This window comes from Mycobacterium farcinogenes (genome assembly GCF_019739075.1).
GTDB lineage: Bacteria > Actinomycetota > Actinomycetes > Mycobacteriales > Mycobacteriaceae > Mycobacterium > Mycobacterium senegalense.
This window is the reverse complement of sequence record NZ_CP081673.1, coordinates 3,549,230-3,604,090: the sequence shown is the minus strand read 5'-3', so window position 1 is coordinate 3,604,090 and position 54,861 is coordinate 3,549,230. Positions and strand designations below refer to the sequence as shown.

Genomic DNA, 54,861 nt, shown 5'->3' with positions numbered 1-54,861 from the left:
GCCCGTGTCCGGATCGAAGGCATAATAGAGAATCAGAAAGCGTTTCTGCTCATCGGTGAACTGCCATGACTCGCCTGTTTCGGGGTCGATCAAACCTGGGCCGAAACGCTCAAACTCTTCATCTGAAAGCTCATTCTCAGCCCATCGGATCACGAGCGGACCGAGAGAATTGCTGATCAGGTGGCGTTTCTCGTCGGGGTCGGTCGGCCAGGGCACCTTAGACCACGCGCCGGTACGCTCATCGACCCAATATCCGGCCGGCAATTCACGGTCATCACTGAAATCAGTCATTTTCTACTCCTAGGTGGTCAATTTCGATACCAAAAGTTTCGTAATTCATACGGGCTGGCAAACCTGTGGTCGGCCAAGAGACAGGGAGACCAAGAGGGGGTCAACTCCCCAGTCCCCTAGAATGCCCATTCCTGGCCTCTGGTGAGCCCGTAGGCGAATGTTTATCAGTCCCCGGTGTCATTACCCTCATCGGCGTATTCAATGGCCTCTTCTGCCATTCTTTCCGCCCATTCGCGGCGTTGCTGTTCGGCCCGTTCGCGTTGAATCTTGATGCCTGGCCATTCGGGCGGTTGGTAGTCAGGATTGTCAGCAAGATAAACGGGCTTCGACAGATCACGACGATGCGTGTTGACCGGCTTAAGCTGCTTCGCCCTGGCGTGCTTGGCGGAGTGATGCAGGTGGCATTCATGGCACACCCCGCGCAAGTTCGTGTGGTGATCTGAGCCGCCGTCAGATACCGCAATAACGTGGTCGACGTCGGTGGAATAGATGGTGCATATTCCCTCAATGGCCAATTGACATTGCGGTTGGCGGGCCAGCACCCACGCTCTGACTCTCTTGCTGATACGCCCGCCAGGCTGGGCATTCCGATAGTTATTGCTCATATTGCCCTTCCAGTAGATCCTGAACGTGATCGATAAGGCATTGTGCGATCACCGGGTCTAGATCGATATGAACACTCCATCCGGCGATCACGCGGCTGATCGTGATAACGCCATCGTGTCGGCGAGTGAGTTCGATGTTTGTTCCATCGGGCTGGGAGATGGTGATCATGAACCCTCGATATGATCGATGATCATGTTGCTTAATGTGATCGCCTGGTCATGGCTCAGGACAATCTGGCCGCAAAGCCGAACGCCACGGCGGCACGGTTCGACGGTGACACCGCTTTCGCAGACAACACATATTCCCGAACGTCGATGTGTCTTTGTCGAGCGGCATTGCTTGCATGTCACGGAGTTCTTTCGGCGGTCAGTCATTCAGCCGCCAATAACTCTTCGGCAAGATCAACAGCGTCGGTGGGTTCGATGATCAGCCACCGTTCCCGCTGCCCGCCAGGGAAGGGCTTGGAGATGCGTACCTTCCCTCGGGGCGTTATCGAAACGGTGGTCCGCATGACCTCAGTCGAGGAAGTGATGGCGGTTTCTGCCCACACGCTCAGCCCATCGAGGATCGCTTCGGCGAGGGCTCGGCGGTCATTTTTATGAATCTGGATCCAAACCCGCTCTTGCCGGATTCGGTAGAACGGCGGCGTGGTGTCGGGTTCAAGCGTCGTCGCTGTCATGTCGATTGTTTCCTTCGGAGGTAGTTGAAATGGGACCGCCCCCGACCGGAGCTGGGCTCGACAGTCGGGGGCGGGTTGTGGCGTTCGTTCCGATTCACTGCAAACGCCACGCCGCGCTCGGGAGAGTGCGCGGCTTTCTTACCGGGCGGAGTCGGGATCCGTGGCCCGCGAATCGGCCGGCAAGTTCTTTACTCGGGGGCGGTGCGGATCCTGTCGACGTAGAGCGTGTAGCCGCCGTGATGGGCATACCAGCGGCCCTGCCGATCAATCTTCAAGGGGACTGATTCGACGTGACCGTCGATAAGGACAGCGATCGCAATCGGTGTCACGCAACCTCCTGCGAAGTTCTGGGGGTCGTGAGTGGCCGCCGTATCAACTCCACTCGCGGCACATGCAATAGGTATGTCGTGCACCATGTTCCGGGTGGCGCACCGCATCGTGGACAACCTACGGCGTCCACCACACGGCGGCTCACTGTTTACCGTCGTTCATGTTGTCCTTCTGTTGAATGATTCGGGTAGCCATCACCCACGACATCGTGCGGACCCGTTCGCCGCGGTGCGCCAGCACGATTGGCTCATCGAGATCTGCGTGACGTGGTGCGCGGCGCCGATAGACATCGCGGCTGTAATACCGGTCAGGTTTCAGCCGTCCGGCGGGGGCATTCCGCGGTGATCCCGTGGCGTGCATGTCCTGCAGGCAATCGCTCCAGTGCTCTGCAGCAGTAGAGGGTCGATCGGCGCGAACCCGCTGACCGCAACACGCCAATCGGAACCATGCAGTCGGCTCTGCCTTGGGCGGTATCAGCGCCGCGACGATCGCGGGGTTGGTGATGATGTTGTAGTGCTTGTCGCGGATACGCCCGTCTGGGTGGACGGCGTAGCCGGTATCACCAATCGGTGTCCACACTCGCGGACGGCCACCTCTGCGCATTATACCCGACGGGGGGTTGCTTTCCACGGAAAATGTGGTATCATGCGCCGTCATTGTCGGTGTGCCGTCCCCTTCGGTCCGTACACGCCGTACGACAGTCGATCGATCGCCCCCGCCTTGCATGCTTCGGACAACAGTGCCGACGCCCGCGCGGTCGTATCGCAGATCCCTCGGGCGACGACATCGGCAGCCCGCGCGTCAAACTCCGAGTTGACGAACTCGACACACCTCTCCATCTGAGACGCTCCACCCCGCTTCGCTGACACCTTCGGAGCCTTCGCGGTGAGGATGATCGCCACCACATCAGCTACGGTCATTCCTGTTTGCTGCATCGCCCATTCGATGGGCTCGAATTCGTTCATCTGCTTACTTTCAAGGTGTACGTGGGGCTGCTACTAGCGGTTGGCAGACGCGTGACAGCGTGACAGCGTGACAGCGCTCTGACGTGCATGTTTTCGGAATGGGGTCGCGTGACAGCGTGACAGGGTTCTCAGAATGCCCAGGTCAGGGGCCTGTCACGCTGTCACGCTGTCACGCCCCCTACGCGCCGTGTGTGTGACAGCGTCACGCCGTCGCCTCGACATTCGCTAGATGCCACACCCCGCCGACATCGACGCCCGGAGGATCGCGGCGGATCGCCCCGCGATCCTTAAGGTTGGTCAGCGCTGCCCTGAACGCCTGCCTGGGCAGTGTGCTCGCGCGGTGCGCCCCACATTTTCGCGTGAGGTCTCGATGCGGGACTGGCCCCTCCTGTAACGCCGCTAGGATGCGGGCCTGCATTTCCTCGACCCGCTCGGCGTAGTCCTCAGCGGCCTGCTCCTCGGCAATCCCCCCCGCCACCTTGGCGTGCCCCCGCGCAACAGCTCGCGAGACCTCGGCCTCTTTGGCGGCTTCGGCGGCGTGCGCTCGCTGACACTCCATGGCCCGATCGCGAACCGCATCAGACATCCGCATGATGGCTCCAGCGCGTTCCCAGTGATTCCAACTCACGCCGAACTTCGCCTCAGAGAATGAGATGGCAGCCGCCATCTTCAACATCGCGAAGGACCGGTGCGCATCGATCCCCGGAAGGTCCCCGCGGCGGATCGCATTATGCTGATCCCAAATCTCCTGTCGGATCGCAGCGTCCACAGGAATCTCATCGGAGAACGGCCCATCTCCGGGAATCCGCGGCATGGTCGGCAGGAACTTGCGGCGCTCCGGAACCTGCATCGGCGCGCGAGGTTCATTCACCGCGAACCAGGTCAATCGTTGCGGGAGGCCAGTCGCTTCCTGTGCGGCGAAGCCACCCAGGTTCGCAGGCTGAATCATCAGCAGGCAGTTCCATCGGACGGCATGCTGGGCAATCCACCTATCCGCGTCGCCGCGGGCCGCAGCCCCCACAAAGGCGCCGGTCCACATTTCACAGAGGAGCTCCGCCGCCTTCGACCCTTCGCGGCTCAATTCCTTATCCAGTAACCGGCCCTCGGTTGCGATCGAATAGACGCTCTTGTAATACGGGTCGGCGGCGTCGCGGACCGTCTTGGCGCCGTCCTTGGTGTACTTGATGCAGGCGTGGATGAGATGCTCGCCAGTCCCTACACCGATCTGACGGACATCCAATTTGCCTTCCTGGTAAGGCGAGAGCGCCTGGGCCAGGTTCCAGGCGGAGTTTTTTCCGCCGCCAGAGTCGCCAACCCCGAGGACGATCGTGTTGAGGCTGCCGCCGCATCCGGATCCGCCGGGGGGCGGTAGTAACACGTCAGGCGGAATCTGTGCGAGGCGCCGCTGTAGGCACATCACGTACACGCCAACGGGATTCACGCCCGACTCGATCGCGATGTCACGAACCTCTGACGCCCACCCACTGGCGAAGATGCCCTTCTCTAACTCGTCGAGTTCGTCGGCTTCGAACCTAAACTTCACCGAGCCACCTTCCGGTACGCGTAGCGCCGAATCGGCTCCTCGCCGAAAAGCTGGTCTGCCCACGCCTTATCGACACGGGTCGGCCAACCGTCGACCGCGATTCCGGTCAACTCTCCGTCGTCGAACACCACCCACATAATCAGCGGCCATACCTCACCATCGCTCCATGCGACCTCCCAGCCGTCCGCGGGGTGCGTATGCAGCACGGACCTCTTATCGATCCCGTCCCACGTGTCCTGCGCCAACTGTCCGCGCTCGGTCATCATTTGGTTTCCCCTTCTGCTTGAGCCAGTGCCCACGCGCACATCTGCATGAATTCCGCCATCGCGGACTCCTCCGTAACTGTCTGACCGTTGCGAGTCGTCCCCACAACGGATTTCGCCCACAGGGCGTGCAACTTGTTCAGTTCAATCCTTGCGTTAACGCGGCCAGTCCGACTGGCGCGGAACACCTCCGGCAGAATCCCCAGCATCGTGGTGTGGCGGGAATCCTTACTGATCAACGCGCGGGTGATGAACCGTGTTCGCCATCGCGAGACCAGATCAGGGCGAACGGTCGGACGCTGGGAGTGCTTCTCCACGAACGCTCTCAACTCCGCTGCCGGTACCGCCTCGGCGGTCGGTCCGCTGGACTCACGTAGCCGCGACAGGATGGCCTCGGGGCACGGTTTCACCGGGCCGCTCGACACCCACCGACGATCACCGATACCCGGCGCCGCGACGATGATCCCGTTCGATGACGCGCGGACATCGCCCCACCCAGTCCCCAGGCCTCGCGATGAGTTCGAATACGTACCACCAGGATTCGAGTAGACATAGTGCCCCCTGCGCGGATCCGTATCGGGCCGTGTCCGCTGCACCATCGCATCGCCCAGCAATTCCCAGTGGCGGAAGTTGTCCGGCTTGTCGATGTCCAGCACGATTGCACCGGACCTGTTGACATGCAGCGCGATCCCGTAGTCGGTACCGGCGAACCATGGAACTATCTGCTTGGCGTCACGTGACGATTGCTCTGGCCAACCCTTACCGACGACACTGCCCGCGTGCCGGGTGTCACGGCGTACCGGCACGACGAACCAACCGTCCCTCGCGTAAGCGAGGGCGGCGGTTAGAACGTCGGTGTCGTCGGTAAAGGTCAGGAATCCTCAGCGGTGAACCGGGCACGCCAGATCTCCGCGTTGAGCTCAGCGTCCTCTAGTGACGTGTTCGCGCCCTCTAGATCGAGGACGACGCGGTACCCGCCGGGGCGGGCCTCCACTACCCGAACCCTGCCAGGGGCGCGCTGAACCGTTAACTGGATGTGGTCGACCCATTCGGGGCGTGCTTCAGTCATTCGGCGTACTCCTCAAACCGGTCGAGTCCGTCGTTCATCTGCTCCGCCGACTCGTAGAGGAATGCGCCGACCAGTTCGTCTAGATGGACTAGGCCCTGCACGGGCGGACCGCCATCCGCGGTGAGTACCAGTTCAATCAGGGCTAGCTCGCCGTCTGCGGCGATGATGCGGCCCTGGTGCTGGAGTTCCAGCCCTGTATCACCGGTCCGAGTGAATTGCACGTACCGCCCCGCGAGGGCGTCGGTCAGCGCGCTCATTTGAACGCCTCCGCAACCCACGCCTCGACGTCGGCGCGGCGGTAAACAACTCGCCGGCCCAGCTTGCCGGACTTAGGGCCGGATCCGGTGGCGCGGAGCCAGCGGAGAGTGGCGACGGGTGTTCCGGTGAGTTCAGCGACGTCCTCCAGGTATAGGATCTCGCGATTGAGAGTTGCAACTGATTGGGGCAACGGTCTATCCTTCGAGTAGAGACTTGCAGAGGCTCCGGTTAACGCTGCACACGATTACCGGGTTGTACTTAGCATATCCCACAACCCCCGTCAAGCTTGGGAACTCGGGGGAATTTGTAGTGTGACGATTGTCACAAACCCTTGAGCGCACAGACTGCAGTGTCTATCTTGTACCATCCTCCGAAACTAAACGGATTCCTGCGGTACGATCCGTGGATGGCAGCTAGGGGAGACCGCGCCGGGATAGATGATCGCTGGCATAAGCGGATGCGCCAGCCAGACGGCACCACTACCACTGTGAAGTCGGCTGTCTATGGCCAAGTGACCCGCTGGCGGGTCCGCTGGGTAGTCGATGGCAGGGAGCATTCCAAGGTTTTCGAGCGCAAGGTCGATGCCCAGGCGCACCTCGATCAGGTAACGGCTGACGTCGTCAAAGGCACCTATGTCAGCCCCCACAAATCGTCCGTGTTGTTGCGTGACATTGCAGAGGAATGGATAGCCGGCAAGGGTGCTCGCAAGCCGAAAACCGTTGCGGGATATCGCAGTATCCTCGACACGCTCATTCTGCCCAGGTTCGGCGATACCAAGCTATCGGACATCACCCACGGCGATGTTCAGAAGTGGGTTAGCAGCCTATCGGTGGACGGGTCGATCCGAACCACAGGCAAAGGCCTATCGGCATCGCGGGTGATACAGGCCCACCAATGCCTCGGCGCGATCATCGACTACGCGATGCGCACTGAACGCGTGGGCAAGAATGTCGCCAAGAAGATCGAGCTGCCACGGAAAAGCGTCGGAGAGCCTCGCCTGTACCTCACACACGGCGAGCTACAGGCCCTCGCGGCTGCCGCTGGGCGATTCGAAACGATGACGTTGACGCTGGGCTATTGCGGCTTGCGGTTCGGCGAGGCGGTCGCGTTGCGTGGTCGGGACATCCAAGACGGGACAATCACCGTAAGGTCATCCGTCACCAATGTGACCGGCAAGGGGCTGATCGAGGACACTACCAAGACGGGCCGGGTGCGGACGGTCCCCGTGCCGGGGCTTGTCTGGGATCGACTCAAGAATGAACTTCCCTCTGACCCGGACGCGCTGGTGTTCCCCGGCAATAAAGAGGGGGAGTGGCTGACCACTGGCCAGTACCGGCATGTGTTCGACTCGGCAGCAAAACAGGCTGGCGTCCCCGGCCTGACTCCGCACGATCTGCGCCATACGTGTGCTTCGTTGGCGATCAGTACGGGCACGAACATCAAAGCGATTCAGCGGCTGTTAGGTCACCAGACAACGGCGATGACCCTGGATCGGTACGGGCATCTGTTCGACGACGATCTACAGCGCGTTGCGCACCAGCTCGATACCGCTGCGAGGGCCGCGCAATCGTCCTGCGGTACGACTGCGGTATCTGAGACGGTTGATCAAGCCGAAAATAGCCTCTGACCTGGTGCCCTCGGTGAGATTCGAACTCACACTGTACGGGTTTTGAATCCGTTTCCTCTGCCAGTTGGGATACGAGGGCGTTCCGATCAGTACTGCGGCCTACCACCATAGAGGATGCCCCCGCGGTCGCCGAACAGCGGCCTCCACGACACAATGTCTCCCATGACCGGGTCACCGAAAGACGCTGACAAACCACGCCGCGTGCTCATCGCCGAGGACGAAGCGCTCATCCGCCTCGACCTGGCGGAGATGCTTCGTGAAGAGGGTTACGAGGTCGTCGGTGAAGCTGGTGACGGCCAGGAAGCTGTCGAACTCGCCGAATCGCTGCGCCCGGACCTGGTGATCATGGATGTCAAGATGCCGCGTCGTGACGGCATCGACGCCGCCTCGGAGATCGCCAGTAAGCGCATTGCCCCGATCGTCATCCTGACCGCGTTCAGCCAGCGGGAGCTGGTTGAGCGGGCCCGTGATGCCGGGGCGATGGCATATCTGGTCAAGCCCTTCAGCATCACCGACCTGGTCCCGGCCATCGAGGTGGCGGTCAGCCGCTTCAGCGAGATCGCCGCGCTGGAGAACGAAGTGGCGACGCTGGGGGACCGGCTGGAGACCCGGAAGTTGGTCGAGCGTGCCAAGGGTTTGCTGCAGAGCAAACACCAGATGACCGAGCCCGAGGCGTTCAAGTGGATTCAGCGGGCTGCGATGGATCGTCGCACCACCATGAAACGGGTGGCCGAGGTGGTGCTGGAAACGCTCGAGGATTCAGCGGAATCGCCCGTGCAGGAGAACTGACCGACGGGCCCGGTTGTTAATTGTGGGTTTCCGCTCGCCCGATATTCCGCGTTCAGCCAGGACCCACGCGAGAACCATTCACTCAAGATCCCGCACTCGGGCCGGTCGTTGGCTATGTTCTACCCGAAGCTCCGGCGCCCAGCCCTTACCCGGCCAGGGCGCCGGTGCCGCTGACAACTCTGACCCGGAGGTGAAGCGTGCGCGGTCGCGTGGCACGGAAGGCGTTTGCTCTCGGAAGTGCGGGTGTGGTTGCCCTGGCGATTGCCGGCTGTAACCAATCCTCGCCGGAAGGCGGGACATCGCAGACCGACTTGAAGATCGTCGAGAAGGTCCAGATCGACGAGAACGGCGCTGAGGTGAAGGCCGCCGAAGGGGTTGCTCCCGCTGAGCCCGCCGGTGACGGCAAGGCCGTCTGCCCGCCGGTGATGCTCGGCATGATGGGCGCGCTCAACGGTCCCGACGCCGCGCTGGGCATCAACATCAAGAACGGCGTACAACTCGCGATCGACAAGCACAACGCGGCCAATGCCGGTTGCCAGGTGCAGCTCAAGAGCTTTGACACCGAAGGCGATCCGCAGAAGGCCACCGGCGTGGCGCCGCAGATCGTCGACGACGCGATGATCATCGGCCTGGTCGGGCCCGCGTTCTCCGGTGAAACCAAGGCCACCGGGGATGTGTTCAATCAGGCCGGCTTGGTGGCTGCCACCGCGTCGGCCACCAACGTCACATTGAGCGAGAACGGATGGCGGACGTTCTTCCGTGGCCTGGCCAACGACGGCGTCCAGGGCCCCTCGGTGGCCAACTATCTCAAGAACACGCTGGGCAACAAGAAGGTGTGCGTGGTCGACGACAGCACCGACTACGGCCTCGGCCTGGCCGAGGCGGTTCGCGAAACGCTTGGCCCGGTTGCTGATTCGGCCTGCAATATCTCGGTGAAGAAGGGCGACAAGGAGTTCTCGGCCGCCGTCACCCAGATCAAGGGGGCAGCTCCGGACTCGGTGTTCTACAGCGGTTACTACTCCGAGGCGGCTCCGTTCGTTCAGCAGCTCAAGGATGGCGGCGTGACGGCGACCTTTGTCAGCGCCGACGGCACCAAGGATCAGCAGTTCGTCAATCAGGCGGGCGAATCGTCGAAGGGCGCGTTGTTGTCCTGCCCGTGTGGTCCGGCCACCGGCGCCTTCGCCGACGAGTACACCAAGAAGTTCGGCCAGGCGCCCGGCACCTACAGCACCGAGGGCTACGACCTCGGCACCATCCTGCTCAAGGGCATCGATTCGGGCGCCATCACCCGTCCGGCGCTGCTCGACTTCGTCCGCAAGTACGAGGGTCAGGGGGTGGCCCGCAAGTACCAGTGGACAGACAAGGGTGAGCTGACCACCAACTTGATCTGGATGTACGAAGTCAAGTAGTCCGCTGACGAAACGCGTCCGAGACCGCAGCCCGGACTCGGGCGCGTTTCGCTACACACCACAGTCAGGAGCCGCCGCCGGATGATCCATCAGTGCGTCGAGCAGTCCGCTTGCCTGGCATCGAACATCAGCTTCAACCTGGATGGCCTGCGAGACGGCTTCTGGCAGTTGACGATCGACGGCCTGTCCTGGGGCGCGATCTACGCGCTGGTGGCGGTGGGCTACACCCTGGTCTTCGGCGTGCTGCGCCTGATCAACTTCGCCCATTCCGAGATCTTCATGCTCGGCATGTTCGGCGCGTACTTCTGTTTGGACGTGATCCTGGGGTTCTCCCCGAGCGGCAACGCCTACAACAAGGGCGTCGCGCTGACGGTGCTGTATCTCGGCATCGCCATGCTGTTCGCGATGCTGGTCTCGGGCTCGGCGGCGGTCGGTCTTGAGCTCATTGCCTACCGGCCGCTGCGAAAACGTAATGCCCGTGCCCTGACCTTCCTCATCACGGCGATCGGAATGTCGTTCGTACTGCAGGAATTCGTGCATTTCGTGCTGCCCAAGCTCTTGAAGGGCTACGGCGGCAGTAACGCCCAGCAGCCCATCGTGCTGGTCCAGCCGAAAACTCAGTTCACGATCTTCGGCGCGTCGGTGTCGAACGTCACGCTGGTGATCGTGGGTGCCGCGCTGGTCCTCGCGGTGCTGACCGACATCGCGATCAACCGGACGAAGTTCGGTCGCGGGATCCGGGCGGTCGCGCAGGATCCGACCACCGCCACGTTGATGGGGGTCTCGCGGGAGCGCATCATCATGCGGACCTTCCTCATCGGTGGTCTGCTGGCCGGGGCCGCGGCGCTGCTCTACACGCTGAAGGTGCCGCAGGGCATCATCTACTCGGGCGGCTTCCTGCTCGGCATCAAGGCGTTCTCGGCCGCGGTGCTCGGCGGTATCGGCAATCTCCGGGGCGCACTGCTGGGCGGGCTGCTGCTGGGCATCATGGAGAACTACGGACAGGCGGTGTTCGGAACGCAGTGGCGTGATGTCGTGGCGTTCGTTCTGCTGGTACTGGTGCTGCTGTTCCGGCCGACCGGCATACTCGGTGAGAGCCTCGGGAAGGCGCGGGTATGAGCGAGCATCACGGTTCACAGTCCGCCGGACCGCTGACCAAGACGTTATTGGCCCCCGGTGACGCCATTCGCGACTGGTGGTCGAGCCTGCCGCGAATCGCGAAATGGCTTGTCGGGGTTGTGGGTTTCGGATTGCTGGCCTTGCTGCCGTTGTTCACTCCCAGCTTCCTCAACACCACGGGCATCAGCTTCGGCGGCACCATGGCGCAGTTCGCGATGGTGGCCATCATCGCGATCGGGCTCAACGTCGTTGTGGGGCAGGCCGGCCTGCTCGACCTCGGTTACGTGGGCTTCTATGCGGTCGGCGCCTACACCGTGGCGTTGCTGACCAGTCCCGACAGTCCGTGGAACAAAGTGGGTCCCGACGGGTTCTTCAGCAAGGACTGGGCGTGGCTGTCCTGCGTTCCGTTGGCGATGGCCGTCACCGCGTTGGCCGGGCTCATCCTGGGAACGCCCACCCTGCGGTTGCGTGGCGACTATCTGGCGATCGTCACCCTCGGTTTCGGCGAGATCATCCGACTGCTCGCCGACAACCTCTCCGACATCACCAACGGTTCCCGCGGGCTCAACCAGGTCGCCTACCCGCGGGTGGGGGAGAGCGAGAAGCTGCCCAACGGGGTGTTCTCCAGCGGCAACTCGGCCGGTGAGGCGAACTACGGAACCTGGTGGTTCTGGCTCGGCCTGATCCTGATGGTCGGCATCCTGCTGTTGGTGGGCAACCTTGAGCGCAGCCGGGTCGGACGCGCGTGGGTAGCAGTCCGCGAGGACGAGGACGCCGCCGAGGTGATGGGCGTCAATACCTTCCGCTTCAAGTTGTGGGCGTTCGTCATCGGCGCCGCGATCGGCGGCCTGTCGGGTGCGCTCTACGCCGGCCAGGTCCAGTACGTGGCGCCGCCGACGTTCAACATCATCAACTCGATGTTGTTCCTGTGCGCTGTGGTGCTCGGTGGGCAGGGCAACAAGCTCGGGGTGATCTTCGGGGCGTTCGTCGTGGTGTATCTGCCCAATCGGCTGCTGGGGGTCGAGTTCCTGGGTATCAACCTCGGTGACCTGAAGTACCTGTTCTTCGGTCTGGCGCTGGTGGTGCTGATGATTTTCCGGCCGCAGGGTCTGTTCCCGGTCCGGCAGCAGCTGTTGACCTACGGCAGATCGGCTCGACAGTTGTTGCGCAGCAACATGGACAAGGAGCCGGTGGGATGAGCGAACCCATGCCCGGCGTGGCCGAGAGCGTCGAGGAACTGGCCGGCGTGCACCGTGAGATTCAGGCGGCCGAGGGTGAGATCCTGCTCGAGACCCGCGATCTGACGGTCAAATTCGGTGGCCTGGTCGCGCTGGATTCGGTCAGCTTCAACATCCGCCGTGGTGAGATCCTCGGTCTGATCGGCCCCAACGGCGCGGGCAAGACCACCTGCTTCAACGCGATCACCGGTGTCTACCGGGCCAGTTCGGGATCTGTCATCTTCGACGGCGCTCCGCTCGGCCGGATCAAACGTCACCAGATCACGCGCCGCGGCATCGCCCGCACGTTCCAGAACATCCGGTTGTTCGGCGAGATGACCGCGCTGGAAAACGTCATGGTGGGCACCGACGCGCGGCACAAGACCTCGGTGCCCGGAGCCCTGGTGCGTTCTGGAAGGCACCGACGCGAGGAACGATCGGCCATCGAACGTGCCGCGGCGCTGCTCCATTTCGTCGGGATCGCTCATCGCGGGGAGGAGAAGGCGAAGAATCTGCCGTATGGCGACCAGCGCCGCCTCGAGATCGCCCGGGCGCTGGCGACCGAACCCAAACTGTTGTGCCTCGACGAACCGGCCGCCGGGTTCAATCCGGCCGAGAAGGCGTCGTTGATCGAGCTGATCCGAAAGATCCGCGATGACGGTTACACCGTGCTGCTGATCGAGCATGACATGCGTCTGGTCATGGGCGTGACCGACCGGATCGTGGTGTTGGAGTTCGGCCGCAAGATCGCCGACGGCTTGCCACACGAAATCCGCGAGGACCCCAGGGTCATCGCCGCGTATCTGGGGGTGCCCGATGACGAGCTCGGTTGAGACCAGCCGTCCGGTGCTGCTGGAGGTGCGCGACGTGGTGGTGCACTATGGCCGCATCAAGGCCTTGCACGGCGTCTCTCTGGTGGTGCACGAGGGCGAGTTGGTGACTCTGCTGGGTTCCAACGGTGCCGGCAAGACGACCATGATGCGGGCGATCTCAGGTCTGCGGTCGCTCACCTCGGGCTCGGTCTGGTTCGAGGGCCGCGACATCTCCCGGGTGAAGGCGCATCAGCGCGTGATCGACGGGCTGATCCAGGCTCCCGAGGGACGCGGGGTGTTTCCCGGGATGACCGTGGTGGAGAACCTCGAGATGGGTTGTTACGGACGTAAGTTCGCCACCCGCGCCGAGCATGACGAGCGCCTGGACTGGGTGTTCGAGACGTTCCCGAGGCTTGCCGAGCGCCGGTCCCAGGTCGGCGGAACCCTCTCCGGTGGGGAACAACAGATGTTGGCCATCGGGCGGGCCCTGATGGCCAGGCCCAGAGTGCTGCTGCTCGACGAGCCGTCGATGGGACTGGCTCCCATGGTGATCTCGCAGATCTTCAAGATCATCTCCGAGATCAACGCTCAGGGCACCACGGTGCTGCTGGTCGAGCAGAATGCCCAGCAGGCGCTGAGCCGGTCCGACCGGGCCTACATTCTGGAAACCGGTAGCGTCACCCGCACCGGTGACGCGCGGGAACTGTTGGCCGACGACAGCATTCGCGCCGCCTACCTCGGAGTGGCCTAGCCCATGGTCGGCAAATCGATCGTGCTGTTCGTCCTGGCCGCGGTGCTGGAGATCGGCGGGGCCTGGCTGGTGTGGCAGGGGGTGCGCGAGCACCGCGGCTGGTTGTGGATGGGCGCCGGCGTGATCGCGCTGGGCGCCTACGGGTTCGTGGCGGCCTTCCAGCCCGACGCTCACTTCGGGCGTGTCCTGGCTGCCTACGGCGGGGTGTTCATCGCCGGATCGTTGTTGTGGGGCATGGTCGCCGACGGTTTCCGGCCCGACCGCTGGGATGTGGCCGGTGCACTCGTGGCCCTGGCCGGAGTCGGCCTGATCATGTACGCCCCGCGCTGACCGTCAGGCCAGGTGGGCGCTGTCGTCGTCGAGGTCGTCGCGGCTCAGACCCATGGGGGTAGCAGCCGGGACATCGCCTGCGGCCACCACCTGCCGGGTGATGGGCGTGAGGACTTGGAACAGAGTGGTGATCTCGTCGTCGGTCAACGCGTCCAGTGCACTCAGAGCCAAGGCATCGGTGCGATCTTCGATGGCCTGCTTGATGTCCCGCCCGGCTTCGGTGAGCTCACCGTCGACGTCCAGCCAGCCGCGGGAGCGCAGCTGTTCGACATAACCGGCCCACTGCTCCTCGTCGTAGTCGCGGCTGCGCATGATCATCTCGCGGGGTACGCGTCCGGCCGCGGCGTGCAGCACGTTGCTTTGCCGGCCGCTGATCCCTTCGGCTACCAGCACCGCGATGTGGGCGTCACCGCGGTGCTCACGCAGCAGGGTGACGGCGTGCCAGAGTGTGGCGATCGGGTCCTCGGGCCACGGCAGAGCACGGTTGGCGGCGTAGAGCGGCCGGCCATCCAGAGGTGCAGTGCGAGCAGCCTTCGCGGTCAGTTCGGCCGCCAGCCGGGTCGGCTCGGAATCGGTCACCCCGGATCGCCGCAGTGCCGCGACTGCCGCAGCCGATCGAGCCTGCAAAAGTACTGCCGGGCTTGCCTTCTCCCATGCTGCCGGGAGCGCCTTGGCGACCCGCTCGGTGGTGAAGTTGTAGAACGTGGCAGCGACGACATCGGGGGCCACGATGCCCAGCGGGGCAGAACGGGCGGCGAAGTAACCCATCCAGAACCCCCGGTAGCCGAGGTCGTCAAGGGCTGCGCGCGACTCTGGTGCGAAGTAGGTGACCGCGTGTACGGGTTCGAGCCGGTCGAAGAACCGGCGCGCCAATGCAGGAGTACGACCCATACAGCTAGTTAAGCATCGGGCCGGTCGCCTTCGATCACCGCAGTGGCCGCCTCGTCGATGATGGCTCGCATCGCCCGCTCGGCGGCGTCCTCGTCGCGCAGCCGGATCGCCCTGGCCACCTCGTCGTGCAACTCGATGGCAGCCGGGTTGGGGGAGTCGGGCATCAGACCATGTTGGGTGCGGCCGGCGAGGACCTCAGCCACCACGTCGTTGAGCGCGCGGAACATCTCGTTCCCACTGGCCTCTAGGAGTGTCTGGTGGAAAACCTTGTCCGCCAACAGGTATGCGTCGAGGTTTCCGGACCTGCCGTGCACCACCATGTCCGAGACGGCGGCGGCGAGAATGCGGCACTGGTCCGGGTTGGCCCGCCGGGCGGCGAGGGCCGCGGCGGCCGGTTCGAAACCGCGCCGAAGCTCCGACAGCGAGGCCAGCAGGGCGGCGCGGTCTCCGGCCTGCAGGCGCCAGCGGATCAGCCTGGGGTCGAACACATTCCACTTGCGTGGGGGCTGGACTGTGATCCCGACCCGGCGCCGCGATTCCACCATGCCCATCGATTCCAGCACCCGGATCACCTCCCGGGCGACGCTGCGGGACACCTCGTGCTCGGCGCTGAGGCGGTCCAGGGTCAGCACCTGCTCAGCCGCCAGCTCGCCGGAGACGATCCCGGTGCCGAGTGTGGTCAACAAGCCGGCATGCAGCGCGCCGACGTTTGAGGGCGATGACACGCTTACATCGTGTCATAACGCTTGCCATCGAGGAATAGACCGATTTAATCGAGATGCTATTGCAATCGTATGACTTTTAAGTCATGCTTTGTGACGGCAGACACATATTGTGAGGCGGATGTATGGGTTCACCAATCGTGGTCATGGGCGTGTCCGGGTCGGGAAAATCGACGGTCGGTGCGGCGTTGGCCCAGCGCTTGCGGGTGCCGTTCGCCGATGGCGACGACTTTCACCCGGCCGCCAACATCGCCAAGATGTCCGCGGGCCACGCGCTCGATGACGACGACCGCTATCCCTGGTTGGAAGCGATCGGTGAGTGGCTCGCCGACCATCGCGACGGTGGCGTGATGAGTTGCTCGGCGCTCAAACGCAAGTACCGCGACCAGCTGCGGCGGCATTGCCGCAATGTCATCTTTCTGCATCTGAGTGGCTCAGCCGAGGTGATCCGTAGGCGCCAGGCCAGCCGGCCAGGTCACTTCATGCCGGCCGCCCTGCTCGATTCCCAATTCGCGACGCTGGAACCGCTCGGCACTGACGAGTCCGGTGTCGCCATCGAGGTCGATCAGAGCATCGACGCCATAGTCAATGAGTACATCGATCGCGTTTCAGCCGAATCCGACACTGCTACAACAGAACAGGAGAACCGATGACCTCGGCGCTCACTCATCTCGCAGCCGGGACGGAACTGGTCGAACCGGTGGCGGGCGGCGCGCAGCTGGTCTTGGCCGCACTGGCCGGCATAGCCCTGATCGTCCTGCTCATCACGATCGTCAAACTGCATCCGTTCCTGGCACTGATCTTCGGCGCGCTCACCGTGGGTATCGCGGCGGGGGAGAACATCAGCGATGTCCTCGCCTCGTTCACCAGTGGGTTCGGTTCCACTGCTGCCAGCGTCGGAATACTCATCGCTCTCGGCGCGATGTTCGCCAAGCTGTTGGCCGACTCCGGCGGCGCCGACGAGATCGTGGACACCATCGTCGGGCATGCCTCACCGCGGGCGCTGCCGTGGGCGATGGCACTGGTGGGCGCGATCATCGGTCTGCCGATGTTCTTCGAGATCGGCCTGGTACTGCTGATGCCGGTGATCTACCTGGTGGCCCGCCGTTCGCAGCTGTCCTTGATCACGGTCGGCATCCCCGCTCTGGCGGGACTTTCGGCGATGCACGGATTCGTGCCACCGCATCCGGGGCCCGTCGCCGCGATCTCACTGCTCAACGCCGACTTGGGTGTGACGCTGGCGCTGGGCGTGCTGGTGGCGATTCCGACGATCGTCGTGGCAGGCCCGTTGTTCGGCAAGTTGGCCGGACGCTGGGTGGTTCTCGAAGTCCCGGACCGGTTCGATGCCTCGGAAACGACCGGCGCTGACTCCGACGGCGGTACGGCCGCGACGACCGTCACGAAGACGCGACCGACCTTCGCGATCACGATGTTCAGCGTTCTGTTGCCGGTGGCGCTGATGATGGGCAAGGCACTTGTCGACATCTTCGTCGACGACAAGACACATCTGCTGCGTCAGACGTTCGACATCGTCGGCCAGCCACTGATGGCGCTGCTCATCGCCGTGGTGGTCGGCATGTTCACGCTCGGTCGCGGTGCGAACATGAGCCGGGACCAGATCGTGAAATGCATCGAGTCGTCGCTTCCACCCGTGGCCGGCATCATCCTGATCGTCGCGGCGGGTGGCGGATTCAAACAGGTGCTGGTCGACACCGGAATCGGCACGTTGCTGGCCGAATGGGCCAAGGGCGCCAATCTGTCGGTGGTTCTGCTGGCGTGGGTGCTGGCGGTCCTGATCCGCTTGGCCACCGGTTCGGCCACCGTGGCCACCATCACCGCGTCGTCACTGATGCTCGGGTTGGTCGAGGGGATGAGCGCTGGCGAGGTGTCGCTGGTCGTGCTCGCGGTGGGCGCCGGCTCACTGTTCTTCTCACACGTCAACGACGCCGGATTCTGGCTCGTGAAGGAGTATTTCGGGATGACTGTCGGGCAGACCATCAAATCGTGGTCCCTGATGGAGACGGCGCTGTCGGTGGCCGGTCTGATCGTCGTCCTGCTGCTCGGGCTGGTGGTCTGACCGGGTTGTGTGCGGCGCCTCGTGAACGGGCGCCGCACACAACCACCCCTCAGCCTCGGACCACCTGTGTTCCACCGGCGAGTTCGTCGTGCTTGCCCTGCTTGGTGGGGCTGGAACTGATGGTCACCGCGATCACGATCATCGCGATGACTGCCAGAAATCCGCCGGCATAGGGAACGATCGGCAGTAGCGTGAACGCGTTGCGAATCATCGATTCCTTCGCCGTCGGTTTCGGTGTACCGCCGGGACCGCGCACGGCCAATCCCAATATCTTCTTGCCCGGCGTCGAGCCGGTCGCAACTTCCAATCCCACGAAGTAGACGAACATCAGCAATCCGGTGAACAGGCCGGTCACCCAAATGCTGGACAGCGAATCGGTGAAGAACCCGAGAATCACCGCCACGATCTCGACGATGATGCCGTCGATCACCCTGGCGAACCAGCGCCGCCCCAAACCGCCAGGGGGCTGGGTGGCATACGGCGGCGGGTAGCTGCCCGGTTGCCCGTACTGCCCGAATTGCGGTTGAAAATCACCCGTGGTCATGCCCCAACGCTACCGACCACGGTGCTGGTCCAGTTGGGTTCGCGCGCGATCCGCCAACGCAGCGGAACGTTCACGGGCTGCCTCGGCCAGTTCCGGCGCCCGCTCACGAGCCACGAGCGCGAACTCTTCGGCGCGGGCACGGGCGGCGTCGGCCACCTCGGGCCCGTGTTCGCGTGCCAATTGAGCCCATTCGCTGGCTCGTTCGACCGCGGCGTCCGCGAGTTCCCGGCCACGCTCGGCCCCGACGGCCAGGCCGTGCCCGATCTTCTCGGCGAGCGCACTGTCGGTGAGCGCGTCACCGCCGGCGGCCACACCGGGTACCGCGGCGGCGATGCTGGCAGAGACGTGCTGCGCGGCACGGCGGCCGCGCCAGGCCAGCGACGGTTTGCCCGCGGTATCGGCGGCGGCGATGATCAGGCCGCCCAGCAGGCTGACATCGGTGAAGAACTCCCGGCGCTGGGCGGCTGCCTGTTGTGGGTCGGAATCCTTCAGGAATGCCTGTGAGCCGATACTGCGCGGCACCATGGTGACGGCGAGTGCGGCCGCAGTCAGCCGTGGGGCCCGGCCCAGCGCCAGGAGCACCCCACCGGCCACTTGAACTGCCGCGTTGACTCGCGCCACCGTTGCGGCGTTGTTCGGAACCCCGGCTCCTACCGGTCCGGGTAATGCACTCAACGCGCCAAGTGTTCTGCGTGTGGTCTCGGTGGACGTACTCGGATCACGCAGGGTATCGACACCGCGGGCGATGAAGGTCGCAGACAACATGGGGCGGGCGATTCGTCTGATCAACATGGGCTAGGAGTTCCCCGAGCCCGCCACGGCAAACCTGTCGGCTCAGTCAGCGCGTCCGCAGGTCGGCGGGAGCGTGCGAGTAGCTTCGCAGGAGTGGAGCCCACGACCGGCATCGGCACCGGGTTATGAACTACGACTGGGAACAGTTGGGTGAGGACGTGTGGCGCACGCGCCTGCCGTTTTTGGATGTGACGGTCGGCCTGGTCGGCGGCGGCACGAAGGCTCTGTTGGTCGATGCCGGTACCACGTTGACCGAGGCTCGCGGGATCGAGGAGGACGTGGCGGCCCTCACCGGCCATCGCGTCGCCCATATCGTGCTGACGCACAACCATTTTGATCATATTCTCGGAGCTTCCTGGTTCAAGGAAGCGGAGATCTGTTGCGCGCCAGAAGTTGCCGACACCATGTCCTATGGTCGGACGCATTTGCGGACGGATGCGATCAGTCACGGCGCCGATGCCGGCGAGGTCGACCGCGCGATCGCGTCGATGAGAGTGCCGGCCCGCCGGGTGGCCGGCGCGGACATCGATCTCGGCGGCCGGAGCGTGAGCATCGCTCACCCGGGCCGTGGTCACACCACGCACGACTTGATCGTGACGGTGCCGGATCGACACCCCGTGGTGTTCTGCGGCGACCTTGTCGAGCAGTCCGGTGATCCGGTCATCGACGCCGATTCGGACCTGGTGGCGTGGCCGGCCACCCTCGAGGCGGTGCTGGCCGCCGGCGGGCAGGACGGAGTGTTCGTTCCCGGGCACGGCGCGGTCGTCGACGCCCATTTCGTCCGACGACAGCAGCACTGGCTGGGTGCCCGGCGTCGTTGGTGATCCCCGCCGTCCAATTTAATTAGCCCATATGCGACGATTCGCCGATGACCGAGGTTGACGCCCATTTCGTGCAGTCCGAGCAGGACCGGTTCCAGCCGACGCGCTTTGCCCAGAGCCACTGGGGTGAGGACCACCTCAACGGGCCGGCGCTCGTGGGCCTGGCCGCGCGCGCGTTGGAGTCGTCCTTCGGCCTTCCCGAGTTTCTACCGGCTCGGTTGACGGTCGACCTGTTCAAGGCGGCCCGTGGGCTACCGACGACGACGAAGGTGGCGCTGATTCGCGACGGCAGACGGGTTCGCAACTCCGAGTGCGAACTGGTTCAGGACGGCGTGACCGTCGCGCGCGCGACGTTGGTGCAGTACCGGTTGGGTGAACCACCACGAGGTGACGAGTGGACGGCGCCTGCCCGGTTCGAACCTCCGACCGCGCTCGACGGGGACCGGACGACATACATGGGCAGCGACGAGGGCGGTTGGAGCCGTGCCATCGCCGACCATCAGAACGCATCTCGTAAGCGGTTCATGAACCGCACCATCACCGTGGTTCAGGGACAGCCGAATTCGCCGTTCGTGCGGGCCGCCATGGCGGCTGAGGGCACCAGCCTGGTCACCAACCTGGGAACCGCCGGCGTCGGGTACATCAACGGTGACCTCACCGTGGCGCTGTCTCGGCTCCCCGGTGACGAGTGGATCGGGGTGCAGGCCGATTCGCATTGGGCCGCAGACGGTGTCGCCGTCGGTGCGTCGACGTTGTACGACAGTGCCGGAGCATTCGGCACCGGCCTCGTCACGGCGATCAGCAACCCGGCGGCTCAGATCGATTTCAACAACGACCCGTTTCCGGAACGCACCGCACCGCGCTGACCGCGCGACCAGCGCCGAGGTTTCCAAAAGGGCCGCAGTGGCAATTCAGCAGACATGGCCGAGTTGGACGACGGGTTCGAACGTGTGCTCTTGCAGGAGCTCTTGTCAGCGTACGGCCCCTGCGGCCAGGAGGACCAGGTCCGCGAGATCTGTCGCCGGGAGCTGGAAAACTTCGTCGACGAACTGTCGACCGATGCCGCCGGTAACCTCATCGGGCTGATCAAAGGGGCGAAGCCGGGTGCCGCCACCACCCGGATACTGGCCCATCTCGACGAACTGTCCATGCTCGTCAAGCGAATCGAGCCGGACGGCACGCTGCGGCTGACCCCACTCGGCACCATGTACCCGGCCAATTTCGGTCTGGGTCCCGTCGCGATTCTCGGCGACGACGAAACCCTCTGCGGGGTACTCGCATTGGGCTCAGAGCACACCACGCAGGAAACGCCGCACGTCTGGCAGACCAAGCCCGACCAAGGTGACAAGGCACTCGATTGGCCGGACGTCTACGTGTTCACCGGCCTGGAACCCGAACAGTTGGGCAAGGCAGGTATCGGGCCGGGCACCCGGGTGTGCATCGACCGCAGTAAGCGGGAGCTCATCGAGATTGGCGACTACCTCGGGTGTTATTTCATGGACGACCGGGCCGCAGTGCTGGCCTTGTTACTCCTCGCCCGGCGGGTGCACGGCACCGGTCGGCGCCCAGCCGGAGATCTGTACCTCGTCTTCACCACGAACGAAGAAGTCGGCGGGGTAGGGGCGGCTCATGCGTGTCGGACATTGCCCGGTGATCTCACGCTCGCGGTGGAAGTCGGACCGACGGAGGCGGAGTACGGCACCACGGTGACCGGCGGTCCGATCGTGGCATACAGCGACGCGCAGTGCGTGTACGACAAGGGTGTCGCCGATCGACTGTGTGCGATTGCCCGAAACCTCGGACACTCACCGCAAGCCGCGGTGCTCGGCGCATTCGAATCCGATGCGTCACATACAAAGGCTTCCGGGTTGTCGCCCCGGGCCGGATTGTTGTGTCTGCCCACCTTGAGTACGCATGGCTACGAGGTGATCTCGCGCACCGCGATAGCGGCGGTGACAGACGTACTGGTCGATTTTGTAGTCCATTTTTGATCGACCCGATTTGATCTCTTGTTTCCCGCCGACGGGTTGGGCATCGTGGCGAGGCTTCTGTACCACGCCTTGAACCCCTGATCAGCGCTCACTCACCACCGATCGGCACGGTCGTATCCACCGCACCCTCGGCCACCCGGTGCTCGACGCTCTTCGACCGACCGAAAGAACGCATGACATGCCTCGTACCGTCCTTCGCCGTGCCCTGATGACGTCCGCCGCAGCCTTGTCGGTTGCGATGGTGGCCGCCGGGTGCGGAAGTGGGACACAGAACGATTCCTCGGGCGATGGCGGCACGCCGGTGAGCGGCGGATCCATCGTGTACGGCGCTGACCGGGAGCCGACCTGCCTCGATCCGCACAACTTCGGTGACATGCCGCAGACCTACGTCGCCAGACAGTATCTGGACTCGCTGGTCTCGGAACGTCCCGACGGCTCGGTCGTACCGTGGCTGGCCGATTCGTGGACGGTGTCCCCGGACGGGTTGGTCTACACCTTCGCGATCCGCTCCGGGGTGAAATTCCACGACGGCACTCCACTGGATGCCGCTGCGGTGCAGGCCAACTTCGAGCACATCCTGGATCCGGCCACACAGTCACAGACCGATGCGGGCTATCTGCGGCCGTACTACAAGTCGTCGCGCGCAGTGAATCCGTCTACGTTCGAACTGACGCTGTCCTCACCGTATTCCGCCCTGCTGCCGGTGCTTTCACAGGCGTTCTTCGGAATCGAGTCACCCAAGGCGATGGCCCGCGGTCTGGAGGCCAACTGCCAGTCGCCGGTCGGCACCGGACCGTTTATCGTCAAACAGTGGATCCGCGGCCAAAGCGTCGAACTGGAACGCAACCCTGACTACAACTCGGCTCCACAAGACGCCAAGCATCAGGGGCCTGCCTATCTCGAGCACGTCAGCTGGAAGTTCCTCGAAGACGGTTCGGTCCGGTTCGCGGCGGTACAGGGTCGCGACGCCGACATCATCTTCAACCCACCGCCTCAGCAGAAGGCCGCGCTGGAAGCCGACCGCAACCTGGTCCTGCAGGCCTTCACTCATACCGGCCTGCCCAACGGCATCGCGCTGAACACCAGCCACGCACCGTTCGATGACAAGGCGGTGCGTCAGGCGTTCATCCACGGCGCCAATGCCGAAGCAGCCGTTCGCAGCGCGTATCTCGGCGTGTTCGACTGGGAGCCGGGCCCGCTGTCGTCGACGACGCCCTACCTGCGCGACGATCTACGTGACCACTACACCCACGACCCGGACAAGGCCAACGCGCTTCTGGACTCGGCGGGATGGACCCAGCGCGATGCCGACGGCTACCGGACCAAGGACGGCCGGCGCCTGACCGCCCAACTGGTCTACTCGTCGGATCCGGGAGACACGCCGCCCGCCGATGTCACCCTGTTCCAGAACATTCAGGCAGCCGAGAAACAAATCGGCTTCGATGTAGTGCTCAAGCCGCTTCCCGCCGACCAGTACTACGCGGCATTTACGAACAAGGATGCCTATGACGGATTAACCGGCGCGTACTGGAACAGCCCGACACCCGCCGTGCTGTCGATCGTGTACTCCAGCGATTCGCTGAAGGCGGCTCCGGGCAACAACATGTCGTGGGTTTCGGATCCCAAGATCGACGATCTGCTGCGCCGGGCGGCGGCGTCGATCGACGTCGAGCAGCAGAAGAAACTCTATGGCGAGGTTGAGCAGATCGTCGCCGAGAACGCCTATCACCTCGGCTTGTACCCGCAGACCACCCGACTGGTGGCAAAGAAGCGACTGAAGGACGTCTGGATCGAGCCTTCGGAGGGTGAGCCCGTGCTGCACGACGCGTGGCTGGCGCCGTGAGGCGCGCGCTGATCCGAATTGCCGCAATGCTCGGAGTGCTCTGGGGCGCAGCGACTTTGACGTTCCTGGCGCAGCACCTGATGCCGGGGGACCCGGCTCAGACGATTCTCGGTGGCGCCGGGTCGAAACCCAGCCCCGAGCAACTGGCCGCGGTCAACGCGCAGTACGGGTTCGACCGGCCACTGCTGACGCAGTATGTCGGCTATCTCGCTGGGCTGCTGCGGGGCGACCTGGGCACGTCGTACGTGCTCAAGCAACCGGTGGCCGACATCATCGGGCAGCAGGTAGGACCGACCCTGGTGTTGACGATCACCGCGTTGGCGGCCTCATGGGTGATTGCCGTGGTGGTCACCCTGCTCACCGCGCATCGCAGTCGGGTGCTGTCCGCGCTCGGTTCGGGTGTGGAGATCATTTTGGCCGCGTTGCCGCAGTATTGGCTCGGCATCGTGTTGTTGGTGGTGTTCGCGTTCCAGCTACACCTGTTCCCGGTCGTCGGCGACGACGGGGTTGCCGGCCTGGTGCTGCCGGCATTGACTCTGGCACTACCGTTGGCCGGCTTCCTGGGGCAGGTGACCCGCGACGAGTTCTCCACGGCGATGGAGCAGCCATTCGCCGTGTCGGCACGCGCGCGCGGAATGAGCGACTGGGGTGTGCGCTGGCGCCACGCGTTGCGGCACGCGGTGTTACCCGGCCTGTCCCTTTCGGGTTGGGCCCTGGGGTCGTTGTTCTCGACGGCCGTGATCGTCGAGATTGTCTTCGTGCGGCCCGGATTGGGCCGCATCTTGGTCGACGCCGTCACCAAACAGGACATGCCGGTGGTGGTGGGAGTGACGCTGCTGGTGGCGTTGGTCTACGTGGTGGCCAACCTCGTGGTGGACATCACGTTCGTCCGGATCGACCCCCGCCTGAGGAGGGCGTGACATGGCTGTGCGGATCATCGACCGACCCGCGGCGGGGTCGGGCCGCGGTGTCTGGGCCGGCGGACGGTTCCGACCGGCGGTGTGGATCGCCGGTGCGTACCTTGCGATGATGCTGGCCTGGGCGCTGGCCCCGGCGCTGTTCACCAGTGAGTCGCCGTTTGACACCGATATCGAGACACCGCTGCAGGTCCCGTCCTGGGAGCACTGGTTCGGTACCGATGCGTCCGGACGCGACATCTACACCCGTGTCGTCTACGGCACGCAGAGCTCGCTGGCGATCGGGGTCGGGGCCACCGCGTTGGCGCTGAGCGTCGCGATCGTGTTCGGCCTGGCTTCCGGGTTGGGCGGCCGGCTCACCGACGGAGCCATCAGCCGCTTCCTCGAGATTGTGCTCGCCCTGCCAGGCATGCTGGTCGCGCTGCTGTTCATCGCGATGCTGGGCCCGGGCGCAGCCACCCAGATCGTCGCTGTCGCGATCGGTTCGGCCGCGGGGTACGCGCGGATGATCCGGGGGCAGGTGCTGGCGGTCAAGGACTCCGGATATGTGAGCGCGGCAATCGCTCTCGGGCATCCACCGCATCGCATCGTCAGCCACCACATCTTTCCCAACGCGATGCGCCCCCTGGTGGTCCTGGGAACCATGGGCGTGGGTCAGTCGATCGTGTGGGCGTCCTCACTGAGCTTCCTGGGGCTGGGCGTAGCCCCACCGGCACCCGAGTGGGGCGCCATGCTCAACGCCGGACGCGACTTCGTGTCCACAGCTTGGTGGCTCGAAGTGTTCCCGGGCCTGGCGATCGTCGGCTGCACCCTCGCAGTCACCGTCGTAGGCCGCTACCTGCAGCAACGCCTGGAAGGACGGCTGACATGACCGACGTACTGCCCGCTCGGCCTCGAACCGCCGGGGAGCGGGCGGACCGACTGGTCGATGTTTCGGGTCTCGAAGTCTCCTTCGGGCTCGGCCGCGCGCGCCGTCGCGTGGTTCATGGGATCTCGTTCCATCTCGATGCTGGGGAGTGCCTGGCGCTGGTCGGCGAATCCGGCTCCGGCAAGAGCGTGACCGCGCGCACTCTGCTGGGTCTGACCGGCGCAGCTTCGTCGGTGCGGGTAAGGGCGGACCGCCTCGACGTAGGAGGCGAATCGGTACTGGGATACCGCGATCGCGACTGGCGGGCGGTGCGCGGCAAGAAGGCCGGTTTCGTGCTGCAGGACGCCCTGGTGTCTCTGGATCCGCTGCGCAGTGTGGGCCGCGAAATCGCCGAGACGCTGCGGCTGCACCGGTTCGGCAACCGCACGCGACGCTCCGCACGGGTCATCGAACTGCTTACGGCCGTGGGTGTGCCGGACCCAGAGCTGCGGGCCCGGCAACTCCCACACGAGTTGTCCGGCGGCCAACGGCAACGGGCATTGATCGCTTCGGCGATCGCCCTGGACCCGCCGCTGCTCATTGCCGACGAGCCGACCACCGCGCTGGATGTCACCGTGCAGGCGCAGATCCTCGACCTGCTTGCGGAGATGAAGGATCGTGGCACCGGCCTCCTCGTGATCAGCCACGACCTCGCGGTGGTGAGCCGATTGGCCGATCGGGTGGCGGTGATGCGCGACGGCCATGTGGTGGAACAGGGTTCCGTGGCTCAGGTGCTCTCGGCGCCGGCACATCCCTACACGCAGTCGCTACTGGATGCGGTACCCGCGGCTCACCGCAAGGGCACTCGGTTGTCGACCGCGTCGCCACGCCCGGGGCACCAGGTGACTCGCGAGACCCCGCCCGATGACGGAATCCTGCTGCGGGCAGAAGGTTTGGTGAAGAGGTTCACCGGTCCCGACGGGGTGTCCCGCACGGCTGTGGACGGTGTGTCGTTCACCCTGCGGGTCGGTGAGACGCTCGGGATCGTGGGGGAATCCGGCTCGGGTAAGACCACCACGGCACGCCTGGCGCTGGCCCTGCTCGATCCGGATGAAGGCAGTGTGTTCCTGGCCGGTGAGCCATGGAGTCGGGCCACCGAATCCGAGCGGCGACCCCGGCGCCGCCGGATTTCAGTGGTCTACCAGGATCCTCTGAGCTCCTTCGACCCTCGCTGGACGGTGCGACGGATAATCTCCGACGCCCTACCGGCCCAGAGGTTTTCGGATGTCGAAGCGCGTCGGCGCCGCACTGAGGATCTGCTCGCCGACGTAGGGTTGAGTCCTGAGCATCTGGATCGCCGGCCGTTGTCGCTGTCCGGTGGCCAGCGACAGCGGGTTGCGATCGCCCGGGCGCTGGCCCCTGAGCCGGACGTAATCGTCTGCGACGAGCCGGTTTCCGCACTCGACGTCACCATTCAGGCGCAAGTACTGGATCTGTTGAACGACCTGCAGGACCGACTTCGGTTGTCCTACCTGTTCATCTCGCACGATCTCGGAGTCATCCACCACATGGCCGACCGGGTCCTGGTGATGCGGCGGGGCCGGGTCGTCGAGTCCGGGACGGCGGCAGACATTTTCACCGACCCGCAGGATCCCTACACCCGTGAACTGCTCGCCAGTCTGCCGACCGGTGAGCCCGAACCCATTGCCGGAGGTTTGCCGTGACCCGATAGATTGTGCTCAACGCCTTCGACATGAATTGTGTCGCCCACATCGTGGCGGGCACCTGGCGCCATCCCGAATCGCAGGCGGTGCGCTACAAGGACATCGACTACTGGCTGGACCTGGCCAAGGTGCTCGAGCGGGGGCTGTTCGACGGGTTGTTCATCGCCGACGTGCTCGGCATCTACGACGTGTACGGGGGCGGCCCGACAGCGGCGCTGCGTTCGGGCGCCCAGGTCCCGGTGAACGATCCGTTGCTCGTTGTGCCCGCAATGGCCACTGTCACAGAGCACCTCGGCTTCGGCGTCACTGCTGCCACATCATTCGAGCATCCGTATTCGTTCGCGCGCCGGATGTCGACCCTGGACCACCTCACGAAGGGCAGAGTGGGGTGGAACATCGTCACCGGCTACTTGGAGAGCGCCGCGCAGAACCACGGCCTGGACACGATCACCCCGCACGCCGATCGCTACGACATCGCCGATGAGTACACCGAGGTGTTGTACAAACTGTGGGAGGGCTCGTGGGAGGACGATGCTGTCGGAGTCGAACCGGGCCGGGCCAACTACGCCGATCCGGCCAAGGTGCATCCGATCGCACATGACGGCAGGCATTTCCGAGTTCCCGGTATCCACCTGTGTGAGCCATCGCCGCAGCGGACCCCGGTGTTGTACCAGGCCGGGGCCTCGAGCCGTGGTCGGCAGTTCGGTGCAGAGAACGCCGAGGTGATCTTCATCGGCGCACCAACCAAGGAGATCTTGCGCGAGGCAGTGGCCGATATCAGAGGGCGTGCCGCGGCGGCCGGACGCGACCCGTATGACGTCAAGATCGTCAACGGCCATGTGGTGGTGACCGGAGCGACTGAGCAGGCCGCGCAGGCCCGCTACGACGAGTTCCGCCGCTACACCGATCCCGAAGGTGCCCTGGCCCTGTGGTCCGGATGGCTGGGAACCGACCTGTCCCGCTTCGATCTCGACGATCCGGTTGCGGTCACCGACAACGAGTTCCTGAAGTCCTCGGTGGAGATGTTCGGCCAGGGGCAGTGGACACTGCGCGACTTCATCGACGCGAAAGCCATCGACGCCGAGGGCGGATTCACCGTTGGCTCGCCGAGCCAGGTGGCCGACGAGTTGCAGGAATGGGTGGAGGAAACCGATGTCGACGGATTCAACCTGACCAATGTGATCACCCCGGGGTCTTTCGTCGACTTCGTCGATCACGTGGTGCCGGAGTTGCAGCGGCGCGGCGTGTACAAGACGTCGTACGACGAGGGAACCCTGCGCCACAAGCTGTTCGGGCGCGGCGCCCGACTGCCCGAATCTCACCGCGCCGCCCGCTACCGCCACGCCAACCAGGAGGCAATCCGATGACATCGACCACTGCTCAATCCGTCACCTACGGGTCGGAGCGGCTCACCAACCTGATCGCCGCAATCGGCGAGGGCGCGCTGGAGCGGGAGCGCACCGGCGAACGGCCCTTCGCCGCAATCGAACTCATCCGGGCCGAGCGGCTGGGCGCCCTGCGGGTTCCCAGTGCCGACGGTGGCGGTGGCGCGACGCTGCGGGAACTGTTCGCCCTGGTGATCGAATTGGCCACGGCCGACGTGAACGTCGCTCACATCCTGCGCGGGCATTTCTCGCACGTGGAGGAGCGGCTGCGACTCGATGTCGAGCAGCGCCGCCGGGTGACCGAGCTGGCGTTGTCCGGCGCGATTGTGGGCAACGCCTCGACCGAACTGGGCTCCGCTCCGGCCGGCGGATTCAGCTGGCAGACCAGACTCACCCGCGACGGTGACGGGTACCGACTCAACGGACGCAAGTTCTTCACTACCGGCACGCTGTACGCGGACTACGCCGAGGTGCTGGCCAGCAATCCCGAGGGCGCGTCGGTGATCGTCCTGATTCCTACCGACCGGCCCGGCTTCACGGTGATCGACGACTGGGACGGCATGGGTCAGCGTGCCACTGGGACGGGGACCGCGACGTTCGAGGACATCGCGGTATCGGCTGATGAGGTGCTGGAGTTCGCCCCGCCGAACGCCGACGACGAAGAACAGTCGTTGTATCTGTCGGGCGCGTTCTTCCAGCTGTATGTGACGGCGCTGGAAGTCGGTGTGGTGCATGCGCTTCGCAATGATGCGGTGGCGCACGTTCTGCAGCGGCCGCGTAGCTTCGCCTGGGCGCCCAACCCGACGGCTGCCGATGACCCGCTGCTGCAGCGGGAGATCGGCGAGATCGCGGCGGCGGCCTTCGCCGGTCAGGCGACCGTACTGGCCGCAGCCGATGCGCTCGCAACGGCATTCGAGGCCGACACGGCGGGCACCGATCCGGGTCTCGAACTGGCCCATGAGGCGTCCGCGCAGGCCGCCGCGGCCAAGATCGTCGTCGACGGGCTGGCGCAGAAGGCCGCGTCGCAGATCTTCGATGTCGGCGGGGCGTCTGTGGTGCGGCAGTCGTATCTGCTCGATCGGCATTGGCGCAACATCCGGACGCTGGCCTCACACAACCCGGCGTCATACAAGGCACAGGCCCTCGGTGTCCTGCATGTGCGGGGCACCCGGCTACCGGGCAGCGGGTATTTCTGATCCGGCCGGGCCACCTACCGCGGCGGATCAGCTACGGAACACCACCCAGCGCATGGCGCTGTACATGAAGACCGCCTCGCAGCCGCCGGCGACGATCCGGGCCAGGTGATACTCGACACCTACGGCCGCCAGCGCACTCGACACCCCCAGGATGAACGCCAGGTAGTTGATCACGACGACTACGACATACACCGTCAATTGCGGACCGACAGCAGCGTGCGAGCGAAAGTTCAGTGTCCGGTTCAGGTAGTAGGCCAAGCCGAAAGCCACGGCGTACCCCACCGTCACCGCGACCGGCAGTGGCGCCCGGAACCCGCCGTGCAGCACCGTCAGCACTGTCAGATCGACACCGAAAGTAAAGGTATTGATCAATGCGAAGCCGAGGAATGTCGGCGCCACAAAAGAATTCAGTGGCGCGGGCAGGGCTCGAGCCACCACCACACACATGTGGTGGAATCGCTCGGCCGGCGATACCCGGTTCGGTTCGCTGCGCACATGGACACGGTGGCATCGGAAGGTGTCGGGACCATGAGCACCGGGCGAACTTCACCGCCTGCCGGCGCAGGCACCTCACTCCGAGATCGCCACCCCGTCGTAGCTGGTCAGCATCTCGGTATTGGGCAGCGCCATCTGCAGGTAGAGGTCGATGTGACGAATCTTGTCATCGGTGGTGAACTCGTACACGGATATCGAGTTCACCACCGATTCGAAGTCACCCATCTTCGTGTGTTCCTCGAGTTCGAGGAACACGACGCCGTCGATTTCGCTCACGCGCTTGAACAAGCCGTGCCAGTCGGACGCCACGGCCCAGTTGGTCATGAAATCGGTGTACTGCTCCCAGTTCATCACCTCTTTGAAATTGCCGATGCGTTCGAACTCGTCGACGGCGACCAAGTCGGCCAGCGCGGCCCAGCCCTCGACCCCGAATCCGGGCTGCTTTGCGGCTTCCACCAACTGTTTGGTGGTGGCCGCGTACTGCACCACGGCACGGCACCGGCCGCTGTATTCGTCGACAACTTCACGGACATCTTTCAACGAAGATCTTCCTGTTCTGTGATCGGTTGGAAGTCGGCGCGGATCAGGCGCCGGCGGCGGCCAGGTACTTGTCGATGACCGAATGGAAGTGGGCGATGACCACTTCTTCCTTGACCAATGCCATGTGCTTCAGTGCGGTGTTGCGCAACCCGATCTGCTGGCGCGGCATCTGTTCGTAATCCTGTTGCAGCGCCTCGAAATACTTGAAGCTGCCCGGTTCGTCGACGACGATCGGTTCAGCGGTGAACGCGGCCTTGGCTTCCTCCGGCAGCCACATGTAGCTGGCGACGTGCCAGATGCACCGGTTGGGGTCTCCGTCGGGGTGAGGCAGCGACATGATGATGTGCGCTTCCCCGGCTCGAATGGTCATGAAGAAATTCGGGAACCAGACCCAGCCGTGATTGTCGCTCATCTGAGCGTCGGTCAGCCCGCTGACGTCAAGACCCATGGCGGTCAACGTGTCTCGCGTCGCCTTCTGCATCAGCGTGCGAGCGGTGACGCCGTCCGGAAAATTCAGCGTTCCGTCGACGTCGCGGTACTTCCCAACGAGTTCCTGGAAGCGGGGGATGACCGCGACGGTGGAGGGAAATGTCTCCGGCAGGTCCATGATCCCGTCGACCTGCTGTTCAGGGGTGGCGCCGACGACGTCGAACGGCGCCATCGACACGCTGTGCTGCTCGAAGAACCGGTACCGGCTCGTGGCCGGGTCGATGTTGATCACACGCAACAGCTGGGGGTGGATGCCGTCGATGTGGTAGCCCTCCTGGAAGGCGTCGAGCACCACCTTCCAGTTGCAGTCGATGGCCTCGGTCACGTCCATCACGGTCACCATCTCGTCGAGATGGTACGGCGCGAGCATGGTCGCGACCTCTTCGCCGATGAAATCGGCCAGCGGCGCTGCGTCCGGATCCGGATTGAGGAAGATGAAACCCGCGAACGTGTCCACCGCGGCCTCGATCAACCCATGGCTGTCTTTGTCGATCGGCCCGGCCAACGCCTCGCGGAGCATGCCTTTGAGTCGTCCGTCGAGGTCGTAGGACCACAAGTGGTACTGACACAGAAAGCCGCGCTTGGCATTCCCGCGGGCTTCGCGGCACAGCACGTTTCCTCGATGTCGGCATGCATTGACAAACGCGTGCAGCCGCCCGTCTTTACCGCGCACGATGAGGTAGGACTGATCGAAGATCTGGTACTGCTTCCAGTCGCCCGCGTTGGTCAACTCGTCGACCCGGCCGACGACCTGCCAAACCTTCTGCCAGATCGAATCACGCTCCTGGGCAACGAATTCCGGTGCGGTATAGCGACTGGTCGGTATCTCCATCCGATACGCGTCGGGGGAGATGTCATCAAGGCCGGTGGCGTTCTCGACCCAATCTCCGGGGCGTGCCGTCTGCACGGGCGGACCTCCTCGATCGATACGTGGGCGGTGAGGTGTCAGTTGTGACTGCGGTCACTACTATACACAGACGTATATTCAATACAAGGATGAATATGAGCGCTGCGAGCCGGTAAAACACAAGTGCGACGACCTTTGACAGGATGGGTCTCATGGCCGAACGCTGGACCAAGCAACGCCGCTTGGAGCACACTCGCAATGTCCTGCTGGACGCTGCCGAGGAGGTCTTCGCGCGCAAAGGGTTTGACGGTGCTGCGCTTGAGGACATCGCTGAGGTCGGGGGATACACCCGCGGCGCGATTTACTCACATTTCGGCAGCAAGGCCGAGTTGTTCCTGGCGGTCGTAGAACGCCAGCGTCAACAATTCCTCGACGGCTTCGCCGACGTCATCGCGACGTTTCACCGGCTCGAGGATCTCGATGCCGACGAACTCGGTGATCGCTGGCGGGATCTTGTCGCCCTCGAAGGCCCCGATCGCGCTGTCCTCGGATCCGAGTACACGCTGTTCCTGCTCCGCAATCCGCAGGCGCGGGAGCGTGTGGCCGCGCAACGGGAAGAGACGGTCCGCGCGCTGGCCGACTATATCGACAAGGGCGCAGCCCGCCTGGGGGGCCACGTGAGCATCCCGACTCTGGACCTGGCACGTGTCATTCTGGCCGCCAACGACGGCGTCACCCTCAACAGCTTGTTGGACGACCAGGCGGTCTATCGGCCGTTCCTTCGCATGGTGTTGGCCAATATCGTCGTGCCCAAGAGCAAAAACCCGTGATCAAGTCCAGTCACCCAGCGCGCACAGGCGCGCTGATGGCAATGGCCTCCATGCTGTGCGTGCAGACCGGCCTGGCGGTGGCTGTCGGTCTGATCGACCAGATAGGTGCCGAGGGCGCGGCGTGGCTGCGTCTGGCATGGGCCGGCGTCCTGATGCTCGTGATCGTGCGGCCGCGACCGTCGGCGTTCACCAAGTCCGCGTTCTGGACCTGTGTCGCGCTCGGCGTCGTCACGGCCGGAGTCACGATGCTCTTCATGGCGGCGCTGGCGCGGATCCCGCTCGGCACGGCCAGCGCGCTGGAGTTTCTCGGCCCGCTCGGGGTTGCGGTCGCACACGGGAAGGGGCGCAACCGGATTCTGTGGCCCGGGCTGGCGGCCGCCGGCGTCGTTCTGCTCACCGAGCCCTGGACGGGCGACGTCGACCCGGTCGGTGTGCTCTTCGCGCTGAGTGCCGCGCTGTGTTGGGCTTGCTACATCCTGCTGACTCAACGGGTCGGCGACGAGGTGGCCGGCATCAAAGGGCTCGGGGTGTCCATGCCGGTCGCCGCGTTGGTTGCCACGGCCTTCGTCGGTCCATCGGTAGCTCCCCAGCTGACACCGCAACTGCTGTTGATCGGTGTGGGCCTGGCAATCCTGTTGCCGGTGGTTCCGTTCGCTCTCGAGATGTCTGCGTTGCGGTATCTGAGCGCGGCGGCGTTCGGAACGTTGATGGCCCTGGAGCCCGCCTTCGCGATGCTGGTCGGTCTCGCGCTGCTTCACCAGATCCCGGCCCCGGCTGCCGTGATCGGAATCTGTCTCGTGGTGGCAGCGGGGATCGGGGCGGCACGCACGGGAGCGCGCGCCGCGCCGATCCCGACCGAGATCGGTTGAGGAGAAACCGCCGGCTCAGACGTCGATCCGCTTGCGCCGGTACAGCGTTCCGGCAACGAGCAGCAACAGGCTCACCACCAGGATGGCCGTGGCCAGTACGTTGATCTGCGGTGGGACCGCAGCTTTGACCGCCGCGTTGACATACAACGGATAGGTGACCGTCGAGCCGCTGACGAAGTAGGTGACGATGAAGTCGTCCAGGGACAGCGCGAACGACAGCATCGCCGCGGCGACGATGCCCGGAACGATCAGTGGCAGAGTCACTTTGAAAAACGTCCGGGCCGGACTCGCGCCGAGATCCATCGACGCGTCTTCCAGGGTCCAGTCGAATCCGCGTACCCGGGCACGCACCGTCATCGCGATGAAGCTGACCTGGAAGGCGATGTGGGCCAGCACGATCGTGGTGTAGCCGGTGGCCCATCCCAGATCGAGGAACAACGTCAGCAGCGAGGCGCCCATGACCACCTCGGGAGCGGTCAGCGGCAGCACCAGAAACGTATCGACGGCCTTTTGTCCACGGAATCGCTGTCGCACCAGGGCGATCGCCACCAATGTGCCCAGCACCAAGGCAACCGCCGTCGACACCGCGGCGACGTTGAGGCTCAACTTCAATGCCTCGGTGAGCGCCGGGTACTTGAACGGGTGCGCCCAGTTGTCGAGGGTGAAGCCCTGCCAGGTGTAGTTGAATTTGCCTGCCGGGTCGTTGAACGAGAACAGCACGATCACGAAAATCGGCAGAAACAAGTACAACAGCACCAGCCCCGCGACAAGCCGCAGCACCAGGTCACCCCACCTGGGCGAGCCCTTGACGGTCCTGCGTACGGGCTGCTCGAGCGGCTCGGTCATGGCCTGAGTGGTCACACCAGATCCTCCGTCCCCAGCGCGCGGGTGTAGAGCAGCACGCCGACCAGGATGATGGCCATCAGCACCATGCTGAGCGCGGCGGCGGCCGGATAGTCCTTGACCACCAGGAACTGCTTCTGGATCACGTTTCCGATCATGCTGGTCTGGGTGCTGCCGAGGTAGTCGGCATTGATGAAGTCGCCGACCGCCGGGATGAATACCAGCATGCTGCCCGCCAGAACGCCCGGCATCGACAGCGGCAGAATCACTTTGGTGAAGCTGCGCCGGTTGGACGAGTACAGGTCCTTGGAGGCCTCGATCAGGCGCGGATCGATCTTCTCCAGGCTCACGTAGAGCGGCAGGATCATGAAGATGATCCAGTTGTAGACCAGGCCGCCGATCACCGCCCAGCTCGTCGAGAGCAGCCGTCCCTCGCTGGGCAGCAGGCCGATCGAGCCCAGTGCACTGACCACCAGTCCGTCATCGGCCAGGATCGTCTTCCAGGCGATGGTGCGGATCAGGAAGGTCACGAAGAACGGCAGGATGACCAGCCCGAGGATGAGGTTCTTGTACCGGCCCGCCTTGAACGCGATCACGTAGGCCAACGGAAACGCCAGCGCCGCGCACACGACGGTCGCCACCAGCGCGTAGCCGAAGGATCGCAGTATCTGATCCTGGTACAGGCTGAACGCGTGCGTGTAATTGCCGAAGTTCCAATCGAACTCCAGAGTCGGCAGATACACCGACCCGCCCGACGTCGACAACGAGGTCCGTGCCAGCGAGAAGAACGGCACCACGAAGAAGATCCCGAGGTATACCAACGCCGGCAGGATCATCAGGTAGGGCGCGATCTTGCTTCGCTGCCGGCTGCTTGTGGCCACTCCCGCCATCGGCGTCAGCCTCCGGTCACTGCGGCGTAGAGAGTGTTGAACTCCTGGGTCTGCTCATCGGTGAGTGCCGACCACGACTTGAGCTTCGACAGGATGTCGGCCGGCGGGTTGATCAGCGGGTTGCTGGCGACCTTCGGATCGATCTTGGCGAGTTCGTCGGTCATGTCCGACAGCACGGGCACGAACTGGGTGAACGCGATGAGCTTGGCGTAGTTGGCGCGGTCGTACACATAGTCGATCCACGCCTCGGCGGCTTTCTGGTTCTGTGTGGTGTACGGGATCACCATGGTGTCGATGAACCAGTCGCCGCCGGACTCGGGCACGATGAACTTCAGATCCGGATTGTCGGCCTGCAGCTGGACGACGTCACCCGAATATGCCTGGGCGACAGCGATGTTGCCCGCGGCGAGGTCGTCGGCGTAGTCGTTGCCGGTGAACCGGCGGATCTGACCCTTGTCCTTTTGCTCGCGGATGAAATCGACGGCCTTCGTGACGGCTTCGGTGGTCGGGTTCTCGACGGAGTTGCCCTGCCACTGCATGATCATGCCGAGCCCGTCCTGGACGTCGGACAACAGGCTGACCCGGCCCTTGAAGGCGGGGTCCCACAGATCGTCGATCTTGGTGATGTCGCGACCGGTTGCGGCCCGGTTGTAAGCCAGACCGACCATGCCGGTCATGTAGGGAGCCGTGTACTTGCGCCCGGGATCGGCCTTCGAGTTGAGCAGGTCGTCGCGCAGATTCTTCTTGTTGGGGACGCGCGAATCGCTGATCTCGTTGAGCCACTTGAGCCCGGCGAGTCGCACTGCCATGAACTCGGTGGGCACGACGAGGTCGGAACCGATGTCCTGCTTGCGCGACAACGGTTCCTTCGCCTTGGCGAACCACTGCTCGTTGTCGTTGAAGTCTTCCTTGTAATCCACCGTCAGGCCGGTCTTGGTCTGGAAACCCGCGACGAAGCCGTCAGCCATGTACAGCGGCCAGTTCGAGATGCGGACGGTGCCGGTGGCCGGTGATCCGTCGTCGGGGGCCGCTGAAGTGGTTGGGGCACTGGATTTCTCGCCGGAACTGCAGGCGGCGAGGATTGACGGGCCCAGGGCCAGTGCGGCGGCGGCAGCGGCACCGCCGCCCAGGAATCGGCGACGCGATGTGCGATTCGCGGTCAGCCGGGCGAGCAGTCGGGGGTCGATGTTGTCAGGCATGGGCGACCTTTCGGTGAATTCGGGCGCTTCCGGATGTCAGGGGTTCGAGAGGGGTGTGGAGCGTGCCTACGTGTCGTCGAGCATCTCTTCGAGGTCTTCCGCGGTGGGGATGTCCGCTGCCGGAAGTACTCGCGACGCTTCCGGTGACCAGCTCACGTGCACCGCGTCGCCGGGGCGCAGCAGTGGTAGGTCCTGCTCGGGGCCGACATGGGCGATGATCGTCGAATCATCCGGTGCGGCAAGCGAAAGCCGTAACACCGGACCCTGGAAGGTGAGATCTTTGACCGTGGCGGCAACGGTGGCGACGTCACCGGTCGGCTGGTCGATCGAGACACGCACCCGCTCGGGGCGGACCATCAAGGTGGCGTGCCCGCCGGGTTCGATCGTCGTGTCGCCGGGCTTGGCCTTGAGCGTGGTACCCAGCACCTCGATCTCGACGAAGTCGCGGTTGCTCCGGCCGGTCTGGCGGCCGGGCCACAGGTTGGCCTGACCGATGAAGCTCGCGACGAACACCGTCGCCGGGCGGTCGTAGATCTCGGTGGGGCTGCCGATCTGTTCGACGTTGCCGTTGTTCATCACCGCGATCCGGTCACTCATGGTGAGCGCCTCTTCCTGATCGTGGGTGACGTAGATGAACGTGATGCCGACTTCGCGCTGGATGCGTTTGAGTTCGAACTGCATGGCGTGGCGCAATTTGAGATCGAGGGCGCCGAGCGGCTCGTCGAGCAGGAGCGCACTGGGATAGTTGACCAAGGCCCGGGCCAGTGCCACCCGCTGCTGTTGTCCTCCGGAGAGCTGGCCGGGCTTGCGCTTGGCGAAGTCGGAGAGCCGCACGATCTCCAACAGCTCGTCGACACTGCGTTTGATCTCGGCTTTTTCTTTCTTCTGACTGCGCGGCCCGTAGGCGACGTTGTCCCACACCGTCATGTGCGGGAACAACGCGTAGTGCTGGAAGACGGTGTTGACGTTGCGCTTGTGCGGCGGCACGCGCGAGACGTCGACGCCTTCGAGCCGGATCGCGCCCTCGGTCGGGCTTTCGAATCCGGCGATCATGCGCAGGGTGGTGGTCTTCCCGCAGCCCGACGGGCCGAGCATCGAGAAGAACTCGCCTGACGCGATCGAGAAGTCCGCCTCGGCGACGGCGATGTAGTCGCCGAACCGTTTGGTGACGTGGTCGATCTCGATGACGGGCGAGCCGCTACGCGGTGCGTCGGGTCCCGTCGATGCGTCGACGGTGGTGATATCTGGGCCGGTCAGCGGTCTCCTCCTCCGGTGCAGCCTGCAAGCTGTCGCTAAACAATCGCGGATTGCGGCGACCTGCGCAAGGGATTCCGCAATGAATTAACAATTTTTCAATGGAATCCTTTGTTTCAAGGGGCTTGGCAGCGTGATTCCATAGCGCGGCAGGGTTTCGGCCACGGCACGTGTAGGCAGGCCGAGGCGCTGCGGGGATGAGTGGCTCGGCTCAAGTTTGGCAGTTCGGCACACTGTTCCGGCCGGAAACCCGGGACTGTGCGAATCAGCCCCACTCGTGGTTCATCGCCCGGGACTCCGACATGGTGTGTACGGATTCGCCGTGACGGTCGGGTGCGCGCGACACCGCGATTAGGGCCATCGCCAAGCCTGCGCTCACCGCGCCGGCGACGAAGATCGTGACGAAGCTGCCCTCGGACGGCACCAGGCGATGTCCGAGCAGCACGGCGACGACGGCGGCGGCCACCGAGCTGCCGATCGTTCGTGCGATGGCGTTCATGCTCGTGGCGATGCCCGTCTCGCCGCTGTCCACCTCACTGACGACCAGTGCGGGCAGCGCGCCGTAGCCCAGGCTGATGTAGGCGTTGGCCAGAACACCGGCCAGGACGACTTGCCAGGGACGGTCGTGCGCGACGGCGAGCATGACGAATCCGGCGATACCGGCGACAGCGGCTACGACCAGGACCCTGCGGGCGCCGTACCGGTCGATGTAGCGGCCGCTGACGAGCGCCACCAGGAATCCGGTGAGTGCGCCGGGCAGCAGGAAGTAGACGCTGGCCTGGAGCACGGTCGCGCCGAATCCGTATCCGGCGGCCTGACGCGACATCTGGACGAACTGGGTGAGGCCGAGGAACGAGAAGTACAAGCCCATTCCGACCAGGATCGTGGCCAGATTGGTCAGCAGGATGGGCCGTCGGGCCAGCATCGTGGTCGAGACAAGAGGGTCGGCGGCACGTCGCTCCCACCGCCACCAACTGATCAGCACGCCGGCGCCACCGATCAGAAACCCGAGAGTGCCCGGATGGCCCCAGCCCCAGGCATTGCCCTGGGTGATGGCGAGCAGCACTGACGACAGACCGATCGCCAGACCGGCTGCGCCCAGCCAGTCGATCGCGCCGCCGGCGTCGGGCCGGCGGTTGGGCACGACGACCACCGCGACCACGATGACGACGGCGGTGAATACTGTGGTCAGCCAGAACACCCGGTGATAGCCCGCGTCCCCGGTCATCAGCAGGCCCGTCACGACGAGGCCGACACCACCACCGAAACCCAGCGTTCCGGACAACACCGACATCGCGCCCACCAGGCGATCCTCGGCCAGCTCTTCGCGCAGGATCGCGATGCTGATCGGGTAGAGCGCGTAGGAGGCGCCCTGCAGGACGCGGGCGGCCACCAGCAGCGGTACCGATGCGGTCACCGCGGCGAGCACCGAGCCGGCCAACACGACCAGCAGCACACCCAGCAGGACCCGCTTCTTGCTGTAGAGATCGGCCAGCCGGCCGATCAGCGGGGTGGACGCTGCCGCCGCCAGCAGGTTGGCTGTGACAGCCCAGCTGACGGCCACCGAGGAGGTGTTGAGCTGGTGAGCGATGATCCCCAGGATCGGGACCACAGCGGTCTGCAGGATCGCGACAGTGAGAGCCACCAGGCTCAGTCCGGCGATGAGGACTCCGGGGCGGCGTGGCCTCTGAGGCGCTGCCAGGGAGCCGGACCGGTCGGTTTCGGTCCTGGCCACGACCCGCTCCGATCCATAGGTAGTCTTTGCGTTCTCGATTATGGCCATCGTGGGGCACATGCCCGCACACCGGGTGGGTTGTCGAATAGGCGTATCGCGTTCACCGACCGGCCACGGCGGTCACCCCAGCGCTGCCAGCACGTGCGCGGTGAACTCCGACGTCGATGCGTTACCACCGACGTCGGCCGTGCCGACACCGGTATCGAGGACGCGCCGGACAGCGTTCTCGATGCGATCCGCGGCGACGCCGAGCGCCGGAGTACCGGTGTCCTGACCTGAGAGCCAGCGCAGCAGCATCGCGGTGGACAGGATCATCGCGACCGGGTTGGCGACATCGCGTCCGGCGATGTCGGGTGCGGACCCATGAGCCGCCTGGGCCATAGCGTGAGTGTGGGAAGCATTGATCGACGGTGCCATCCCCAGCGAACCGCTCAACTGCCCGGCAAGATCGGACAGGATGTCACCGAACATGTTCTCGGCCACGATCACATCGAATTCGCCGGGGTGGCTCACCAACCGCGCCGCGAGTGCGTCGATGTGCTCACCGCGGACTTCCACCTCGGGGTAGTGCTCGGCGACCGCCAGGCATACGTCCCGGAACAGCCCGGTGGTCTTGGCCAGGACATTCGTCTTGTGCGCGATGGTGACGGACTTTCGGCGGGCGGCGGCCAACCGGAATGCCTGATGCGCGATTCGCTCACAGGCCGTGCGGGTGAACACGGCGACGGCCAGCGCGACATCCGGCGTGGGCATGAATTCGCCTGCACCGTCGTACATATTCCGGTCGGCATAGAAGCCTTCGGTGTTCTCCCTGACGATGACCACGTCCAGATCCGGGCACACCGCCCCGACGGATGCACTCAAGGTCCGTGCGGGCCGGATGTTGGCAAACAAGTTGTAGCGCTTGCGGATTGCTCCGCCCGGCGACAGTGTGCCGCGGAACTGCTCGGGGTACCCGGCGTTGTCGTGCGGTCCCAGTATCCATCCGGCCAACCCGTCGAGTTCGGCCAGCGTCGGCTCCGGCAGCGGGGTTCCGAACTCGCTGATCGCCTCGAGGCCGAAGGGCAGTTCACGCCAGCTGACACCGACCGATACGCCGGCCAGGGCTTGTTCGGCAATCCGAGTTGACGAATCCACGATCTCAGGTCCGATGCCGTCGCCGAGGAGCACACCGAGAGTCAGCACACCGCCATCTTCCACTCAAACGGGATGAGCCGTGGCCCACTGCACGAACATCTCGGCGATCTCCGCCGGCTTTTCCTCCGGCAGCCAGTGCGAGACCCCGGCGAGCGTTTCGAATCGGTAGGGCGCGCTCACGTACTTCGCGGTGTCGAGCGCCGGTTTGGCGGTGATGGCGATATCGCGGTCACTCCAGACATACAGGGTCGGCACCGTGATGGCGTGCGCATCGCCAAGGCCCGACCCGCTGAACGGCATGGCGCGATACCAGTTCAGCGCCGCGCTCAGGGCCCCGGGTTCGGCCATGGCGCGGGCGTCACGTTTGGCCGCCTCGGCCGGCAACCCGCTGGAGATCAACGATTTGACGATGGCCTTGCCGCGGCGGTCGCGGCCGAGCAACAAGCGTTCGGACACCCAGGGCAGTTGATTGACGTACATGTACCACGACACCAGGCCCTGGCGACTCGTCAGCAGCGACCGCAGGAACGCGAGCGGGTGGGGCACCGACAAAGCCGTCAACGACGCCAACTTCTCAGGCGCCTGGCCCGCCAGGCTCCAGGCCACCGCAGCACCCCAGTCGTGTCCGATGAGATGGACTCGAGCGGCCCCGCTCGCGTCGATCAGCGCGAGGATGTCCTCCACCAATTCTGTCCCACGGTAGTCCCGACGACGATGCGGGCGGGCCCCCGGCGAGTATCCGCGCTGGTTGGGCGCCAGGCACCGGAACCCGTTTGCGGTGAGCACGGAGATGATCGGTTCCCAGCTGGTGTTCTGTTGTGGAAACCCATGAAGCAGCACGACCACCGGTCCGTCGGCGGGGCCGCGATCGATGACGTCGAATACGAATTTTCCGCGCCGAAACTGATCCATACCGTGCATCATGCCAAGCCGGCGGGGCCGGCGACAGGGGTCAGCTTCCCCCGGGGGAAACGAGAGTGGTTGTTTGCCAGGAGATCCCGCTGTCGATAGCCGTGACCTTCCGGTGGCCAACTTGTGACGGCAACGTGGCGCCGATCGGCGTCTGCCCGGTTGCCGCGCACGCTCAGGATGCGGTACCAATCGTCAGGTGTCTGTAGGAAGGAACATCTGGATGACCGGGATTGGGGCAGAAGATGTTCCGGGACAGTGGCTGACTGCGGCCGAAGTCGCGCGGTCCTCGCAGTTGCGCGAGGATCTGGTGGAACGGTTTCTGCCGGCAACGCGACCGCAAGTGAACCTCTACGGACGCGATCTTGTGCCGGTGGCACGATTTGTGAAGGTACTGACCGATCTGGGGACACCCACCGCCGCTGTCGAAGTGGCCGTCGCGGAACTGCGGGCCCGGCCGGAGGCGGCGTTCAATGTCGCGCTCAGAGGTGCTGGTGGCGGCAACCGTTGGTCGTTGCGTGCCCGGCATGCCGGTCCGGCCCGACGTCCCAGGACTCGAACGGTGGTCGGGATGGCCACCGCCGCCGCGTTGCTGGTGGGTGGCGCCATCGCAGTCACCTCATCGGCGCACGGCGAAAAGACTCCAGCCGCCGAGCCGGCAACCTCGAGTGCAGCGAAACCCGTTCCTGCCGAGTCAGTTTCATCGTCTGTGCGCGAAGATCGGCCAGGCGCCAAGCCTGCCCAGGCGTTTGCGGCGGCGAAACCGGATCCAGTCTGCGTCCGGTGGCAGCGAGTGAGTGCGGGATACGACGGCAAGCAGCAGGCCTGGGCCAAGACGGATCATCGGGTGGCTGCCGCACGCTGGTCGCCCAAGCAACGATCGGTGACGATGGCGGTTATACCTGTCATGCGGCAGGAGGCCGTCGAGCTGCGCCGTCTGGCAGACGAGTCCAACGATCCGCTTCTGGCCGGTCTCTTGCGGGCACAGTCTCGTTACGTCGACAACTATGCCGCCAAGCTGCCGAAGTTCGAACCTGCAGACCACGCGAGTTGGACTGCGGCCACGGCGATGGACGGTGCAGTGAAAGCTGTGTGCTCGACGCCCCGTTGAGCATCCGAACCCGGTATCTGGTGGGGCACTTGGGGATGGTGCCCCACCAGAAATCGGTTCGGTTACAGCGGAATCCAGGTGCCGAGGAACCAGAAGCCCCAGCCGCGGCCGTCTCCGGCAGGCATCGGGGTGACCCGCTGCCCGTTCCATTCGAATGGCTGATGGTCGCGACGCCCCGCATCGATTCCGCGGCCGTGCCAGTCACCGCCCTGAGGCCCGCGGTCGTCGCGGTGTTCACACGGCGCACCAGGACGGTCGCAGCCGGGGCCGGGATCGGCGACGGCGGTACCGATGCCGACACCCAGCAACCCGGTGACCCCGATTCCTGCCGCCAGCACAGATACGCCCACGGATTTCTTGAAACCCATTGCTCTACTCCGTTTCTGAATGGTGCGGCGGTCGCTGCCGCACGCGGAGCAAAGCTATTTCGGCCGGATGGGTTTGCCCTGTGGCTACTGTGGGGACGGGCTGTGCGATCGATAACGGTTCGAGCACCGGCCTGCGTCTACCAGGTCAGGTTGTGCTTTTCGAAGTGGCGAGCCAGGGCCTCCATGTATTCGTCGCCATGGAAGGGGCCGCGGGCACCGATGGCCTTTTCCAGGAACGGGCCGTATTCCTCGTCGTTGACGTAGGTAGACCAATGGGTGATCTGGCCGTCGTCGTTGGTGTCGATGAAGCTGATCGAGTAGAAGCCCATCGTCTCGCCCGCAGCGGTGGTGCCCTCCCAGCGATAGCGCATGACGAGGCCGTTCTCGGCAGGCCAGAACTTGTGATCGACGGGTTTCCAGTCGGGGAAGACCACTGAATAGGCCTTGGCCTCGACAGTGGCGGCCACATCGAAGGAGGTCGCGACGTCCTTGAGCACGAGTTCCTGCCCGGCCACGAAATAGGGGGAGGTGTACACGGCGTCGTCAGTGAATTCCCATTCGTCGTATGACTCGCCTTCCTGGACTTTTCGCAGCACGTACTTGTCCCGGTAGCTTTCCGCCATGCGGCGGTGTTTGGCGATCCGATCAACGAGATCCATTGCGGTCCTTATCGTTCGAGGAGCGGTAGGGCCAGACCGACAGCGCGTGTGGCGTGGCGCACACAACTAATATACAGAGCTGTATCACAGATTCAATGGTGAATTTGCAATGGTGAATTTGCAGGTATCGGCGCAGCCGTGCACACAGCAACCCGCCCCGCAGGGAAGCCCTGCGGGGCGGGATCCGGGTCGTCTCAGAACGTCGGTACGAACACGCCGTTCATCCAGACGCCCCAGTGCTGCCAGCCCTCATCCCAGACCTGGGGGTTGCCGGCTCCCCACGCCGGTGCGGCCGGTGCCGGCGGTGCCCACGCGGGTGGCGAGCCCGGGGTCGGCCCACCTGGGATGGTCGTCGCGATCATCGGCTGATGAGGTGCCGGTGCATAGGGTGGGGCAGCGCTGGCGGTGGCCGCGCTCATCCCGGCGGCACCCGCCGCCATCCCACCTGCAATCGCCGCGCCGGCAATGATCTTGGCGATCTTCATAGTCGTAGACCTCCAATCCGTATGCGAATGAATTTCGCCGGATCCTCTGGCTATCCAGCCCGGATCGGCCGTAAACCTGATTACGCCGACGAAAAAATGACCTCAGCCCGCGGTTGACCGCCGCGACGTGGCTTCGCGGTGGTCCGGTGCGTCGTATACCAGCACAGACCGCCTGGCTACAGTGTCCGCATGACGCTGCACGCCGACACTGCCCGCCAGGATCTGGTCACTGTCGGGGTGCCGACGCACTGGTACAACCTGGCGGCGGAGCTGGACCAGCCGATCCCGCCCCACCTGCACCCGGCCACCAAGGAGCCGGTTGGACCCGACGACCTCGCGGCGCTTTTCCCGAGCGGGTTGATCGCACAGGAAGTATCCACCGAGCCGTACATCGAGATCCCCGAAGTGGTCCGCGACATCTACGCGATGTGGCGACCGTCGCCGTTGATCCGGGCCCGGCGATTCGAGCAGGCGCTCAATACCGGTGCCCACATCTATGTCAAGTACGAGGGCGTCAGCCCGGTGGGCAGCCACAAGACCAATTCTGCTGTGGCGCAGGCCTATTACAACCACATTGACGGCGTTCGGAAGCTGACCACCGAGACCGGTGCCGGACAGTGGGGTAGTGCGCTGGCATTCGCCGGAGCGCAGTTCGGCCTCGAGGTCGAGGTGTGGCAGGTCCGCGCGTCCTACGAGTCGAAGCCCTACCGTGGCCATCTGATCCGGACCTACGGCGGCACGGTGCACCCGAGCCCGTCGAATCTCACCGAGTCGGGTCGCGCGATTCTCGCGGCGCACCCGGACACCACCGGCAGCCTCGGGATGGCGGTGAGTGAGGCCGTCGAGGTGGCGGCTGCCAATGCGGACACCCGCTACGCGCTGGGCAGCGTGCTCAACCACGTGGTGCTGCATCAGAGCGTGATCGGACTGGAAGCCGTGGCTCAACTTGCCGCCGTTGAGCCCGATGGCGCCGATGTGGTGTTCGGCTGCGCGGGAGGCGGATCCAACCTTGCGGGACTGGCATTTCCGTTCCTGCGCGAGAAAATCCATGGACGGTCGAACCCAAAGGTGATCGCCGCGGAGCCGGCTGCGTGCCCGTCGATCACGCAGGGCGAGTACCGCTACGACCACGGCGACGTGGCGGGCCTGACCCCGCTGCTCAAGATGCACACGCTGGGAATGGACTTCGTACCCGACCCGATCCATGCCGGTGGATTGCGCTACCACGGGATGGCGCCGGCGCTGAGCCACACCGTCGAGCTGGGCCTGGTCGAGGGCACCGCCATCGCTCAGCACGACGCGTTCTCCGCGGGCGTGTTGTTCGCCCGTACCCAGGGCATCGTGCCGGCTCCCGAGTCCACACACGCGATTGCGGCCGCCGCTGCGCGCGTGGCCGACGACCCGGCCGAGCAGGTGGTCGTGATCGGGCTCTCCGGTCACGGCCAGCTCGATCTTCCGGCATACGCGGAATTCCTGGACGGCAACTTCTGAACCGGCGCCGGCATCTCGGTCAGATCTGCCAGTCGTTCGCCCCGTCATTCTGGTTGTAGAGGCCGACGGAGTTCTTCACGACGACGGGGTCGCCGCTGCCGAAATGGTCGAAGAACCACTGCGCGTTCGCCGGGCTGAGATTGGGGCAACCGTGACTTACGTTGCGTTTGCCCTGATCGGCGACGGACCACGGCGCGCTGTGCGCGAAAATGCCGGTATTGCTGAGTCGGACGGCATTTTTGACCTTGAGTTTGTAGCCTTCGGCGGAGTTCACCGGGACACCGTAGGTTGACGAGTCCATGACGATGTCGGCGAACTTCTCGAGTACGTAATAGGTGCCGTTGGGGGTTTCGTAGCCAGGCTTCCCGAGGGAGACAGGAAAGGTCTTTTCCAGGACGCCATTGCGGTGGATCTGCATTTGGTGGGTGTCGTCGTCGATGGTGGCCACCAGCGCATCGCCGACCCGGAAACTCGACTTCGTGCCCGCGGCGTCGATGTTCACCACCGTGCCGGCGGGCCAGAAATCGATTGGCCGCCAACGCACCTGGGTATCGCTCATCCAGTAGAACTTTCCGGGCACCGGAGGGTTGGAGGAGATGTGAATCGAACTCTCGGCCAACTGGCGGTCGGCGATCGGTCGCTGGAAGTTGATGTAGATCGGCTTCGCGACGCCGACCGTCGACCCGTTGGCCGGATTGAATGCCGGTGGCAGAAATGGCGGCTCGCCAACGAACGGCAAGGGGTTCTGCCCTGCCGGGACATCGACGTTGGCTGTCTGACCGAGCGGGTTGAGCCAGGACATCTGTGTCGGGTCGAACTGTGGGGCCGGTTCGACGGGCTGGGGCGGCCCGGCCGGTTCAGCCAGGGCTGAAGCGCCTGCGACGGTGGATGCGGTGATCGTGACGGCCGCCGCGATCGCGGTGATCCACAGGTGTCTGGTGCGGTGTTGCACTGGGCCTCCATCGATGAGGTGTCGTTGATGACCACGCCCACGCGGGCGGGTTCATGGCGTGGTCCCAGTCTACTAGCTACGTACGTGGATAGTAGATAGCTACAGAGCCATCGCTGGCTCCACGTCACATGAAGTGGCCCCACTTCTTCAATGAATATTCACAAAACCCATACCGATCCAACGATTTGGGCGGCGACGGTGGAGGACATGCCTGACATCACCAACCTCCCGCGGCTCAGCCGCCGAGGATTCCTCGCGGCAACCGCCGCGCTGAGTGCCACCGCTGTCGCGGGCTGTCAGCGCGACGCCGGTGCCACCTCGACCCGCGTTGTGACCGCAGACGCGATCGCCGCGGCCGAAGCTCGTCGGCCGCACAGCGGGCGCACCGTATCCACGACCTTGTCCGCCCAGCGCACGCGGGTGGACCTCGGCGGCACGGTTGCCGACACGATCGCCTACAACGACGTCGTGCCCGGCCCGCTGCTGCGGGCGTCGGTCGGCGATGAACTCGAGGTAACGGTCCGCAACAGGCTCACCCATTCGACTTCGGTGCACTGGCACGGCCTGGCGCTACGCAACGATATGGACGGCGCGGCACCCGCCACCCTTGACATCGCCGACGGCCAGGACTTCACCTATCGATTCTCGGTGCCCCATCCGGGAACATACTGGGCTCATCCACACACGGGGCTCGACGCGGACACCGGTCTGTACTTCCCGTTGATCGTCGACGACCCGAATGACCCGGGCCGCTACGACGCCGAGTGGGTGGTGATGCTCGACGATTGGACCGACGGCGTCGGGCCGAGCCCGGCGCAGATCTATGACCGACTGCGGATGCCGTCAGGAGATGGGCACGACATGCCGGGAATGGGTGGCCGGATTGGTTCGCCCCTCGGCGGTGACGCCGGTGACGTCGACTACCCGATGTATCTGGTCAACGGGCGTAATGCGCAGAACCCCACCAGCTTCCGGACCCGCCCTGGGCAAAGGGTGCGGATCCGGTTGGTCAACGCCGGCTCCGACACCGCGTTCCGGGTCGCGCTGGCGGGGCACCGCATGATCGTCACCCATACCGATGGATTCCCGGTGGCGCCCCGTGAGGTGGACGCGCTGCTGATCGGGATGGGCGAGCGTTACGACGTGACCATCACCGCTGGCGACGGAACTTTTCCGCTGGTGGCCGTCGCCGAGGGAAAGAACGCGTCGACGCGGGCGCTGTTGGTGACCGCCGTCGGATCGACTCCGCCCCGTGACTACGCACCGCCCGAGCTGCATGGCCGCTTGGGCACGGTCAGCTCCTTCACCGCCACACCGGAGGCCAGCTTTGACGCCGCTGCCGCGGATACTGATCTGCGGGTTGAGCTGGGTGGCTCGATGGCCGAATACGAATGGACGATCAACGGCCGGTCATTCGAGAAGATGCGTCCACTGACCGTGCGCGAAGGCCAACGGGTGTCGATGACATTCCGGAACTCGACGATGATGTGGCATCCCATGCACCTGCACGGGCACACATTCCAAGTGCTCGGTGAAGACGGACGCCCAGGGGCACGAAAAGACACCCTCGTCGTGCTGCCGATGCAGCGACAACGCGTGATCTTCACCGCTGACAACCCTGGGACGTGGATGTTGCACTGCCATAACACGTATCACCAGGAAGCCGGGATGATGACGCGCCTGGACTACGGCAGTTGACGAGTCGCATTCCACCGCAGTACTACGTACTGTCCTATTCAGTACGTACCGGCACCGGGTCGCAAAGCCCAGACGCCCGATGCCCGCGGTAGGCTCGGACTACCGACCGTGGAGGGTGTAGTGCGTGTACGAGGGTTCGGCGAACTCGAAGCCGAGATCATGGATCGCATCTGGAACCGCGGCGATGCAGCGGTCACGGTGCGCGACGTATTCGATGAGCTCGCGGAGGAGCGCCGGATCGCCTACACCACCGTCATGTCGACGATGGACAACCTGCACACCAAGGGCTGGCTGCAGCGCGACCGCGACGGGCGCGCCTATCGGTACTGGCCGACACTGAACCGCGAGCAGCACACCGCGCATTTGATGCGTGAGGCACTCGACGGCGGCGGCCGCTCGGATCTAGTGCTCAGCTATTTCATCGAGCAGATCGATCCAGAGGATTCCGATCGGCTGCGTGCGGCGCTACGCAGCTTGGCCCGACGCTCGACAAAGGCGAGGAAGCGGTGAATATCGCTGCGGGCCTGCTGATCTACAGCGCGGCGATGGTGCTGCTGGCGCCGCGGCTTCTCAGCATGCTCACCCGTGGCGGTTCGGCGCCGCGGTTCGGAGTCGCCGCCTGGTTGACCGCCATCATCAGCGTCTTGGCGATCTGGATCGCCATTCCGGCATTGGTGATCGGCGATGTGGTGTCACACACCGGCCAGCGCAAGTCGCTACTGGCGTCGTGTGTGGAGTTGCTTTGCGATATCGCGGCCGGACGCGCCGGTTTCGCGGCACAGGCGACGGTGGTGATCGGTGCGGTCACGGTGATCGCGATGTTTATCGGGTTCGGGGTGAAGGCATCACGTGCCATTCGGCAGATGCGGGCCCATGCCCATAGCCATGCGCAGGCCGTTCGGCTCGTGGGCCGTCCTGGCGGCCAGCGGGATGTCTTCATCGTCGATTCCGATGAGCGCACCGCGTACTGTGTGGCCGGCGCGCCTCCTGCGATCGTGGTTACCACCGGCACCATCGCCGCACTCGACAACGACGAGCTGCAAGCCGTCCTCGCCCATGAGCGGGCTCACCTGGACGGGCATCATCCGAAGATCGTGACGGTCCTGCGTGGTTTGGCCATCGTGTTCCCGCGGGTCAAGCTCATGACCCGCGGAGCCGCTGAGGTCGCGCGGCTGCTGGAAATGTGCGCCGACGATGCCGCGGCGCGCCGGTTCGGTGAACGCACGCTGCTGACCGGGCTGATGGCTCTCGCCGGTGCCACCCCTGCGCAGGCGCTCGGCGCCGCCGATGTGGCGTTGTTGAATCGTGCTGAACGCCTTGCCCTGCCACCCGCACCGTGGGTCCGGCTGGGTGCGCGTGCCGGCCTTTTCGGGGCCATCACCGTGATCGCGCTCGCCCCGATCGCGACGTTTGCGATGGGTGTATCCGGCCTGCTGTGCCGTTGAAGTCATGTCCCGTTCGAACACGCCGCGTCAGTATTCGATGATGCGGGTGACATAGGGTGTCATCCCCGATTTGCGGACCGCCGAGATCTTGACCGGCACGCCCGTCTGCTGAGCCTCGATCATTTGGCCATTGCCTAGGTAGAGCGCCTCGTGCTGTCCGCCGCCTGGTCCCCAAAACAGCAGGTCGCCGCGTTTGGCCTGCGATGGCGGCAGTTGCCGTCCGGCGGTGTACTGATCGCCCGAATAGCGGGGGAGTAGCACGCCTACGCCGGCGAATGCGTAACGGGTGAGCCCGGAACAGTCGAAGCCGACGGTGCCGGCACCGGAGTCCACGCCGCGGCTGGGTCCGGTCAGGCTTCCACCTCCCCAGGCATAGGGGACTCCGAGTTGGGTGCCGGCCCGCCGGATCACGTACTCGACCGCCTGCCTGCCGTACACGCGGTTCCCGCGGAGCACTGGCGCGGCTCCGGTGTCGGCGGGCGCGAGGCCCAGGCTGCCGAGGAACTTTCGCCCCATGTCGAAGGTCGTCTGCGCGGCGAAGGCGCTCGCTTGGAGCGACGCATTGGCTATGGCCACAGGGTCTCCGGGCGCACCTGCGCTGAGCAGATTGGGAAGGGTGGGATCCCATTGGCCGGCATCCGGCTGTGCGCCCGCGATAGGCGCTCTGAATGCGGCCAGTGCCGCCACCAAAACCCCTGTGCTCAAAAGTGTTCGACGGTCCCAGTCGTGTCTGCCTCCGTGCGGGATGGATGGCATGTCACCCGCTCCTTCCCGCCACGTTGCCGGCCGCGATCGTTCGGGAATGGAGACCAGCCGAGCTACGTAGTAACTACGTACGTACGTACTCTACATGACAATAACCCCGTGAACCCCACTAGTCACAGATTGCACTTGTGTAATTCGATTGCGGAGGTTGCGTTTTGGTATCAGCAGCCGCCGGGGTCGTTGATCTTCACCAGCATCTTGCCGATGTTGGCCCCACTGAACAGACCGTTGAGTGCATCGATGCTGGATTCCAATCCTTCATAGACGGTTTCGCGGTGCACCAAGAGTCCTTCTTTTTCCCAGCCTTGCAGTGCGGCGAACGCCTCGTCGAAGCGTGCCCATTCCTCGAGGGCGATGAAGCCCTGCATCGTCGAAGCGGTGGCCAGCAGGTTCACATAATTGGACGGCCCCGGATGATCGCCGTTCAAATAGCTCGAAATGATGCCGCACATCACCACGCGCGCTCGGTGCGCCAGGTTGGCCAGCACAGCGTTCAGAATGTCGCCGCCCACGTTGTCGAAGTAGACGTTGATCCCGCCCGGACACGCTTCCTTCAGCGCGGCGGTGAGGTCGCCGGCCTTGTAGTCGACACAGGCGTCGAAACCGAATTCCTCGACCACGACCCGGCATTTTTCGGGGCCGCCCGCGATACCGACCACCCGGGCACCGGCGATCTTGGCGATCTGGCCGGCCACCGACCCGGTGGCACCCGCTGCCGCCGAGACGACGACCGTCTCGCCGGCTTGCGGATTGCCGACGCCTTTCATTCCGAAGTAGGCCGTCGCACCCGTCGGTCCGTAGATCGACATCACCGCCAGCGGATCGGTGTATCCGACCACCGGCGTGCTGAACAGATCGTCGCGAATGATCGCGTAATCCTGCAGTCCGGTCAGGGTGGTCACGAGATCGCCGACCTTGTAGGCATCACAACGCGATTCGACGACCTCGCCGATGCCCGCCACCCGCACCACCTCGCCCAACTGCAGTGGTGGCAGGTAGCCGGGCTCGCCGTCCAGCCAGGTGCGAGCCGCCGCGTCGATGCCGACATAGGTGGTGCGCAGCAGCGCCTCACCGTCAGCCGGCACCGGCGCGGGTGTCGTCACCATTTCGGTGTCGTCGGGGGAGACCAGCCCGTCGGGACGGCGCCGCAACAGGATCTGGCGGTTCTGGCGGGGCGCGGCATCAGTCAATTCGGGTCTCCCGTAGTCATCAGAATTTTCATATTGATTCTTAGAACTCGCTTCGATTAGCGTCAACCCCTGGAGCGACAATGTCCCGCTTGGTAGGAGGATTCCGTGGCCTCCGACGACGTAGCACCGCGCCGTGGTCGGCCGCCCCGCATCGACAAGAGCGCCATCGTCGCCGCGGTGCGAGAGATCGGTAGCGAGAACGTCACCATGCGGCGGGTTGCCGAACATCTCGGAGTGAGCCTTCCCGGGCTGTACCACCACGTCAAGAATCAAGATGACCTGCTGCGCCTGGTCACCGAGAGCACACTGGTGAACTCACCGCCGCCGCGGTACAGCGGTCAGCACTGGGCCACCTGGATGCGCAGCTACGCGTCCTACATCCGAACGGTCCTGGCGTCCGAGCCCGCGCTGGTGGAGAAGTTCGTCACCGGTGGGGTGCGCGCCGACATGGAGATGGAGTGCAACGGCGATGCGGTCGAAGCGCTCGCCGGGCACGGGTTGGCCCCCGATGATGCGATGGCCGTCTGGGCTGCGGTGAGCGCAATGGCGATCGGCAGTGTCACCGAAGCGCACCGCGAACACCTGCACGCCGAGGACGGGCAGCCATGGCTGGCGCGGATCTTCAAACTCCTCGCCAAACGTCCCGCGTCCGACTATCCGACATTGCGCGCGATAGCGCAGTCCGGATATGACCCGTTCGGCGAGGACAGTTTTCAGCAACGAATGACCATGTTGCTCAATGGTATTGCCGTCGAATACGGACTTCCGCCAGAGCCGGTTCCCTAGGCGATGCCGAGAACAGCAGCGGTGAAGCGCCACAGTTTTTGTGCGGCTCGGTCGGCACTCGGTGCCGGCGTGACTCGGAGCTGTTGTGCGATGCCGTGGCGTAAGCCACCGATGACGTAGGCGCCCGCGCTCTCGGCGTCGAGGTCTGTCGGCAGTTCGCCGGATTGCTGTCCGTGGCGAATGTTCGCGGCGGCGTGGTCGATGAGATCGTGAACGTAGGCCGCTTCGAGTTCGGTCAGCTGTGGGTCGCTCGCGGTGCGGTTGAGCAGGATCGGGGCCAGCGGGTCAGCGAGGTGATAGGCGACGAAGCGGTGGGTACGGTCGCGTTCGCGCGTGGCCCAGTCACCGGCGGGAAGGTGGCCATCGGCGATCGCGTGGCGCAGACCGTCGTAGAAGCCGTCATAGATCGCGGTCAGCAGGCCACTTTTCGATCCGAAGTGGTGGTAAAGCGCCCCGGTGCTGAGGCCGGTGCGACGAGTCAGCCCGCTGAGCTCGAAGGCACCGTTCCCGTAAACGAGTTCGGCGCGCGCGGCGTCGATCAGCTGTTGACGTCCGACCGGGGCGCGTGCCATAGTCCGCACCATAACAGAACTCAGTTATGTTTCGGTGAGGCGATCATGAGCACTGAAGTGACATCGTTGACGGAGCTGGCCGGGGACCTCGCCGGTACCTATCGGCGGACCCACAGCAGCGGCGAACAGGTGGACCCCGCGGTGGCGGATGCCGACTTGGCTGCGGTGCTGCGCGACGGGTATGTGATCCTGCCCGATCTGCTCACCAGAACCGAGCTCGCTGAGATTCGGGAGTCGGTGGCCCCGCTGCTGAATCAGCGGGGCCGCAACGGATTCGAGGGACACACCACGCAGCGGGTGTACAGCGTGCTGAACAAGACCCGCAGTTGTGACCGGATCGCCGATCATCCCCGGGTGCTGGCGCTGTTGGACCGGCTGTTCATGCCGAATTACCTGTTGTCGATGCTGCAGGTGATCAATATCCTGCCGGGCGAGCAGGCCCAGATGCTGCACACCGACGACGGCTTCTATCCGCTGCCGAGACCACGAAAAGCCCTGGGCGCAGCCACGATCTGGGCGATCGACGATTTCACCGCTGACAACGGGGCCACCGACATCGTCGCGGGCAGCCATGAATGGGGGGATCGCCGGCCCGACCCGGCCGAGCGCCGACCGGTGATCATGAGCGCCGGCTCATGCGTGTTCTTCCTCGGCACGCTGTGGCATGGTGGCGGCGCCAACCGATCCTCGAACGCGCGCCTGGCCCTGACGGCCCAGTATTGCGAGCCGTGGTTGCGCCCGCAGGAGGCATTCACCTTGTCGATGACGCGCGACACGGTCCGCGCCGTGTCCGAGGACATCCGCCGCATGCTGGGCTACAGCATCCATCCGCCGTTCATCGGCCAGGTCGACGGCATGCACCCCAAACGCCTGCTCGAGCCCGGAGCCCAGCCCCTCTGACGCCGACCGCGACGGCGCTCGCTTGCACAGAGCACCGACGACAGCACGTTGCTCAATCATGAATTGCGTTGGGGTGTCAATATTTATGTGAGTGACTGGCGCAGCACGCGCTTTGTCATGTGAATTTGCTATGGGTCTTCGATGATGCCAGATATGCGTCACATATGAATTCCTCGACTTTTTTCCAGCCACAACTAGCCTCGACACAAAACCCCTACCCAGAAATCGGGGTTCACCAATTAAATTGGGAAGGAACGAAAATTGTCGCGCGGCAGGGTTGTGGGAAGCGTCGTCGCCACCGCAGTTGCGGCTGCATTGGGGCTGTGCGGCTCTGCTCCGGCCTCGGCAGCACCCACCGGACAGACGTCAGCGCAAGCGACGATCAGCGAGCTGGAGGCCCAGGGATTTCGGGTGATCCTCAACAAGGTCGGTAATGCGCCCATGGATCAGTGCACGGTGACCGCGGTGCGCCAAGGCACCGACGTCAAGCATTCTTGGGTGCAGCGCGGCCCGACCGGCAGAGTGAACAATCTCGTGCGCTACACCACCGCCTACGTAGACCTGATGTGCAAACGATAAATATGGTGTGGGGGC

At 64.5% G+C, this 54,861-nt stretch carries 64 protein-coding genes and 1 tRNA gene (1 of these 65 running past the window's edge); 29 read left to right on the top strand and 36 right to left on the bottom strand.

The annotated features are described in order from the left end of the window. The 14 genes from K6L26_RS17180 to K6L26_RS17120 form a co-directional block, all read right to left on the bottom strand. Positions 1 to 291: the 5' portion of a hypothetical protein gene (locus K6L26_RS17180; protein ID WP_221850897.1), read on the bottom strand. Its footprint begins 204 nt before the window's first position; 291 of the gene's 495 nt are visible here — the first part of the coding sequence; its start codon is at positions 289 to 291; its stop codon lies off the left edge, out of view. Between the two features lie 164 nt (positions 292 to 455). Continuing rightward, the gene (locus K6L26_RS17175; protein WP_221850895.1) at positions 456 to 896 is read right to left on the bottom strand and encodes an HNH endonuclease; all 441 of its coding nucleotides are present in this window, start codon (positions 894 to 896) and stop codon (positions 456 to 458) included. Then, on the bottom strand, positions 886 to 1,065 hold the full coding sequence (locus tag K6L26_RS17170; RefSeq protein ID WP_221850893.1) for a hypothetical protein: 180 nt from the start codon (positions 1,063 to 1,065) through the stop codon (positions 886 to 888). Before K6L26_RS17170 ends, K6L26_RS17175 begins: the two co-directional genes overlap by 11 nt. Positions 1,066 to 1,267: 202 nt before the next feature. Next, a complete protein-coding gene (locus tag K6L26_RS17165) occupies positions 1,268 to 1,576 on the bottom strand; it encodes a hypothetical protein (RefSeq protein ID WP_221850892.1) in 309 nt (102 codons plus the stop codon). Between the two features lie 188 nt (positions 1,577 to 1,764). Continuing rightward, positions 1,765 to 1,905: a hypothetical protein gene (locus K6L26_RS17160; RefSeq protein ID WP_221850890.1), complete on the bottom strand. Its 141-nt coding sequence runs from the start codon at positions 1,903 to 1,905 to the stop codon at positions 1,765 to 1,767. Then, positions 1,902 to 2,036 carry a zinc finger domain-containing protein gene (locus K6L26_RS32060; protein WP_435405370.1) on the bottom strand — a complete coding sequence of 45 codons (135 nt, stop codon included), beginning with the start codon at positions 2,034 to 2,036 and terminating at the stop codon, positions 1,902 to 1,904. Before K6L26_RS32060 ends, K6L26_RS17160 begins: the two co-directional genes overlap by 4 nt. Before the next feature lie 11 nt (positions 2,037 to 2,047). Further along, positions 2,048 to 2,536, bottom strand: coding sequence for a hypothetical protein (locus tag K6L26_RS17155; protein WP_221850888.1), 489 nt, complete (start codon positions 2,534 to 2,536; stop codon positions 2,048 to 2,050). A 23-nt stretch (positions 2,537 to 2,559) separates the two neighbouring features. After that, complete coding sequence (locus K6L26_RS17150) at positions 2,560 to 2,871, bottom strand: hypothetical protein (RefSeq protein WP_221850886.1); 312 nt, start codon at positions 2,869 to 2,871, stop codon at positions 2,560 to 2,562. Between the two features lie 202 nt (positions 2,872 to 3,073). After that, complete coding sequence (locus K6L26_RS17145) at positions 3,074 to 4,414, bottom strand: hypothetical protein (protein WP_221850885.1); 1,341 nt, start codon at positions 4,412 to 4,414, stop codon at positions 3,074 to 3,076. Further along, positions 4,411 to 4,680: a hypothetical protein gene (locus K6L26_RS17140; protein WP_221850883.1), complete on the bottom strand. Its 270-nt coding sequence runs from the start codon at positions 4,678 to 4,680 to the stop codon at positions 4,411 to 4,413. The genes K6L26_RS17145 and K6L26_RS17140 overlap by 4 nt, the downstream gene beginning before the upstream one ends. Next, positions 4,677 to 5,552 (bottom strand): bifunctional DNA primase/polymerase, encoded by an 876-nt coding sequence (locus K6L26_RS17135; RefSeq protein ID WP_280639578.1) that lies wholly within the window; start codon positions 5,550 to 5,552, stop codon positions 4,677 to 4,679. Before K6L26_RS17135 ends, K6L26_RS17140 begins: the two co-directional genes overlap by 4 nt. After that, the gene (locus K6L26_RS17130; protein WP_221850879.1) at positions 5,549 to 5,746 is read right to left on the bottom strand and encodes a hypothetical protein; all 198 of its coding nucleotides are present in this window, start codon (positions 5,744 to 5,746) and stop codon (positions 5,549 to 5,551) included. Before K6L26_RS17130 ends, K6L26_RS17135 begins: the two co-directional genes overlap by 4 nt. Beyond that, the gene (locus K6L26_RS17125; RefSeq protein ID WP_221850878.1) at positions 5,743 to 6,003 is read right to left on the bottom strand and encodes a hypothetical protein; all 261 of its coding nucleotides are present in this window, start codon (positions 6,001 to 6,003) and stop codon (positions 5,743 to 5,745) included. Before K6L26_RS17125 ends, K6L26_RS17130 begins: the two co-directional genes overlap by 4 nt. Further along, entirely contained in the window at positions 6,000 to 6,194 is a 195-nt protein-coding gene (locus K6L26_RS17120; protein WP_221850876.1) for a helix-turn-helix transcriptional regulator, read from the bottom strand. Before K6L26_RS17120 ends, K6L26_RS17125 begins: the two co-directional genes overlap by 4 nt. 216 nt (positions 6,195 to 6,410) lie before the next feature. Between K6L26_RS17120 and K6L26_RS17115 the strand changes: the two genes are divergently transcribed. Beyond that, positions 6,411 to 7,631 carry a tyrosine-type recombinase/integrase gene (locus K6L26_RS17115; protein ID WP_221850874.1) on the top strand — a complete coding sequence of 407 codons (1,221 nt, stop codon included), beginning with the start codon at positions 6,411 to 6,413 and terminating at the stop codon, positions 7,629 to 7,631. Between the two features lie 2 nt (positions 7,632 to 7,633). Here K6L26_RS17115 and K6L26_RS17110 read toward each other — a convergent pair. Continuing rightward, positions 7,634 to 7,710 (bottom strand) — tRNA-Leu (locus tag K6L26_RS17110). Positions 7,711 to 7,793: 83 nt separating this feature from the next. On the opposite strand from K6L26_RS17110, the gene K6L26_RS17105 reads away from it, so the two are divergent. From K6L26_RS17105 to K6L26_RS17075, 7 genes are all read left to right on the top strand, one after another. Further along, a complete protein-coding gene (locus tag K6L26_RS17105; protein WP_019343114.1) occupies positions 7,794 to 8,420 on the top strand; it encodes an ANTAR domain-containing response regulator in 627 nt (208 codons plus the stop codon). Between the two features lie 197 nt (positions 8,421 to 8,617). After that, the gene (locus tag K6L26_RS17100; protein ID WP_036387492.1) at positions 8,618 to 9,829 is read left to right on the top strand and encodes a branched-chain amino acid ABC transporter substrate-binding protein; all 1,212 of its coding nucleotides are present in this window, start codon (positions 8,618 to 8,620) and stop codon (positions 9,827 to 9,829) included. 81 nt (positions 9,830 to 9,910) lie between these two features. Further along, entirely contained in the window at positions 9,911 to 10,948 is a 1,038-nt protein-coding gene (locus K6L26_RS17095; protein ID WP_019343112.1) for a branched-chain amino acid ABC transporter permease, read from the top strand. Beyond that, positions 10,945 to 12,147, top strand: a complete 1,203-nt coding sequence (locus K6L26_RS17090; RefSeq protein ID WP_019343111.1) for a branched-chain amino acid ABC transporter permease — start codon at positions 10,945 to 10,947, stop codon at positions 12,145 to 12,147. The genes K6L26_RS17095 and K6L26_RS17090 overlap by 4 nt, the downstream gene beginning before the upstream one ends. After that, on the top strand, positions 12,144 to 12,998 hold the full coding sequence (locus K6L26_RS17085; RefSeq protein ID WP_019343110.1) for an ABC transporter ATP-binding protein: 855 nt from the start codon (positions 12,144 to 12,146) through the stop codon (positions 12,996 to 12,998). The genes K6L26_RS17090 and K6L26_RS17085 overlap by 4 nt, the downstream gene beginning before the upstream one ends. Next, positions 12,982 to 13,728, top strand: a complete 747-nt coding sequence (locus K6L26_RS17080; RefSeq protein WP_019343109.1) for an ABC transporter ATP-binding protein — start codon at positions 12,982 to 12,984, stop codon at positions 13,726 to 13,728. The genes K6L26_RS17085 and K6L26_RS17080 overlap by 17 nt, the downstream gene beginning before the upstream one ends. A gap of 3 nt (positions 13,729 to 13,731) precedes the next feature. After that, the gene (locus K6L26_RS17075; protein WP_036387487.1) at positions 13,732 to 14,058 is read left to right on the top strand and encodes a YnfA family protein; all 327 of its coding nucleotides are present in this window, start codon (positions 13,732 to 13,734) and stop codon (positions 14,056 to 14,058) included. 3 nt (positions 14,059 to 14,061) lie between these two features. On the opposite strand, the gene K6L26_RS17070 is transcribed toward K6L26_RS17075, so the two are convergent. After that, complete coding sequence (locus tag K6L26_RS17070; RefSeq protein ID WP_076211829.1) at positions 14,062 to 14,949, bottom strand: SCO6745 family protein; 888 nt, start codon at positions 14,947 to 14,949, stop codon at positions 14,062 to 14,064. An 8-nt stretch (positions 14,950 to 14,957) separates the two neighbouring features. Then, positions 14,958 to 15,674 carry a FadR/GntR family transcriptional regulator gene (locus tag K6L26_RS17065; RefSeq protein WP_036387483.1) on the bottom strand — a complete coding sequence of 239 codons (717 nt, stop codon included), beginning with the start codon at positions 15,672 to 15,674 and terminating at the stop codon, positions 14,958 to 14,960. 122 nt (positions 15,675 to 15,796) lie between these two features. Here K6L26_RS17065 and K6L26_RS17060 point away from each other — a divergent pair, with 122 nt between their 5' ends. Beyond that, entirely contained in the window at positions 15,797 to 16,324 is a 528-nt protein-coding gene (locus K6L26_RS17060) for a gluconokinase (RefSeq protein WP_019343105.1), read from the top strand. Beyond that, a complete protein-coding gene (locus K6L26_RS17055; RefSeq protein WP_221850872.1) occupies positions 16,321 to 17,748 on the top strand; it encodes a GntP family permease in 1,428 nt (475 codons plus the stop codon). Before K6L26_RS17060 ends, K6L26_RS17055 begins: the two co-directional genes overlap by 4 nt. 49 nt (positions 17,749 to 17,797) lie before the next feature. Here K6L26_RS17055 and K6L26_RS17050 read toward each other — a convergent pair whose 3' ends face one another. Together K6L26_RS17050 and K6L26_RS17045 are read right to left on the bottom strand one after the other, a co-directional pair. Continuing rightward, entirely contained in the window at positions 17,798 to 18,292 is a 495-nt protein-coding gene (locus tag K6L26_RS17050; RefSeq protein ID WP_076212806.1) for an RDD family protein, read from the bottom strand. A gap of 9 nt (positions 18,293 to 18,301) precedes the next feature. Next, a complete protein-coding gene (locus K6L26_RS17045; protein ID WP_081394977.1) occupies positions 18,302 to 19,084 on the bottom strand; it encodes a DoxX family protein in 783 nt (260 codons plus the stop codon). A 125-nt stretch (positions 19,085 to 19,209) separates the two neighbouring features. On the opposite strand from K6L26_RS17045, the gene K6L26_RS17040 reads away from it, so the two are divergent. The 9 genes from K6L26_RS17040 to K6L26_RS17000 all read left to right on the top strand — a co-directional run bounded on the left by K6L26_RS17040 (position 19,210) and on the right by K6L26_RS17000 (position 29,808). Beyond that, positions 19,210 to 19,908 (top strand): MBL fold metallo-hydrolase, encoded by a 699-nt coding sequence (locus K6L26_RS17040; protein WP_076212812.1) that lies wholly within the window; start codon positions 19,210 to 19,212, stop codon positions 19,906 to 19,908. Positions 19,909 to 19,952: 44 nt separating this feature from the next. Beyond that, positions 19,953 to 20,771: an acyl-CoA thioesterase domain-containing protein gene (locus K6L26_RS17035; RefSeq protein ID WP_019343181.1), complete on the top strand. Its 819-nt coding sequence runs from the start codon at positions 19,953 to 19,955 to the stop codon at positions 20,769 to 20,771. 54 nt (positions 20,772 to 20,825) lie between these two features. Then, the gene (locus K6L26_RS17030) at positions 20,826 to 21,896 is read left to right on the top strand and encodes a M42 family metallopeptidase (protein WP_221850871.1); all 1,071 of its coding nucleotides are present in this window, start codon (positions 20,826 to 20,828) and stop codon (positions 21,894 to 21,896) included. A gap of 178 nt (positions 21,897 to 22,074) precedes the next feature. Then, positions 22,075 to 23,739 (top strand): ABC transporter substrate-binding protein, encoded by a 1,665-nt coding sequence (locus K6L26_RS17025; RefSeq protein ID WP_076212820.1) that lies wholly within the window; start codon positions 22,075 to 22,077, stop codon positions 23,737 to 23,739. After that, positions 23,736 to 24,659 (top strand): ABC transporter permease, encoded by a 924-nt coding sequence (locus tag K6L26_RS17020; protein WP_245008606.1) that lies wholly within the window; start codon positions 23,736 to 23,738, stop codon positions 24,657 to 24,659. Before K6L26_RS17025 ends, K6L26_RS17020 begins: the two co-directional genes overlap by 4 nt. A gap of 1 nt (position 24,660) precedes the next feature. After that, positions 24,661 to 25,527, top strand: coding sequence for an ABC transporter permease (locus K6L26_RS17015; protein WP_019343177.1), 867 nt, complete (start codon positions 24,661 to 24,663; stop codon positions 25,525 to 25,527). Next, on the top strand, positions 25,524 to 27,227 hold the full coding sequence (locus tag K6L26_RS17010) for a dipeptide ABC transporter ATP-binding protein (RefSeq protein WP_221850869.1): 1,704 nt from the start codon (positions 25,524 to 25,526) through the stop codon (positions 27,225 to 27,227). The genes K6L26_RS17015 and K6L26_RS17010 overlap by 4 nt, the downstream gene beginning before the upstream one ends. Before the next feature lie 8 nt (positions 27,228 to 27,235). Continuing rightward, on the top strand, positions 27,236 to 28,594 hold the full coding sequence (locus K6L26_RS17005; protein WP_280639577.1) for an LLM class flavin-dependent oxidoreductase: 1,359 nt from the start codon (positions 27,236 to 27,238) through the stop codon (positions 28,592 to 28,594). Next, positions 28,591 to 29,808, top strand: coding sequence for an acyl-CoA dehydrogenase family protein (locus K6L26_RS17000; RefSeq protein WP_221850865.1), 1,218 nt, complete (start codon positions 28,591 to 28,593; stop codon positions 29,806 to 29,808). The genes K6L26_RS17005 and K6L26_RS17000 overlap by 4 nt, the downstream gene beginning before the upstream one ends. A gap of 27 nt (positions 29,809 to 29,835) precedes the next feature. Here K6L26_RS17000 and K6L26_RS16995 read toward each other — a convergent pair whose 3' ends face one another. The 3 genes from K6L26_RS16995 to K6L26_RS16985 all read right to left on the bottom strand — a co-directional run bounded on the left by K6L26_RS16995 (position 29,836) and on the right by K6L26_RS16985 (position 32,239). After that, positions 29,836 to 30,255 (bottom strand): GtrA family protein, encoded by a 420-nt coding sequence (locus K6L26_RS16995; RefSeq protein WP_221853414.1) that lies wholly within the window; start codon positions 30,253 to 30,255, stop codon positions 29,836 to 29,838. A 123-nt stretch (positions 30,256 to 30,378) separates the two neighbouring features. After that, entirely contained in the window at positions 30,379 to 30,843 is a 465-nt protein-coding gene (locus K6L26_RS16990) for a hypothetical protein (RefSeq protein WP_064897875.1), read from the bottom strand. Positions 30,844 to 30,886: 43 nt separating this feature from the next. Next, a complete protein-coding gene (locus K6L26_RS16985) occupies positions 30,887 to 32,239 on the bottom strand; it encodes an aromatic ring-hydroxylating oxygenase subunit alpha (RefSeq protein ID WP_019343171.1) in 1,353 nt (450 codons plus the stop codon). A 152-nt stretch (positions 32,240 to 32,391) separates the two neighbouring features. Here K6L26_RS16985 and K6L26_RS16980 point away from each other — a divergent pair, with 152 nt between their 5' ends. Beyond that, positions 32,392 to 33,009, top strand: a complete 618-nt coding sequence (locus tag K6L26_RS16980) for a TetR/AcrR family transcriptional regulator (protein ID WP_085141287.1) — start codon at positions 32,392 to 32,394, stop codon at positions 33,007 to 33,009. Positions 33,010 to 33,044: 35 nt separating this feature from the next. Then, positions 33,045 to 33,878: an EamA family transporter gene (locus tag K6L26_RS16975; protein WP_085141286.1), complete on the top strand. Its 834-nt coding sequence runs from the start codon at positions 33,045 to 33,047 to the stop codon at positions 33,876 to 33,878. A gap of 15 nt (positions 33,879 to 33,893) precedes the next feature. Here the strand turns inward: K6L26_RS16975 and K6L26_RS16970 are convergent, their stop codons facing one another. The 7 genes from K6L26_RS16970 to K6L26_RS16940 form a co-directional block, all read right to left on the bottom strand. Beyond that, positions 33,894 to 34,739 carry an ABC transporter permease gene (locus tag K6L26_RS16970; RefSeq protein WP_085141214.1) on the bottom strand — a complete coding sequence of 282 codons (846 nt, stop codon included), beginning with the start codon at positions 34,737 to 34,739 and terminating at the stop codon, positions 33,894 to 33,896. Then, positions 34,736 to 35,611: an ABC transporter permease gene (locus K6L26_RS16965; protein ID WP_019343167.1), complete on the bottom strand. Its 876-nt coding sequence runs from the start codon at positions 35,609 to 35,611 to the stop codon at positions 34,736 to 34,738. Before K6L26_RS16965 ends, K6L26_RS16970 begins: the two co-directional genes overlap by 4 nt. 5 nt (positions 35,612 to 35,616) lie before the next feature. Beyond that, positions 35,617 to 36,810: a polyamine ABC transporter substrate-binding protein gene (locus K6L26_RS16960; protein WP_064897869.1), complete on the bottom strand. Its 1,194-nt coding sequence runs from the start codon at positions 36,808 to 36,810 to the stop codon at positions 35,617 to 35,619. Between the two features lie 66 nt (positions 36,811 to 36,876). Further along, a complete protein-coding gene (locus tag K6L26_RS16955; RefSeq protein WP_234709329.1) occupies positions 36,877 to 37,905 on the bottom strand; it encodes an ABC transporter ATP-binding protein in 1,029 nt (342 codons plus the stop codon). A gap of 424 nt (positions 37,906 to 38,329) precedes the next feature. Then, complete coding sequence (locus K6L26_RS16950) at positions 38,330 to 39,799, bottom strand: MFS transporter (RefSeq protein WP_085141285.1); 1,470 nt, start codon at positions 39,797 to 39,799, stop codon at positions 38,330 to 38,332. Positions 39,800 to 39,919: 120 nt separating this feature from the next. Continuing rightward, the gene (locus K6L26_RS16945; RefSeq protein WP_064897886.1) at positions 39,920 to 40,984 is read right to left on the bottom strand and encodes an isocitrate/isopropylmalate dehydrogenase family protein; all 1,065 of its coding nucleotides are present in this window, start codon (positions 40,982 to 40,984) and stop codon (positions 39,920 to 39,922) included. 15 nt (positions 40,985 to 40,999) lie between these two features. Further along, positions 41,000 to 41,848, bottom strand: coding sequence for an alpha/beta fold hydrolase (locus K6L26_RS16940; RefSeq protein WP_085141284.1), 849 nt, complete (start codon positions 41,846 to 41,848; stop codon positions 41,000 to 41,002). Between the two features lie 220 nt (positions 41,849 to 42,068). Between K6L26_RS16940 and K6L26_RS16935 the strand changes: the two genes are divergently transcribed. Beyond that, on the top strand, positions 42,069 to 42,956 hold the full coding sequence (locus K6L26_RS16935) for an ESX-1 system-associated protein (RefSeq protein WP_064897867.1): 888 nt from the start codon (positions 42,069 to 42,071) through the stop codon (positions 42,954 to 42,956). A 62-nt stretch (positions 42,957 to 43,018) separates the two neighbouring features. Here the strand turns inward: K6L26_RS16935 and K6L26_RS16930 are convergent, their stop codons facing one another. The 3 genes from K6L26_RS16930 to K6L26_RS16920 all read right to left on the bottom strand — a co-directional run bounded on the left by K6L26_RS16930 (position 43,019) and on the right by K6L26_RS16920 (position 44,468). Further along, entirely contained in the window at positions 43,019 to 43,324 is a 306-nt protein-coding gene (locus tag K6L26_RS16930; RefSeq protein ID WP_019344038.1) for a hypothetical protein, read from the bottom strand. Positions 43,325 to 43,461: 137 nt separating this feature from the next. Then, positions 43,462 to 43,983, bottom strand: coding sequence for a nuclear transport factor 2-like protein (locus tag K6L26_RS16925; RefSeq protein ID WP_036387446.1), 522 nt, complete (start codon positions 43,981 to 43,983; stop codon positions 43,462 to 43,464). A 194-nt stretch (positions 43,984 to 44,177) separates the two neighbouring features. After that, a complete protein-coding gene (locus K6L26_RS16920) occupies positions 44,178 to 44,468 on the bottom strand; it encodes a hypothetical protein (RefSeq protein ID WP_085141212.1) in 291 nt (96 codons plus the stop codon). 189 nt (positions 44,469 to 44,657) lie between these two features. Between K6L26_RS16920 and K6L26_RS16915 the strand changes: the two genes are divergently transcribed. Then, the gene (locus tag K6L26_RS16915; RefSeq protein WP_221850863.1) at positions 44,658 to 45,959 is read left to right on the top strand and encodes a TrpB-like pyridoxal phosphate-dependent enzyme; all 1,302 of its coding nucleotides are present in this window, start codon (positions 44,658 to 44,660) and stop codon (positions 45,957 to 45,959) included. Positions 45,960 to 45,978: 19 nt separating this feature from the next. Here K6L26_RS16915 and K6L26_RS16910 read toward each other — a convergent pair whose 3' ends face one another. Then, positions 45,979 to 46,911: a L,D-transpeptidase gene (locus K6L26_RS16910; protein WP_208862453.1), complete on the bottom strand. Its 933-nt coding sequence runs from the start codon at positions 46,909 to 46,911 to the stop codon at positions 45,979 to 45,981. 207 nt (positions 46,912 to 47,118) lie between these two features. Between K6L26_RS16910 and K6L26_RS16905 the strand changes: the two genes are divergently transcribed. From K6L26_RS16905 to K6L26_RS16895, 3 genes are all read left to right on the top strand, one after another. After that, entirely contained in the window at positions 47,119 to 48,609 is a 1,491-nt protein-coding gene (locus K6L26_RS16905; protein ID WP_221850862.1) for a multicopper oxidase family protein, read from the top strand. Positions 48,610 to 48,729: 120 nt separating this feature from the next. Next, positions 48,730 to 49,119 (top strand): BlaI/MecI/CopY family transcriptional regulator, encoded by a 390-nt coding sequence (locus K6L26_RS16900; protein WP_085141210.1) that lies wholly within the window; start codon positions 48,730 to 48,732, stop codon positions 49,117 to 49,119. Further along, on the top strand, positions 49,116 to 50,054 hold the full coding sequence (locus K6L26_RS16895; RefSeq protein WP_085141209.1) for a M56 family metallopeptidase: 939 nt from the start codon (positions 49,116 to 49,118) through the stop codon (positions 50,052 to 50,054). The genes K6L26_RS16900 and K6L26_RS16895 overlap by 4 nt, the downstream gene beginning before the upstream one ends. Before the next feature lie 27 nt (positions 50,055 to 50,081). On the opposite strand, the gene ripB is transcribed toward K6L26_RS16895, so the two are convergent. Together ripB and K6L26_RS16885 are read right to left on the bottom strand one after the other, a co-directional pair. Next, the gene (ripB, locus tag K6L26_RS16890) at positions 50,082 to 50,810 is read right to left on the bottom strand and encodes an NlpC/P60 family peptidoglycan endopeptidase RipB (protein ID WP_076212844.1); all 729 of its coding nucleotides are present in this window, start codon (positions 50,808 to 50,810) and stop codon (positions 50,082 to 50,084) included. A 170-nt stretch (positions 50,811 to 50,980) separates the two neighbouring features. Continuing rightward, a complete protein-coding gene (locus K6L26_RS16885; protein WP_064897860.1) occupies positions 50,981 to 52,009 on the bottom strand; it encodes an NADP-dependent oxidoreductase in 1,029 nt (342 codons plus the stop codon). A gap of 105 nt (positions 52,010 to 52,114) precedes the next feature. Here K6L26_RS16885 and K6L26_RS16880 point away from each other — a divergent pair, with 105 nt between their 5' ends. Further along, positions 52,115 to 52,795: a TetR family transcriptional regulator gene (locus K6L26_RS16880; RefSeq protein WP_019344048.1), complete on the top strand. Its 681-nt coding sequence runs from the start codon at positions 52,115 to 52,117 to the stop codon at positions 52,793 to 52,795. On the opposite strand, the gene K6L26_RS16875 is transcribed toward K6L26_RS16880, so the two are convergent. Continuing rightward, the gene (locus K6L26_RS16875; RefSeq protein WP_064897858.1) at positions 52,792 to 53,367 is read right to left on the bottom strand and encodes a TetR/AcrR family transcriptional regulator; all 576 of its coding nucleotides are present in this window, start codon (positions 53,365 to 53,367) and stop codon (positions 52,792 to 52,794) included. The genes K6L26_RS16880 and K6L26_RS16875 overlap by 4 nt on opposite strands. Positions 53,368 to 53,412: 45 nt before the next feature. On the opposite strand from K6L26_RS16875, the gene K6L26_RS16870 reads away from it, so the two are divergent. Both K6L26_RS16870 and K6L26_RS16865 read left to right on the top strand, forming a co-directional pair. Next, positions 53,413 to 54,267: a phytanoyl-CoA dioxygenase family protein gene (locus K6L26_RS16870; RefSeq protein ID WP_085141208.1), complete on the top strand. Its 855-nt coding sequence runs from the start codon at positions 53,413 to 53,415 to the stop codon at positions 54,265 to 54,267. A gap of 261 nt (positions 54,268 to 54,528) precedes the next feature. Next, the gene (locus tag K6L26_RS16865) at positions 54,529 to 54,846 is read left to right on the top strand and encodes a hypothetical protein (RefSeq protein ID WP_043368006.1); all 318 of its coding nucleotides are present in this window, start codon (positions 54,529 to 54,531) and stop codon (positions 54,844 to 54,846) included. Positions 54,847 to 54,861: the final 15 nt, after the last annotated feature.

Bases quoted from the DNA above. Each gene is read 5' to 3' on its own strand.
- K6L26_RS17045 (WP_081394977.1), bottom strand. From the start codon at position 19,084: ATGTTGATCAGACGAATCGCCCGCCCCATGTTGTCTGCGACCTTCATC.
- K6L26_RS17105 (WP_019343114.1), top strand. From the start codon at position 7,794: ATGACCGGGTCACCGAAAGACGCTGACAAACCACGCCGCGTGCTCATC.
- K6L26_RS16975 (WP_085141286.1), top strand. From the start codon at position 33,045: ATGGCAATGGCCTCCATGCTGTGCGTGCAGACCGGCCTGGCGGTGGCT.
- K6L26_RS16995 (WP_221853414.1), bottom strand. From the start codon at position 30,255: ATGTGTGTGGTGGTGGCTCGAGCCCTGCCCGCGCCACTGAATTCTTTT.
- K6L26_RS17125 (WP_221850878.1), bottom strand. From the start codon at position 6,003: ATGAGCGCGCTGACCGACGCCCTCGCGGGGCGGTACGTGCAATTCACT.
- K6L26_RS17030 (WP_221850871.1), top strand. From the start codon at position 20,826: ATGGCCGAGTTGGACGACGGGTTCGAACGTGTGCTCTTGCAGGAGCTC.
- K6L26_RS17150 (WP_221850886.1), bottom strand. From the start codon at position 2,871: ATGAACGAATTCGAGCCCATCGAATGGGCGATGCAGCAAACAGGAATG.
- K6L26_RS17035 (WP_019343181.1), top strand. From the start codon at position 19,953: ATGACCGAGGTTGACGCCCATTTCGTGCAGTCCGAGCAGGACCGGTTC.
- K6L26_RS17025 (WP_076212820.1), top strand. From the start codon at position 22,075: ATGCCTCGTACCGTCCTTCGCCGTGCCCTGATGACGTCCGCCGCAGCC.
- K6L26_RS16935 (WP_064897867.1), top strand. From the start codon at position 42,069: ATGACCGGGATTGGGGCAGAAGATGTTCCGGGACAGTGGCTGACTGCG.
- K6L26_RS16915 (WP_221850863.1), top strand. From the start codon at position 44,658: ATGACGCTGCACGCCGACACTGCCCGCCAGGATCTGGTCACTGTCGGG.
- K6L26_RS16965 (WP_019343167.1), bottom strand. From the start codon at position 35,611: ATGGCGGGAGTGGCCACAAGCAGCCGGCAGCGAAGCAAGATCGCGCCC.
- K6L26_RS17050 (WP_076212806.1), bottom strand. From the start codon at position 18,292: ATGACCACGGGTGATTTTCAACCGCAATTCGGGCAGTACGGGCAACCG.
- K6L26_RS17170 (WP_221850893.1), bottom strand. From the start codon at position 1,065: ATGATCACCATCTCCCAGCCCGATGGAACAAACATCGAACTCACTCGC.
- K6L26_RS17090 (WP_019343111.1), top strand. From the start codon at position 10,945: ATGAGCGAGCATCACGGTTCACAGTCCGCCGGACCGCTGACCAAGACG.
- K6L26_RS17115 (WP_221850874.1), top strand. From the start codon at position 6,411: ATGGCAGCTAGGGGAGACCGCGCCGGGATAGATGATCGCTGGCATAAG.
- K6L26_RS16955 (WP_234709329.1), bottom strand. From the start codon at position 37,905: ATGCTCGGCCCGTCGGGCTGCGGGAAGACCACCACCCTGCGCATGATC.
- K6L26_RS17075 (WP_036387487.1), top strand. From the start codon at position 13,732: ATGGTCGGCAAATCGATCGTGCTGTTCGTCCTGGCCGCGGTGCTGGAG.
- K6L26_RS17055 (WP_221850872.1), top strand. From the start codon at position 16,321: ATGACCTCGGCGCTCACTCATCTCGCAGCCGGGACGGAACTGGTCGAA.
- K6L26_RS16930 (WP_019344038.1), bottom strand. From the start codon at position 43,324: ATGGGTTTCAAGAAATCCGTGGGCGTATCTGTGCTGGCGGCAGGAATC.
- K6L26_RS17040 (WP_076212812.1), top strand. From the start codon at position 19,210: ATGAACTACGACTGGGAACAGTTGGGTGAGGACGTGTGGCGCACGCGC.
- K6L26_RS17175 (WP_221850895.1), bottom strand. From the start codon at position 896: ATGAGCAATAACTATCGGAATGCCCAGCCTGGCGGGCGTATCAGCAAG.
- K6L26_RS17000 (WP_221850865.1), top strand. From the start codon at position 28,591: ATGACATCGACCACTGCTCAATCCGTCACCTACGGGTCGGAGCGGCTC.
- K6L26_RS17015 (WP_019343177.1), top strand. From the start codon at position 24,661: ATGGCTGTGCGGATCATCGACCGACCCGCGGCGGGGTCGGGCCGCGGT.
- K6L26_RS17070 (WP_076211829.1), bottom strand. From the start codon at position 14,949: ATGGGTCGTACTCCTGCATTGGCGCGCCGGTTCTTCGACCGGCTCGAA.
- K6L26_RS17080 (WP_019343109.1), top strand. From the start codon at position 12,982: ATGACGAGCTCGGTTGAGACCAGCCGTCCGGTGCTGCTGGAGGTGCGC.
- K6L26_RS17095 (WP_019343112.1), top strand. From the start codon at position 9,911: ATGATCCATCAGTGCGTCGAGCAGTCCGCTTGCCTGGCATCGAACATC.
- K6L26_RS16940 (WP_085141284.1), bottom strand. From the start codon at position 41,848: ATGGATCAGTTTCGGCGCGGAAAATTCGTATTCGACGTCATCGATCGC.
- K6L26_RS16925 (WP_036387446.1), bottom strand. From the start codon at position 43,983: ATGGATCTCGTTGATCGGATCGCCAAACACCGCCGCATGGCGGAAAGC.
- K6L26_RS16905 (WP_221850862.1), top strand. From the start codon at position 47,119: ATGCCTGACATCACCAACCTCCCGCGGCTCAGCCGCCGAGGATTCCTC.
- K6L26_RS17060 (WP_019343105.1), top strand. From the start codon at position 15,797: ATGGGTTCACCAATCGTGGTCATGGGCGTGTCCGGGTCGGGAAAATCG.
- K6L26_RS17140 (WP_221850883.1), bottom strand. From the start codon at position 4,680: ATGATGACCGAGCGCGGACAGTTGGCGCAGGACACGTGGGACGGGATC.
- ripB (WP_076212844.1), bottom strand. From the start codon at position 50,810: ATGCCATCCATCCCGCACGGAGGCAGACACGACTGGGACCGTCGAACA.
- K6L26_RS16960 (WP_064897869.1), bottom strand. From the start codon at position 36,810: ATGCCTGACAACATCGACCCCCGACTGCTCGCCCGGCTGACCGCGAAT.
- K6L26_RS16875 (WP_064897858.1), bottom strand. From the start codon at position 53,367: ATGGCACGCGCCCCGGTCGGACGTCAACAGCTGATCGACGCCGCGCGC.
- K6L26_RS17085 (WP_019343110.1), top strand. From the start codon at position 12,144: ATGAGCGAACCCATGCCCGGCGTGGCCGAGAGCGTCGAGGAACTGGCC.
- K6L26_RS17165 (WP_221850892.1), bottom strand. From the start codon at position 1,576: ATGACAGCGACGACGCTTGAACCCGACACCACGCCGCCGTTCTACCGA.
- K6L26_RS16980 (WP_085141287.1), top strand. From the start codon at position 32,392: ATGGCCGAACGCTGGACCAAGCAACGCCGCTTGGAGCACACTCGCAAT.
- K6L26_RS16920 (WP_085141212.1), bottom strand. From the start codon at position 44,468: ATGAAGATCGCCAAGATCATTGCCGGCGCGGCGATTGCAGGTGGGATG.
- K6L26_RS16870 (WP_085141208.1), top strand. From the start codon at position 53,413: ATGAGCACTGAAGTGACATCGTTGACGGAGCTGGCCGGGGACCTCGCC.
- K6L26_RS17010 (WP_221850869.1), top strand. From the start codon at position 25,524: ATGACCGACGTACTGCCCGCTCGGCCTCGAACCGCCGGGGAGCGGGCG.
- K6L26_RS17130 (WP_221850879.1), bottom strand. From the start codon at position 5,746: ATGACTGAAGCACGCCCCGAATGGGTCGACCACATCCAGTTAACGGTT.